This window comes from Paenibacillus sp. 7541, assembly GCF_002276395.1.
Taxonomy (GTDB): domain Bacteria; phylum Bacillota; class Bacilli; order Paenibacillales; family Paenibacillaceae; genus Paenibacillus_AQ; species Paenibacillus_AQ campinasensis.
On sequence record NZ_NQLZ01000007.1, the window covers coordinates 115,343 to 173,013 of the forward strand.

Below are 57,671 nucleotides of genomic sequence, written 5' to 3' on the forward strand. Positions count from 1 at the left end.
CCATGCTGTTGATGGTTTGCTCCTCCTGTACTTCCTCGAACTCGTTGTCTGCGCCTTCCTTCGGACGCGAGGTTGTCACATCCATCTTGATCGGGTAACGGATAAAATCGGAGTATTTCTTAATAATCGATCTTAAACGATATTCCTCCAGGAACTCATCGTACTGGTCGTCCTCGGTATTGTCCTTGATCTTCAAAATAATGTCGGTTCCTATCGAATCCTTCTCCGCCGAGGTAATCGTATACCCGTCCGAGCCTTTGGATTCCCACTTGTACGCCTCGTCGCTGCCGAGCGCCTTCGTTATTACCGTCACGACATCGGCCACCATAAACGCCGAATAGAAGCCGACCCCGAATTGGCCGATAATGTTATGGCCGTCCTTCGCTTCATTCTCCGTCTTGAAGGCAAGCGAACCGCTCTTGGCGATGACGCCCAGATTGTTCTCCAGCTCTTCCTTGGTCATCCCGATCCCGGTATCGGAGATCGTCAGGATGCGCTTCTCTTTATCCGGCGTAATTTTAATGAAATAATCGTCCTTGTTAAATACGAGGTTATCGTCAGTCAGTGCCTTGTAGTAAATTTTGTCGATGGCGTCGCTGGCATTGGAGATCAGCTCGCGCAGAAAAATTTCCCGCTGGGTATAGATGGAGTTGATCATCATGTCAAGCAAACGCTTGGACTCCGCTTTAAACTGTTTTTTGGCCATGTGAAGTGTTCCCCTTTCCGCTATGAATCAGGTTTTTAGCACTCCCTAATAAAGAGTGCTAACACTTCTTCTATTTAAACATGTCCCATTTTTTAATGTCAATAATCCGTGCGCACAAGATCATTGGTCGAACCTCTGATGTCCCAACCAACACTCGTTGTTCATAGATACTTTGCACGATTATCCCGTTTGATCAGGCAACATAGAAAACCTAGAAACAGATAGGCTGGACTGAAAGAGAAACATATTTTACGAAGAGCGGTAGATCCTGAATGCCGGAGATCAAGGACAAGACTCAAAGTCAAGGATATGCCCCAGAACAAGACGAAATGATGACGAAATGATAATGCGAAGGAGGAAGCTAAAGAGCTAGCACCTGAACATAAGGGATAATCATACAAAGGACACCGGACAGGGATAGTTGAAGAATAAGGGGTGGAGCACGGACCCCCCAGGAAGCCAGAACTAATACATGATCGTGGACCGGCAAGCGCAAATCACGAACCGTCCATCGATATGCGCGCCTTGATAACAGCCCTCTTTGTCGAAAGTCGGATGCACATAGCGGGAGATGCAGTCCTGACACTTGGCTCTTTGCCCGACCGGATCGCTCGTATACCACCACCCTGACGGATAGGGGCATAGCCCCTTGCAGTCCGTAATGACCGTGTTCGGGGTGCAGACGACGTAATCCGACGGACAGGAGGCATCGGCGCCACAGCCGCTGCAATACTGCCCGTGCGGAGGGCGGCAAGGCCCGGCAGCAAACGAACCGGGAACCAGGCTCTCTTCCGGGGAAAGGAACGCCCTGGCCAGCATTTCGGCTGTTTTTTGCGCGAATTGGTTCAGGATCGTTCTCCGGTTGATCTTCCGGGTTGCGCGGCTGATCCGCGCCTGCATATTCTCATCCCGATTGGATGATGTAGGTCTCATCACGTTCACCTCTCACTCAGGAAGCTCGCGCAGCCCTGACATAGGCCTCCAACTGCTCGCGGCTGTTAACCAGCCCCTTGTGTCGGATCATCCCTCCCGGATCAACCGCATACGCAAACGGCGTTACCTCAACATCCAGTCGCTCCGCCAGCTCCGGAGTCACGAGCAGCACTTCCTCCTCATATTCCATCGCCTGCATATAGGCCTCGCCCTGTGCTGCCGTCGCAAAGAGCAGAAGAATCGGCTTGACGCCATACTGCTTAGCAACCGCTCCAAAGTCCGGCAATATACGCGCACACTCCTTGCAAGTCGGTGAAGCAAACAGCATGATGGCGGGATTTCCGTATAAGGCCTCCGTTGTCCACGGTTTGCCATATAGGGTCGATGTCTCGGCCTTGGGCAGTTTGCGTCCGACAGGAATCCCCGACTGGTTGACGCCCCGAGCCGTCCCCATCACCATAATGCCCAGCTGGCGGAAGAGCACGAGATTTAGCAGCACCAAAGGAACGACGAGCAGCCACAGAATCGTATACGATATCCAGAAGAACGCATTCATACCGCTCTCTCCTTCCGTTTCAGCACCTTCGGCGCATGCCGGGCAGCCATCCTCCGATACAATCGAATGGCATGAACAGCATCCGGCACCCCGACAATGACTACCAGTGACAGCAGAAGCAGCATCGCTTCCAGCAGCAGCCCGACCGGTACCAAACGCGGCACGGCTACTTCCTGGCTGATAAAGCCATACGTTATGCTCGAGATGATGCATATTCCGGCGAACAGAATATTGATCACAACGAGCGGAAGCCCTAACTTCGATTGGACCTGGGGCCCCAGGCAGCCGCAATCCACCCTCCCCTTCTTGTGAATGTAATAAGCCGCACCGAACCCTTGGCCGGCATAAATCGACGCCAACAGATACAGGCTGTAAGAGGAAGGAAATGCATAAACCGCCGTCACCCCAGCGAACTGGCAGATCATCAGAAACCGATGCACCCGCGGGCTTCCCGGGAAACGATGCGGATCCCCGAACACGCTGCTCCATCCATAAGCAGCGATGGACAGCAGCATCGGAAACGTAACGACCAGCGCAACAGCGATGCTCATGCCGGCAGACATCATTCGGCAAGCCTCCTTGACTTCATCGTTTAATGAATTGGTGTTGCCGCCACGCCGCTTACCAGCCTACGAATATCTGCGAAGCTCCGGCCCGCTCTTCGGTCAGACCATCAGCATCCACAGAATCGCACCAAGGATCAGCCCCCCGGAGAGGATCTGTCGGACCGCTGTCAGCAGGGTGCGCTTCAGCCATCGATGGCCCAGCCAGGCGTATACAACGGAGCGGACGAACGGCAGGCTGAACAGGGCGCCGCGAACAACACCGAAGCACGCGCCCGCAGCGATGCTCGCCTGCCAGGAAAGTGTTAACACAGAGACAAACATATACGCGTGAAACAATACACCGGCTTGAAGCGTGATGAAGCCCATGCCGAGAATGCTTCCCCACAGCGCGGCGGAACGGTATCCCGCATGCTGAATCCATTCGGACGGTACGATGAAATTTCCTGATGGAAGATGCCGTGACATATTCAACACGTCCAGCAACAGCAGCACACCCAGCCCGGCCATGACGAGGGTCGACTGCAGCCCGCTGATCGGGGCCAAGGACAGAAGATAACCGATCCCGCCCAGAGCCACGCCTGCCGCCAGGCCGCCCAGCGTGCATGATACCGTGTAGACGAGCGCATACTTCGTTCGATTAACCTTGGTGCTGTCCAGGCTTCCAAGTACGTTCAGCCCGCATGTGGTATCCACGCTGGCAACAGCAGCGCCGATCGCGAACATGAACAATATCGCTGTCAGCATGTATGGAAGGCCCTCCCCTCGTCGTAACGACACAGTTCTTCACCATTTTATGTGCTGCGCAGTCAGAATATTTGCACAACTTTCTCGTGTCGCAGAGCTGCCTCCCGCCTCGGACCCGATCAACAACCCGCGGTGGTATGGACATCCGAGGAGACGAAATAAGAAGAATAAGAAGAAGGAATACGCATGCTAAAAATCGCCGGCGCAGTACGCGCCGGCGATTTGTGTCAGAATTCGAATTATAGTATTCTTCTCCCCATCCCTGCAATCGTCTCATACAGGGATTTCCATACATCCTTGCTTTCCACCGTCTCGTCTGCGGGCGGTGCCGGCTCCGAGTGTGAAAGCCTCATTTGTTCTGCCAGACGACAGCGTTCCATTTCCTGACGGAGATCGTTCGCATGCTGTTTGGCAATATCTTCATTGTTTCTAAACATGTTTCATTCCTCTTTTCTTTTTTACAGCGACATCAATCCGACATTACCAACACCTGCATGAACTCTCCCGTCCCCCTCACTATAATAATGCCGCAGGTAGCACTATGGTAAGGGATAAAACACCTTTAATTCTTTTTTCCGCAGCTGTCACCTCTCCGAACAGGTCAAAGGCTGCACAATTCTCCGGATCACCTCCTCCGCTTACATCGTCATCCAGTGCAGTGTTCCGTTCACAATCAGAGACTAATAAAAACACGCCAGCCCTTTGGCCAGCGCGCAAGTATTCATATTCACTAATCCCAGATGGAGAACAATACCAGCAAGACAGCGGCAATTCCGAGCCAAAGCGTATGCTTTGATACCCAGGCGGAACGTAAATCTTCATTCATAGATCCAAACCTCCTTGTCAAATGATTTGTAACAGACAGCAGTTGCAGCTTATTAATCCCACCAGCTAAGCATCGACATGAGAATGGTTGCAGCCAGCACGCCGTCCACAAACTTCAATTGAAGTTTGGCCATTTGGATCACCTCCTTTTTCAAGTTGAGTAGTAGGTGCATGATTTATCTGTATTATTATTGATTGACCAATTACTATTAGCGAAAAATAAAGGACGTTACGCATATATACGCTTGCTATTAAGCACAATTCGTACAATCGTACAATCCGTTCACAGGCCCTGCTTCTGCTTCAGCCGCCAAATGGTCTCCTTAATCGCTTTTTCATGCGGCGTCCAGGATAAGCGTCCGATGAGGCGCTCGTATTTTTCCCCGCTCAGCACGAGCGGCTCTTCCGTAAGATACAGCATCTCGACGACCTCCTTCATGACGGGATTGAACAGGCCGATCAGAGATAACCCGATGCGTCCTAGCGGTACGACAGCTTTGCGGCTCCCGCTCGCCTCCTGAGCGATGCGTACCAGGTCGCGACCTGAAATGACACCAGGGCCGGGAATGTGCCAGTTTTGCCCGTAAGACTCCTCCTGAACGGCGATATCCACAATCATCCGGGCTGCATCCGGCAAGTAGACATATTCACGGGGTACCGTCATATTCCCGATGAAGGCCGTAGGCTTACCTGCTGCGATAGCTTCCATCGTCACGGATAGATAAGATGCTTGCGCGGAGGGACCGTAATAATCCGGCAGCCGGGCGATCAAAGGGTGCGTGCGGGGGTTCCAACGTGCCGAATACAGAAGCTCCTCATAGGCGAGCCTGGTTTTGCCTTTTCGGGTATGAGGCCGCTTCGGATGCTCCTCCGTCGCTCTTTCCATCCTGCGTCGCCCATAGGGATAAATACCGTCGACGACCACCACTCTTGCGTCCATCTGCTGCGCAGCCTTCATCACGGATTCCCCGAGTGGAAGCAGTCTTGATTCCATCTCGTGATACGGAATATTCGCGCTGTGAAAAATGACATCCGCCCCTTCGGCCGCCTGAATGATGTCCTCTGGATTAAAGGCATCCCCCGTGTGAAGCTTCAGCAATGGGGATGGGCCGAGCTCCTCGGCGAGCGCATTTAACTTGGTCATCGATCTGCCGAAGGCAATCGTTTCGATCCCTCTTGTGATCAATTCGGCTGTCAGCGGATTTCCCACTCCGCCCGTTGCTCCCAGAACAATCGCTTTTTTCATATTCATACCTCTCCTTTGTTATTGATTGATCAATCACTATTGATGAAAAAAATAATGACGAACTTCATAATGATGAAACGTGCATCGCTGCTACACACCTTAGGCTGTTATGGCCTGCGGCTCCCTATGCTCACCGATCAAGCCGCTTTCGGGAATGCGGAGCCGACCGCTCCCGGGAATGGGCTGGCACTCTCGCGAAGCAGCTTATGGACTCTCACTGTCAAGACGTGTATTCCCGGTGAGTCGCTTGGGGCGCTCAAGCCATTCTGCCCCTTGCGGCTCGATGCTTACACTGCCCCTATAGTCCTCCCCGTAAGGACAGCACACGGATTACCATTCCCCGGTCCATTGGCAGCTCTAACGCTTCGGCATAATGCTCGGCATTTCCATGGCCATGGCAGCATTACAGAGCATTCCCCGTGCAAGAAAATTGGAGACTCTCACATCTGCATCCTGAAATCCGGCATGGATGAAGGCAGTCTCCACCAGCTCCTTTACCTCGCCCATCCCCTGCTGCATCGCTGCTCGAACAGGAGCATCCGAGATCGTCTGTGCCTGCATCTGCAGTAAAATTTCACTGCGATGCGCCAGCATGATCTCCTCGTAAGCACGGATCAATCCCTCTTCGAGCTCCTGAGGCGGTGCCGAATCAATGACCTGACGGAACGCCTGAACAATCCGCTGCCAAGATACGGCCAACGCTTCAACCAGCAGCGATTCCTTGGTGAAGAAACGGTACACGTAGGGCTGCGATATGGCTGCGCGTTCGGCAACCTGAGCGGTTGTCGCACGGTAATAACCGATCTCTGCAAATACCTCGATGGCTGCTGCAACAATATCCTGACGTCGGTTCGCGGAGACTTCGCGCGGCATACGGAATCCATCCTTTCTGTTGTCGATTCACATTTATTATTGATTGACCAATTACTAACTGGAATCAGTATATGCGAAATCATGTACTAGTGCAACTGTTATTTTTCATGATTTTCCATTTGTAACGATGCAGCCCCGCAAAAAAAACCGGTCATCCCCACATCTCGGGAATAACCGGCTTATTCCATCACCCTTGCTTCGCCAGCTTCGCAACGGCTATCAAGGCTGCGTGAATTTCGCGCTCCACGGCATCCGACACGACATTCGTGTTCGGATCATACTCTGCCGCGAGATCTGCGTCCGCGAAGCCGTCGATCGCCACGATCGCACCGGCGCGGACGCCGCGGAGAGCGGCTACTACATAAAGCGCCGAGATTTCCATCTCAACGCCGAGCGCACCGGCCGCCTTATATTTCGGATGGGGGAATTCCTCCACTCCGTTGAAGAATACGTCCAACGTCACCGTCATCCCTTTACGGACGACGCCCTCGCCTAAGGACAGCGCGGATTCGTACAACGCCTCCACAACCGCACTGTCCGCCACGGCCGGGAAGCCGTCCGGCACCAGCTGCTTGGTCAGCCCATCGGTGCGAATCGCTGCCGTGCTGACCACCAGGCTGCCTGCAGGCGTGTCGGCCTGATAGGAGCCGGCGGTGCCGACGCGGATCAGCGTCTTTGCCCCGGCGCGGATCAGCTCCTCGAAGCAAACCGCCGCGCCCGGAGAACCGACGCCATGGCTGGTCACGCCCACCTCCACGCCTTCATAAGTACCGACAAAGGTCCGGTATTCCCGGCTGAAGGCCAGCTCCTTCGCGCCATCGAGCTTGCGGGAGATCAGCTCGGCCCGCTTCGGGTCACCACAGACGATGACGAATTCCGGAATATCCTCCGAGTTCACTTGCAAAATTGGCATCAGCATATCAATCAAACTCCTTGCGTGTCCATTCGTCTTCCGGGATGTCCAGCGCCTCGCCGCTGAACCGCTGCTCCTTGAACGGATCAGCTTCATTATGGAACCCGTTCCGCTCCCAGAAGCCCGGACGGTCCTCGCTCATAAATTCAATGCCTCGCAGCCATTTGGCGCTCTTCCAGAAATAACGGTGCGGCACCACCGTGCGCAGCGGCCAGCCGTGCTTGTCCGTTAACGGCTCCCCGTTAAACCGGTAGGCCAGCAGCACATCATCTCTTAACAGATCCTCAATCGGCACGTTGGTGTCATAGTCCGGATCGGCATGGAACATCACATATTTGGCCTCCGGCTTCACCTTCAGCAGCTTCAGGAAGTCTCTGAACAGAATGCCTTCCCAGACCGTGTCGAACTTGGACCAGCGAGTGACGCAATGAATATCCGTATTCACCGTCACGGTCGGCAGCGCCAATAGCTCCTCGTAGGAAAACGTCCGCTCCTCCTCCACCTCGCCGAATACCCGCAGGTTCCACTTCGACATATCGTATACCGGAACTTCGCCTTCATGGAGGATCGGGAATTTCTCGGTCAAGGTCTGGCCCGGCGGCAGCTTGTCGCGCTGCTCGTCCGTCAAATTCCCGGCAACCACGGGCTTCATCTTCTTCAGACGCTCCGCTTTCTTATGCACTAGATGTCATCTCCTTTACGCTTATACGAACCGCGGCCGAAAAACGGCATGGGGCGGCTCGGCTTATTCCCGCCCGCGCGCGAGGCACCGCACGCGGGTCGTCGCACGCAGCCGCTTCACACGAGGCGCTTCGCTCATGCTGCGAAAAAGCCCCGGATCAGCATACTGATCCGCAGCGTGATTCGCGCTTCGGTATGCAGCGGCCATGATTTTATCGGGAGCTGGTACCCTGCTTCAGCGCATCCTGCTGGAAGCTTTTATCCTTGAAAAAGAACATCGCCAGAATCGTCACCACATAGGGCAGCATTTGCGTGAAATGCGTAGGCAGCGCAAGCCCCTGGAATCGGATGCTGAGCGCGTCCATGAAGCCGAACAACAGGCTCGCAGCCGTCACGCCAAGCGGTCCGGATTGGCCGAGCATGGTGGCAACAAGGGCAATGAAGCCGCGACCGGCCGTCATGCCTTCGGTAAACATGGTCACTTGTCCAAGCGACAGCTGGGCTCCGCCCAGCGCGCACAACACGCCGCTGGCCAGCACCGCGCCGTATTGATAACGGGTCACCCGGATGCCGACGCTTCGCGCAGCCAGCGGATTCTCGCCAGCGGCCAGGAAGCGAAATCCGCTTTTTGTTCGATAGAAATAATACCACATCAGCCCTGCAATCAAAAAGGCCACATACACCAGCGGGGTCAGCCCCGCCAGAATCGGACCGAGCACCGGAATATTCTCGATGATCGGAATGTTCCATTTCGGCAGGCCAACCATCGTATTATCATAGAAGGCGCCTTTGACATCAAAGATCGCCCGCAGGCTGAAGGTTGTAATCCCCGCCGCCAGCGCGTTCATGGCGACCCCGACCACGATGACGTTCGCCTTGAGATGGATGCTCAAATAGCCGAACACCAGGGAGAACAGCGAGACCACAATAATGGCGAACACAATCGCATATACGACGTTACCAAAGAAATAGTTGCCTGCTACGGCGGAAAATGCGCCTAGCAGCATAAATCCCTCCAGCCCGACATTGAACAGTCCGACGCGGGAGCAGAGCGCTCCGCCCAGCGCGGCCAGCAATATCGGAGTGAGCACCCGGAGGGCCGAGTTGATCAGTGCCAGGTCAAACAGCTGTGCCATCGGACTTGTTCTCCTTTCTGCGCTTTAGAAAGCTGTAAGTGAATCGTGCGGAGATAAACAGGATCAGCACCGCCTGGATAATGGCGCCGACCTCCAGCGGAACCTCGGTGTTGCGTTCCACGCCCATGCCGCCGGTCTGCAGCGCGGCCAGGAAGATGGCAGCTATCAGCGTTCCGATCGGGTGCGATCCGGCCAGCAATGCGGCCATAATGCCTGTCCATGCATAGTTGGCCGTGGATAGAGCCCCGTCGATGTAGCGATACTGGGAGCCGAGGATTTCCACCGCGCCGCCGAGTCCGGCCAAACCGCCGCTTGCGAACATCGCCCCGATCATCATCGGCCCCCGCTTGACGCCGCCATACAGTGCAAACAGCGGGTTCCCGCCTAGCATCCGGATCTCGTACCCGATCACCGAGCGCTTGAGCAGCACGAATATGATCAGTGCAGCCAGCACGGCCAGCACAAAGCCGATATGCAGCGGCATACCGGAGATCAGCTTCGGCAGCCATACGCTGTTATCCAGCATCGGGGACTGCGCCATCGCCGCAGAGCCCGAGCGGTCTCGAAGCGGATAAGCGACCAGATAACCGGCGAACAGCACCGCCACATAGTTGAGCAGCAAGGTCGAAATCAGCAGATTTACACGAAATCTGGCGTCAAAGTACCCGGCCATGACCGACCACAGCCCGCCGGCAATCACGCCGGCCAGCAGTGCCGCGATGCACACGAACCAGCCCGGCCCCGGCAAATACAGGCCGACCAGCGCAGCCGCCAGCGCGCCAAACACCATCTGCCCTTCGGCCCCCAGGTTGAAGAACCCGGCCCGGAAAGCGAAGGCAGCGCCTAGCCCGATCAGAATAATCGGCGTTGCCCGCGATAATGTATTGGTGAAGAAATACATGCCGCCAAAGGCGCCCTTCCACATCTCCGCATAGGTCTCCAAGATGCTGCCCCCGGCGATGAGAATGCCGATCGCACCAGCCAGCAAACCGACAATGATCGCGCCTATTGGCTGCAGCAGAGGAAGAGTCCATTTTGTCCATTTATTCATTGCAGCGTTCCTCCTGCCATCAGCAGTCCCAATTTCTCTTCTGTCGCTTCATTCACCGACAGTTCCCCGGCAATCCGTCCTTCATACATGACCAGAATGCGGTCCGACAGCTTGATAATCTCTGTTAATTCGGATGATACCAATAAGATGCCCGTGCCTTCCTCGCGCCGCTTCAGCAGCTCGCCGTGAATCGTCTCCATCGCGCCGATATCGACGCCGCGCGTAGGCTCGGCTGCAATCAGAAATGGCGTTCCCTGCTCCAGCTCCCGTGCAACGATCAGCTTCTGCAGGTTGCCGCCTGATAAATACTGTGTGCTCGTATCGAGCGATCCGGTCTTGATCGAGAATTTCTGCACCCAGCCGGATACCAGCGAGCGGATTTCCTTCAGCTTCAGCATGCCGCTTCGCTGCAGACGCCGCTGATGCCCCATCAATCCGGTATCCGCCACGGTCGCGGTCCGATTGGCGCCCCACACATAGCGATCCTCCGGAATATGAGCCAGGCCATGCTCCCGAATGCTGCGGGTCGACATCCCGGTCACATCCTTGCCCGACAGCTTGATGCTGCCGCTGTCCGAAGATGCGAGTCCCGAGATGACTTGCAGCAGCTCCGATTGCCCGTTGCCGGAAATGCCGGCAATGCCCACGATCTCGCCTGCCCGAACGTTTAGGCTGACGTTATCCAGCACCGGCTTGCCTTTGCTTCCCCGGATGGTCACCTCGGACACCTCCAGCACGCTCTCGCCGGGCTGGGCCGGACGCCGGTCCAGATCGGCCAGCTCGCGGCCTACCATCAGCCGGGACAGCAGGGCTGCGTCGGCTTCTCCCTTATTCACGACGCCGGTTACCTCGCCGTCGCGAAGCACGGTGATGCGGTCGGCAACCTCCAGCACCTCGTTCAGCTTATGGCTGATGAGAATGAAGCTTTTACCTTGTTTCGACAGCTGTTTGATCGCTTCCAGCAGCTCCTTCACCTCCAGCGGTGTCAGTACGCCGGTAGGCTCGTCCAGAATAATAATCTCGGCCCCCTGGTACAGCACCTTGAGGATTTCTACCCGCTGCTGCACTCCGGGTGCCGTACTGCTGACAACCGCTTCGGGGTCCACCTTCATGCCGTATGTCTCGCACAGCTCCTCGACGATGCTGACCGCCTGCTTCCGGTCGAACCGTACACCGCTCCCGGGCTCATGGCCAATCACGATGTTCTCCGCTACCGTGAACGTAGGGAACAGCATGAAATGCTGGTGCACCATGCCGATGCCATGCTGAATCGCATCCAGCGGGCTGGCAAAGGTAACGGCCTTTCCATTTAAGCTGATCGTGCCCGAGGTCGGCTGCTCCATCCCGTACAGAATGCGCATGAGCGTCGTTTTTCCCGCGCCGTTCTCCCCGACGATCGCATGAACCTCGCCAGCGCGAAGCGAAAAGTCAATTCCGCGATTCGCACTGAACTCGCCGTACTTCTTCGTGATACTGTCCATCTGGAGTAGCATTCGAGTCATGCCTTCCTTTCCTGCTTAATGAAAGACCGACTGCTCATGTGCAGCCGGTCCAGGTGAGAACTAATTTTGTTCCAATGCGTTCGTTACTTTAATATTTCCGTTAACAATCTCCTCGGAAATCACCTTGAGCTGATCCACAATCTCTTGTCCAATGAACGGGTTCAGCGGAGTCTCGCTCTCATGCGTTACATAGGTGAGGCCTACGCCGCTTTCTTTAAGACCATAGTCGCGAACGTCAAAGGTGAAGTTCCCCTCTACGAAATCCTTCACCGTCTCGTATACGACCGCGTCCGCGCCTTTCAGCTGTGCGAGCACTACATGTTCCGGATCGATGCCGGTGTTGTCCGTATCCTGGCCGGAAGTGTAGAAGCCGTTCTCCTTGGCAGCCTCGAACACGCCGAGATCGCCGACTGCAGACATGCCCGCTACGAAATCAGCGCCTTTGGAATGCTGCAGAATCGCCAGTTCTTTCGCTTTCGCCGGATCGTCGAATCCGCCGACGAAGTTCACCAGAATCTCCACATCCGGGTTGACCGATTTGGCCCCTTCTTCAAAACCGGTCATGTACTTGTGCATGATCGGAATATCAGCTGCCACAACGTTGCCGACGACATTAGACTGGGTAGCAAGACCGGCTGCCGCGCCGAGGAGGTATGCCGCTTCATGCTCGCGGAACACAACGCTGCGAACGTTCGGAAGGTCTACTGTCGTATCGATGATCGCAAACGATACATTCGGATTCTCTGGAGCAATCTTGTTCAGTGCGTCTTCCATCTGGAAGGTGGAAGTGATGATCAGATCATAGTTTTCCGCCACAGCTGTACGCAGATTTTGCTCAATGGAGGCAGGGTCAGTCGACTCAATGCTTTTCACTTCGATATCGAATTCACCCGCTGCTTTCTTCAAGCCTTCATCCATCAGGGCAAAGAAAGGATTCACGCCAACCTTCTCGGGATGAATAAGGGCAATACGCTTCTTATCTTGAGAGCTTTCCGAGCCTCCCTCGGATGCGCTGTTATTATCGTTGTTTGCGTTGCCGTTACCGCCGCAGCCTGCAAGCAGCGTAATGGATAATACAAGCGTTAACAGTGTTGTCCATGACTTTTTCATTTCCTGACCATATCCTCCTAAATGTACTCGTTTTGATACTATTATCCTAGGGTATAGGAGAGAAGTTGTCAAAACTAAAAAATTAGTGTTTTATGTCGTTAATTGTCAAAATTCGAAGAATTATACCGAATTCCACCCGTTAACGCGGAACATTCAAATAATTTCACGCCTCGAATGTTCGGAAATTACCCTCCCCCAGATCATTCGAACAGGGGGAGGCGGTCCGCTGTCTTTCTCCGAATGCCGAAGCGTCCCATATGCTGCTCATCAAAGCCATGAATTCTTTCAATGATTCGCGGCTTGTTGCCTGTAGGATTGCCAATTCCTGGCCTGATATGCGTCAGAAGTGATATTTCTGCAAGAGAGCGAGACTTCCGTTTCATAGCTTCAGGAATGAAATGCCCGGATCCATTTATAGCGGTTCACTTTGACGATCGCCACAAAACATTTCAGAATCTGATCGGATTTCAGACAGATGAACGTTACGAGCGGCGACAGCTCGAATACGAAAGCGCACAGCGCCGTCGACGGCAGAACGACCAGCCACATGAAAATAAAATCATTGTAAAGCACAAACCGGGTATCCCCGCCGCTGCGGACGATGCCGGTCAGCGCCGGCATCTGGTAGGCCGTTCCGACGACGGTGATCGACAGCACCGTCATGAACTGCAGCGCCAGTCCTTTGGCATCGCCGGAGATGGCGTACAGCCCGAGCACGGCATCCTTCAGGATGAACAGCACCGCCCCGGTTACCAAGCCGAGCATCAGATAGAGCACCTGCAATGTTTTCGCATACGGCTTGATCCTGTCCATATGGCCTTCCCCGATCGTTTTGCCAATCAGCACCGCTGTGGCGCTTGCCGAGGCATATACAACTACCGTTACCAACTGAAAAATGGTCGTTGCAATGCTGTTCGCAGCAATGACCGCCTCGCCCATGTGGCCGAGGATCGCGGTCTGAGCGGCCATCGCCAGCCCCCAGATCGTATTCGACATCAGCACCGGGGAACCGATGCGGATGTAAGATTTGAACAGTCCCATATCGATGTGGAAGAAGTCTTTCAACTTGAGTCCGATTTTTCGATCATAGAATTTAATATAAACACAGACGATCACCGTCTCGATTACTCTCGCCGTCAGCGTTGCAATGGCCGACCCGCTGGCACCAAGCTCAGGAAAGCCCAGGTGGCCGTATATGAGCACATAATTCAGCGCTACGTTAATGAGGAGGGTGGACAGTGACACAATGAAGCCGATCTTGACCGTTTCCACACTGCGCAGCGAGGCCAGAAGCACATTCGTAATCGCAAAGAATATATAGGAGAAGCAAATGATTCTCAAATAGCTGACGCCCTCGGCTATAACATGCGCCTCACTGGTAAATAATGATAACGTGGCATGCGGGAACAGGAATACAACGAGCCACAGCATCACGGCTAGCCCGATTGCCATTCGCATCCCGATGCTCGCGATTTTTTTGATCGAACCGATATCCTTCGCACCCCAGAAACGGGACGACATAATGACGAGCCCCTCTGCAGCGCCCATCACCAGCATATGAAGCAGGAACTGAATCTGATTGGCCAGCGCGACCCCGGACAGCGCCGTCTCGCTGTACCCGCCGAGCATGAGATTATCCGACAGATTGACCCCGAGGGAAATGATGTTCTGCAAACCAATGACCAGCGTCAACCAAAAGAAGCTCTTGTAAAACGCTTTCTCTCTCACCATGACATTCATCCCGATTAGATACCTTCTTTGCCTATGTAGTTAGAACTCCATTCCAACTATATATGAAGTTCGAAAAATAATCAGTACATTTTCACGACGATTTGCAGCCTGTACGCAGACCCCGCCATCAAATGCTTCTCTATCCCATATTGAACCTGCCGCAGGCATTGAAATCCGCTGGCCTGTCTGTTAACGTCATATACAGACTACCAGAACGAAACGTGATAAGGAGAACGCCTATGAGTCGCCGTTATACGATTGGGATCATCGATATCGGATCCAACTCCATCCGGCTGGTCATCTATGAAGTGGAGTCCGGTGGAGGCTATCGCATCATCTATGAGAATAAATACTCCGCACGTCTTAGCCGAGAGGTCGGCTCGGACGGGCGAATACCGCGCAGCAGCCTCGAGGCCGCCATCGAGGTGCTGAGGCAGTTCAGAACGATCTGCGAGCAGTTTCACGCGACCCATATCCGGGCCGCTGCCACAGCAGCCATCCGCAATGCGGCGAATGCCGGGGAAATCATCCGCTGGCTGGAGCGGGAGACGGGCTTGACGATCGAACGGGTCAGCGGCGAGCAGGAGGCCTATTACGGTTTTCTGGGCGTGCTTCAGTCCATGTCGATTCAGGACGGTATGATCGTGGATATCGGCGGCGGCAGCACGGAGCTGACGCTGTTCCGGGACCGCCAGCTTCTGCACAGCATCTCGATTCCGCTGGGAGCCGTCAACGCGTATACCCGGTTTGCGAGCGGGGAGCAGTGGAATGACGGTGAAATCGAAGCGCTACGGGAAGAGATCAGGGAGCAGCTGAGACAGCTGGACTGGGCGGACAGTAATCCCGGCCTCCCCATGATCGGCCTTGGCGGAACGATCCGGACCATCGCCAAAATGCATCAGCGGAAAACCAAATATTCGTTGCCCGTCGTTCATCACTATGAGATGGGGGGCGAGACGGTCGATGAGATGGCCCGCGTTCTCCCTTACGAAACGACCGCCTATCGCAAGAAGGTGCCCGGCCTGTCGAAGGACCGCGCCGACCTGATCGTGCCCGGCATGCTGATATTGCAGACCGTCTACGATTATGTGGAGGCCGACAGGTACATCGTCAGCAGCGCAGGGCTTCGGGACGGGCTGTTCCGGGACTGGTTCGCACCGCAGGAGCCGGTCGTATCCGATGCGCTCAGAACCAGCGTACGAAACTTGCTGCGCTTCGGCCCTCCGGTGTCGGAAGCGTCCCTGCATGCCGTCTACGAGGATATGGTGACGATGTATCACGCACTTGTGCAGGCAGCCCCTTGTGAGCAGGACCGTGCGGTAATGTACACCGCCGCAATGCTCAGTGAATCCGGCACGATGATCAACTATTACAAGAGCAGCCAGCACGCGGTGTATCGCATCATGTATGGCGGCATTTACGGTCTGACGCACCGGGAAGCGGTGCTCAGCGCCATCACCGCCGATTACCATCCGAAGAAGCGGACGCCGCAGCTGCTGGAGCAGCATGCCGACATCCTGGATGCTTCAGACACCGGGCGGGTGCACCGGCTCGGATCGCTGCTGGCGTTGGCGAAGGCGATCCGTTCAACGCCGGTCGTACAGAAGATTCATGCCACGGCAAAAAACGGCTCGCTGCACGTGCAAATGCACTGTACAGCTGAGCCGCTTGTCCAGAACCGCCGTATGGAAGAGTCCGCCAAAGAGCTGGAGGACGCCTGGAACATCAAGTTGACATGGTCGGAGCATCCTGCAGCTTCCACGAAATAAGATTCATCGCCTCCGTCTGGCTCCGCAGCGGAGGCTTATCATTGTTCACAAACGTATAGTTGCCATTGGACTGAAGCTCTCTGGCCTTCACGTTATCGTTCAGATGAAGCTGCAGAATGTTCATCATAATCTCTTTCAGCGCCGGATCAAACACCGGGCACATCAGCTCTACCCGCCGCATCAGATTCCGTGTCATCCAGTCGGCACTGGACAGGAATACCTCGGAGTTGCCGCCATTCTCGAAGTAGAACAGCCGGCTATGCTCCAGAAACCGGTCGACGATGCTGATTACCCTGATGTTGTCACTCAATCCTTCCACGCCCGGTCTCAGGCAGCAGATGCCTCTGACAATGAGATCAATCTTGACGCCTGCCTGGGAAGCCAGGTACAGCTCGTCAATCACGTCCTGGTTAGACAGCGAGTTGATTTTGGCGATGATGCGAGCCTTCTTGCCTTTGCGCGCATGCTCCGCTTCCCTCCGGATCAACTCGAACAGCTTGTCCTTCATGCCGATGGGAGCGATATGGAGCGCCTTGAGGTTCTTCGGCCCGGAGAAACCGGTGATTTCATTAAACATCTCGGAGGCGTCATCACCGATCAGCGAATTGGTGGTGAACAAGCCCACGTCGGTATATACCTTGGCGGTGCTGGCATTGTAGTTGCCTGTACCGACATGAACGTAGCGCTGCAGCCCCTGCTGCTCACGGCGCACGACGAGGATAATCTTGGCATGCGTCTTCAGCCCGACCAGCCCGTATACGACATGACAGCCCGCCTGCTCCAGCTTTCTTGCCCAGGCAATATTTCGTTCCTCATCAAAGCGGGCCTTCAGCTCCACCACGACCGTGACCTGCTTACCGCTCTCAGCTGCATGAGCCAGGGCCGGGATCAGCTGGGAATCGCCATTCACGCGGTACAGCGTCATCTTGATCGCCATCACCTTCGGATCCTCGGCCGCCTCCAGCACAAAATCCGTTACCGCATCAAACGACTCGTATGGATGGTAGACCAGCACATCCTGTCTTCGCAGCACGTCAAAATGACTTTCATGCGGCCCGAACTCCTGCGGATATACCGGCTGAATCGGCGGATATTTCAGAAATGAGAAGCCTTCCAGCCCATCGGAAAACCCGATCAGGTAGCTTAAATCCAGCGGACCGTCAATTTCGTAAATATCCTCAAGCTCGAATTCCTCCTGCAGCTTGGCCAGCGCCTCCGGGTGGATGCCCTTCTGCACTTCCAGCCGTACCGGGGCCCCGCGCCTGCGGCGGCGCAGCTCCTTCTCGATCTCTTCCAGCAAGTCTTCGGCTTCTTCTTCATTAATGATAAGATCCGCATTGCGCGTCAGCCGGAATTCGTGAACGGCAAGCGGCGTATAGCCAACGAATAAGCTATGGATATGATGCTTGATCAGCTCCTCGATCAGGATGAACGATTTGCGTTTGCTGTTCGCCCGATGCGGCACTGGCACGACCCGCGGCACGTTGGAGGGCACCTGAACCAGCGCAAAAAAGGTCTCGCCTTGATCCTCTTCGCCCTCTTTGCCAAGCAGCACCGACAAATAGACAAATTTGGCATGCACCAGCGGAAACGGCCGGCTCTGATCGACCGCCATCGGAGTCAGCAGCGGAAAAATAATATCATGATAGTAGGTTGCCAGCGCCTTCTGCTGCGTGGTGCTCAAATCTTCATAGCCTTGAAAAACAACACCTTTTTTGGCAAGCTGACGAACCAGTTCGCGATAGGTTTTATATTGTTCCCCAACCATCTGGTCCACCCGTTTGACCAACCTGCGGTACAGCCCCGATGGGGTATATCCGGTAAAATCCTTCTGGGTGAATCCCGCTTTAATCTTTTCTCGTGTCTCTGCCACTCGCACGGCCATGAACTCATCCAGATTGCTCGCCACAATGCCAAGAAATTTCAGCCGCTCAAGCAGCGGCGTTTCATGGTCCTGAGCCTCCTGCAGCACTCTCCGGTTAAATTCCACCCAGCTCAGATCACGATTTACATATCGACCCGTCTTTATTTCTCTTAACATATCGGTCCTCCGAATGTCAGCGTTCACTTCATAGCTTTAACTCTATAATTGTACTGTTGGGGTATGCGGGTTATGTAAACGCAGTGTAAAGCCAGTGTAAAAATAATGCTAATCACACCCTCGAGGCCGACCATTCGCCTAGCAGCAGTCCATGCTCGAGCACCCCATATACAAACGGTTCGCCGTCTTTCATCTACACTCCTGCTAGACATCGCTCATATTCTGTCGAATCCGCCCATAAAAAAGAGATCGCCTTCCGTGAACTGCACTTCCATTCGTTAGAGGGGATCTAACGATGGAGATGCACTTCCACACAGGCGATCTCTTAAACAAGCTGTATTCAGATTTGGTCCACCGGGCGCACCAGCCTGGATGCCAGCCCGTGCCGGGGGGAGAACAGGAAGCTGATCATGAAGATGATCCCGGTGGAAAAGGCCATCGAACCGGAGATCGAGGTGTCCAGCCATACCGCTATATAATAGCCCATGAATGCAGCTATGACCCCGAACACACCGCTAAGCCCCATCATCACCAGCAGCCGGTCCGTCCATAAATAAGCGGCTGCCGCCGGCGTAATCAGCATGGCCACCACCATAATCGCCCCCACTGCGTCAAAGGCCGCAACGGTCGTGATCGACACCAGCGACATAAACACATAATGCATCAGCACAACGGGAATGCCCAGGCTCGCAGCGAGCGCCGGGTCAAACGACGTGATTTTCCATTCCTTATAAAAGGCCAAAATCACGCCTACGACCACCACAAGCACTCCGGACAGCAGCACAACCGCCTCCGGCACAGCCCCGATCCAGGGCAGCTCCGTCAGCTCCCATGGAATATACGTGATCTCCCCCATCAGCGTATGCTGAATGTCCAGATGGGCATTGCCGACCTTGGTCGCAATCAACACCACTCCGATGGCAAACAGGGAGGTAAACACCACGCCGATTGAAGCCTCCTGCTGAACCCCTCGGGCGTGAAGCCACTGCACGAACAAGGAGGTGAGCAGACCGGCCGTTACAGCGCCGATCAGCATATGCACACCGCTTAGCTCACGGGTGACGAGATAGGCCACCACGATGCCGAGCAGCACGGTATGACTGATTGCATCCGCCATCATCGCCATTCTTCGCAATATAAGCAGTACACCGATAAAACCGCAGGACAGCCCGACAAGAGAAGCCGTTAACAAGATCCATCCGGTATACGACATCGGTTATCCTCCCCTTTCCACCGTTTCGTGCGCTGGATGCGTATGCTGCTTCGCCAAGGCTGCCCGCTGCGCCCGATGCTGCAGGAGCATGACGAGCAGCCCTTTGCTTGTGCCCAGGGTCAAGGAAATTACAAACAGCACAGATGCCGTAAGCACGATGAACGGCCCTGTCGGCCATCCGTTCCCGGAGGCGCTAACCAGCGTCCCCACCGCGCCGGAGGCACCTCCGAACAGTGCCGCCAGCCCGATCATGCCGCCATAGGAATGCGTCCAGTAGCGCGCGCTGACGCCGGGCATGATCAGCAGCGCAGCCATCAAAATGACGCCCGCCGCCTGAATGCCAATCACAATCACAAGCACGAGCAGAACCATATACAACAGGTTCATGACACGGCCGGACAAGCCGAGCCCGCCTCCAAATTGCGGATCAAACAAAAACAGCTTCCATTCCTTCCATGCTACCAGCGTCACAATCAGAACGAGCAGGGTAACGCCAAGCATCGTGTACACATCCTGTCTCACCATCGATGCCGACTGGCCGAATATAAAGCTGTCCAGCCCGCTCTGCTGGCCGCCAGGCAATCGGTTGGCAAGGGTCAGCAGCATGATGCCGAGCCCGAAGAACACGGACAGCACAATGCCCATCGCCGCATCCTCCTTGACCCGGCTGGATGTGCGAATCCACTGAATGAACAGCGCGCCAAGCAGCGCGCTCAGCGCCGCGCCGCCCAGCATGAACGGCAGGCTCTTCGTGCCCAGCACCGCGAACCCGGCAACCACGCCCGGCAGCGCAGCATGGGACAGCGCATCGCTCATCAGGCTCTGTCTCTTCCAGTAGGCGAAGCAGCCGACAACCCCGGCTGCCATCCCCAGCATCATCGTGCTTAAAAGCACCCATTGTGTATTCGCAGACAGTATCATCATCCGAGCCGATCTCCCATCCATCGGAGAGAGCCGCCATACGTTCTCATGATATTCGCCTGATTGAACGTGTCCGCTGTCTTCCCGTGCGCGATCACCGTCCGGTTCAGCATCAGCACATGATCGAAATATTCCTCTACCGTCTGCAAATCATGATGAACGACCATGACGGTCCGCCCTTTATTCTTCAATGTATTCAACGTATCCATAATGACCTTCTCCGTTGCTGCATCCACACCCGCCAGAGGCTCATCCAGGAAGTACAGATCGGCATCCTGGACCAGCGCCCGGGCGAGGAACACCCGCTGCTGCTGCCCGCCGGACAGCTGGCTGATCTGACGATCGGCGTAATTGCCGAGCCCCATCTCCTCCAGCGCCGCCAGCGCCAGCTCCCGGTGCTTGCGCTTGGGCCACTTGAGCCAGCCGATCTTGCCATACAGCCCCATCATGACCACATCAAGCGCGTTCGTCGGAAAATCCCAATCGACCGATCCCCGCTGCGGCACATAACCGATCCTTGACTTCACCTGGGCATAGGGGGAGCCAAAGCAGGACACCACCCCCGACAGACGGGGGTGGAGATCCAGGATCGCCTTCAGCAGGGTCGATTTCCCTGCGCCGTTCGGCCCTACAATCGCGGTCAGCGTTCCAGGCAACACCTCGAAGCTGACATTGTCCAGCACTTTATTTTTGCGGTAGGAAGCGTTAAGCTGTTCAACGCTCAGTACACGGTCCATGTTAATCTTCCTTTCCGGTTAATGCCGTATGAATCGTATCCACATTATGACGATACATGCCGATATATGTTCCTTCCTCCGTACCTGCCGCGCCCATCGCATCAGAGAACAGCTCGCCGCCGAGTGAAACCTCCAGCCCTTTCTGCTTGGCGCCCTCGATGACCGCATTGACCGAAGCCGGGTTAATGCTCGTCTCGATGAAGACGGCAGGCACGTTATGCTCCAGCAGAAGCCCGACCGTACGCTCAATGTCAGACAGACCCACTTCACTCTCCGTGCTTAAGCCTTGCAGACCTACCACCTCTATATCGAGCATGCGTCCAAAATATCCGAAGGCATCATGAGCCGTGATGAGCACTCTCTGCTCCTTGGGAATGTCCGCGATCTTCTCTTCCGCCTCCCGCTTCAGCTGATCCAGTTCGGCAAAATAGGCCTGCTTGTTCGTCTCAAAATAGTCCGCATCTTCCGCCGAAGCCTTCTTCAGCTCTTCTGTTGCAGCGTCCAGCGCCTGCTTCCACAAATCAATATCAAACCAGACATGCGGATCGATGGCGCCATCCTCATCCTTCAGCAGCTGATCCTCAGGGATCGTCTCCCCGATCGCAATGACCGGTTTGTTCTTCCCAAGCTGCTCGAATGCCTTGAGCATATTGGCCTCCAGATGAAGACCGCTGTACAGGATGATGTCCGCCCCGTCGAGCTTCTGAATATCCCCCGGCGTCGGCTGGTGCAAATGCGGGTCAACCCCCGGCCCCATCAAGCTTTCTACATTCACCCTGTCACCACCGATGACCGACATCGGCTCCGCGATCTGGGCAATGGTGGTCACCACTTTCAGGGTTGAGCCCGTGTCCCCGGGCTCTGCCTCCGCGCCTCCTTGTGACGCAGAGCAAGCTGTAAGCACAAGCAGCGCCGCCAGCATCAGGCCGATCCACCCCCGCCTTGCCATTTCGAATCTGTAGCTGTTCATCAATTTCATACTCTCCCTTCACTCCCTTTTCTCCTTAGGCAACAAACAACACCCTTGTACAACAAATATTACCTTCGTCCAATAAGTTTCCCCGAGGAAACATTTATGTTTAAATACAAGTTATTTGAATTCGCTCATTTTGTCAATCCCTTTTGTGTAAAATTTGGAGTGGGAATATGATTGACAAAAAAAACCGCCCTCCGGATAATATCCGGCAGCGGTTTATCATATTCGTAACTTCCGATGAATCAGAGCACCCTGGGGAGAGAGAGGCGCAAGCGCATCCTATACGAAGCGCTGGCTTATCGCCATGCGTTCCGCCTTGGGCAATCCCTTTAGCACCAGCTCATAGGAATGATCGATCATCTTGTGCAGATCCTCCTCGGTCAGTGAGCCATCGAGGATTACAGTGTTCCAGTGCTTCTTGTTCAGATGATAGCCCGGCTGCACCGCAGCATGCTGTTCTCGCAGATTCTCTGCAATCACCGGATCGCATTTCAAGGACAGGTTGTCCACCTTTCCTTCCGCCGTCAGGCTGAGCAAGGCAAACATCTTTCCTCCGACTTTGGCCACAAGCGGAAGCGGGCCGAACGGATAATCTTCGGTGGCGGCTTTCTTGGAAAGGCAGTATGCGGCAATCGGATCTTGGTCACGCAAGCGGATTCCCTCCTGTTCTCTCATATTCATTCCTACTAATAGACTGAGGTCAAATGGAGTCTCGCATCGTCAGTTTCAAACTTCCTCCCGGCCCGTCTGCAGCTCTCTCCACACCTTCTTGTTGCTGTACTGTTTCTCCTCGCTGATATCCTTCCCGAACCAGGCCGGCGGCGCAAACGACGTCGCAGCTTCCAGCGTAGGGAACTCCACCTCAAGCACCAGCAGATCAATCTGGCTGTACTCGTCGATTTCGACGAGCTGCTCGCCCCAGCGCGCAGTCACTCTTCTCTTGATCAGCGGAATGGCGCCATGCGCCTGCACCACCTGCTCATACAAGCCGGCGGAGATCGCATATTCAATCTCATCCCTGGCCAGTCCCCATCCCTTCTTGAAAGTGTGCGTGTATTCCACCTTGCCGGTCTGGGCATCCGTCATTTTGCGAACACGCAGCTCCTGATCCTCGTCCAGTGCCAGATAGGTCTGTTCGATCAGCTGCTCCTTCTCCACAACCAGGCTTCCCTCTTCAATCAGGGCTTCAGGATATTCGTTCAAAAGAAATTTGCGTTCAATTTCAACGGCCATTTGTTGTCTTCCTCCCACTCAGGTATCCAGTTCTATCGTTCCATTATACGTGCGGAAGCCCGGCACGCACAATGAAAAGACGGCGTTACACCGCCGTCCCTCGTCGTTACGTATGTTCATTCCGCTGATATAGGCTATCAGCTGCAGCCTCCTGCTGTTGCACGAGTCTGGGGAGAGAGACAAGAAGTGCCGCTTAGCCCATCACTTCTCCGCCATTGACATGCAGCACCTGTCCCGTCACGAACCGGGAGTCATCCGAGGCCAGATACACATAGGTCGGTGCCAGCTCGAAAGGCTGCGCTGTCCGTTCCATCGGATTATACGCCCCGAATACCGCATTCGAGTCCGAGGAGAAGCTGGCCGGAATCAGCGGTGTCCAGATTCTGCCTGGCGCTACAGCGTTCACCCGAATGCCCCGCTTCACGACGTTGTTGGCAAGCGCGCGGGTAAAGCCGACGTTCGCCGCCTTCGTCGCTGTGTAGTCGATCATCTCCTTCTCCCCGGCAAAGGCGACAACCGAAGCCGTGTTAATGATCGCGCTTCCCGGCTTCATATGCGGAAGGGCCGCCCGCGTTGTATAGAAGTGGGAGTAGATATTTACCTTAAACGTATCGTCAAACTGTTCGTCAGTAATATCCGTCAGGCCTTCCTGCTGGAACTGGATGCCGACGTGATTGACCAGCACATCCAGCCGTCCGAACGTCTCCACCGTTCCGGCTACAATCGCTTCGTTCTGCGCTTTCTCCCGAAGGTCTCCCGGGAGCAGCAGACAGCGCCGACCCAGTGCCTCCACTCTTGCCTTGGTCCGGTTCGCATCGTCATGCTCATCCAGATAAGAGATGGCCACATCAGCGCCTTCCTTGGCGAATGCAATCGCTACAGCAGCCCCGATCCCGCTGTCTCCTCCCGTAATGAGCGCCACGTTTCCTTCCAGCTTGCCGCTCCCTTTGTAATTCGGGTTCTCAATGATGGGCCTCGGAACCATCAATCCTTCAACGCCCGGCTGTCTGAGCTGGCGCTGCTCCGGAAAATTCATCGGCATCTCTTGATAGCGGGTTATTTTTCCATAGTTCGGATACATCGGATAAGGACTTGTCAGCTTATGCTGCTCGAACCATTCCTGATACTGCCGAATCTGCTCAAGCAGCTGCTCCATCGAAGCTGTACCCTGTTTGTGTTCATGATGATTCATCGTAAACCTCCTCTACATTGCTCTTATACCGTATGTCGTCTGGGCGAATGCCGTGCCTGTTCATACGGTTCTTCCACAGAGCCTGCACGCGAGAGAGCAGTGCAGCTTTCCGTCGTACGTGCTCCTTTCCGCTGAGTGTTGAATAGGCTGATATGAACGTAACCCAAGGGTCAGGAGGCTTGCACTGATGACAATGCGATTTGATTTTCATCCACGGGCTCGGCTGCTGCTGGTCAACCACACCAATGAGAAGGTACAGATGCTCTACAATGCCAACCCTTATACTTGGTCGATGCCTCTGATTGGCGCCCGTCCGCCTTTCTATGCCAACCCGCGCTATGAGCCGAATTATCCGCTGATTTAATCCGTGGCACAGCAAAATCCAGGCAAGTAAAAAGCTCTTTCCGCAGGTTGTTCCTGTCATGAAAGAGCTTTTTCGAATTTGAAGCGTTCACCACCTTACGGGGGAAGTGGCCCCCGTTGATTTCCGTTCAATTCCTCTCGCATTTCTCTGCTTATACCAATCGCGTATAATGGAGTTAACCGGGCTGGGCCTATTTATATTAAGGAGGATGCTCAATGAAACTGTCTGATAGCGCTAGAGCGTATTTACACAGCCTTGGGCTGGAGCAAGAGCCGCCTTCTCTGTCTTTTCTGGAGCGCATCTGCCTTGCCCATCTCAATACATATCCTTTCGAAAACATCAGCAAACTGATTTATTTCCGTGATCATGCCGGAGATAAGTGGGGGAATCCGCTTCCCTCGCTCGAGACCTTTGTCAACAATCACCGGGACTACCACTATGGAGGAACCTGCTATGTCCTCAATTCCAACTTGAAGCTCCTGCTGCAAGCTGTGGGATTTGCGTGTTATCACATCAAGCTCGGCAACGAGCATATCGGAATCATCGTTCATATCGCGGATGATCGGTATTATGTCGACTGTGGAGCAGCCGCTCCCTTCTTCAAGCCGGTTCGCTTCGAAACGGATGCCCATAACATCTCCAGCTTCGGGGGTGACCGAGTTCATCTGCTTCCCGAGGAGCCGCAGCAACACCAGTATAAATACGTTCGTTACATTCAGGACAAGCAGAGCGGAAAGACCTGGCACTTCGATTCCAGACAGCCCTATCAGATTCAGGATTTCTATTCTATCGTAAGCGAATCGAACCGCCCCGGCACCACCTTCATGACGATCCTCCGCTGTCAGCTGTATCAGACGAAGAACGAGCAGAGCTTGTCCCTCGTTAACAACAAATTCGGCATTCGGTACGCCAGTGGAGAAACTGCGGTCAGAACGCTAACGTCCGTTCAAGAGATTCAGCAGGTACTGGCTGACGAATTCAAGCTGCCGCGCCTTCCCGTTGCAGAGGCTATCGCCGTGCTGGAGACCCTGGAAGTCGATATTTTTGCCAATACTTGATTGAGAAGGAATATACGAAGGAGTGGATTGTTATGAATTATCGCCGTCTGGGAAACAGCGGGCTGCACGTGTCCGAGCTTGGTCTCGGGACGAACGCATTTGGAAAAAGAGCTGATGAAGCAGCGTCCATCCGGATCATTCATCATGCCATATACCACGGCATCAATTTTATCGATACAGCCAACATCTATGCAGGTACCGAATCCGAACGCATCATCGGATTAGCGCTGAAGGGGAAGCGGCATGAAGTCGTGCTGGCAACCAAGGCGGGGCTTGTCAGAGGAGAAGGGCCGAACGCACGCGGCTCCTCCCGCTATCACTTGCAGAAGGAGCTGGAGGACAGCCTGCGCCGCCTCAATACCGATTACGTCGATCTGTATCAAATTCATACCTTTGATCCGCATACGCCGCTGGAGGAAACGCTGCGGACGCTGGACGACATGGTGTCTGCAGGAAAAGTCCGGTATATCGGCGCCTCCAACTATGCCGCCTGGGAGATCATGAAGGCGCTGGGGATCAGCGAACAGAAGGGATACGTCCGGTATGTCTCCACGCAGACCAGCTACTCGCTGGCCGATCGAACCCCGGAGGTTGAACTGGTGCCGCTGTGTCTGGATCAAGGGGTGGGCATCATTCCGTATTTTCCGCTGGCGGGCGGCATACTGACCGGCAAATACAACCAGGGCAGCCTTGTGCCTGCCGGTTCCCGTGCCGACACCGACCCGAACTTCCAGCGCTTCCTGGAGGAGCGCAATGTGAAGCTTGGCGAGCAGGTCAGCCAGCTTGCGGCAGAGCATGGCTATTCCCCGAGCGCACTGTCGCTGGCATGGCTGATGAAGCAGCCTGCCGTGTCCACGGTCATTGTCGGCGCTACGAAGACCGAGCAGCTTGATAATAATCTGCAAAGTCTGGATATCGAAATCAACGAGACGCTCGCCGCTCAACTGAACCGGATCAGTGAGCCATTCATCCACGCCAAGCCGTTTGCCGCCTACCGCCTCCGTTAAGTTAAGAAAAAACCGCCCCTTTGCAGTACCTGCTTGGCAGGAAGCTGCAATAGGGGCGGTTTGTCTACTTGAACCCATTCTGGCTTATATGGTTGATATATCTATCTCTGTCTCGTTATTTCAATATCTCCTCAATGCGGTTCAGAACATCCTCGCTCAGCTCGACGCCGGACGCCTTGGCGTTCTCTTCCACCTGCTCCGGACGGCTTGCGCCCACCAGCGCGCTCGCTACGTTCGGCTGACGAAGAATCCAGGCCAGCGCCAGGTTGCCGACAGACAGATCCAGCTCGGCTGCTACCTTCTCCAGTTCACGAACCTTCGCAATTTTCTCTTCCGTGATGCCTTTGCGCATCCACTCCAGCTTCGCCGCACGGCTGTCAGCCGGAATATCGTTAGCCGAAGTGTATTTCCCTGTCAGCAGTCCTTGCGCCAGCGGCGAGAACACCACCTGACCGATCCCGGAGCGCTCGCTAAGCGGGATGATCTCCTTCTCGATATAACGCTCGAACATGTTGTAGATCGGCTGATTGACAACGATGCGATCCAGCAGATAGCGATCAGCTACGCCAAGCGCCTCGGCAATCTGGGAAGCCTGCCATTCACTGACGCCAACATATAGGACCTTGCCTTGACGAACCAGATCATCGATCGCGCGCAGCGTCTCGTCGAGCGGCGTTTCCGGATCATGACGGTGGCAGTAGAAAATATCGATATAATCATGCCCCAGACGCTTCAGGCTCGCATGGGCCTGCTCCATTACATGCTTGCGGGACAAGCCTTTGTCATTTGGACCGTCGCCCATTGGCCAGAATGCTTTCGTTGCCAGAACATACGATTCGCGCGGATACGCTTTCAGCGTTTCTCCGACCAGCACCTCCGCGGCGCCTCTTTCATAGACATTCGCCGTGTCAAAAAAGTTGATCCCGAGATCATAGGCGGTCTTGATGGCATTTACCGCATTCTCGCGTTCAACATAACCTCCATATGTAAGCCAGCTGCCCAAGCTGATCTCACTCACTTTCAAACCTGTGCGACCTAATCTTCTATACTTCACTTGCCATTCCTCCTTCGAAAAATGCTGTGAATCCGAGTTACATCTGTTATTCTAAAATAGTTCCTATTTCTTTTGAAGAAGTGAAATGTTATTCACTATATTATATAGAGGATAGATAATATACTTCAGTATAGTTAATATCTACAGAGCAGGAGGCGGATAACGATGGGAAATAAAGCGAACAGCTATATCCCGAAAACCCCGGATCACATCGAATGCAACATTGAGAAGACATTGCTTGTGCTCGGAGGCAAATGGGCCTTCCTCGTGCTTCGCGAGCTTTTTTGCGGGACCAGACGCTTCGGGGAGCTTCAGCGAAGCATTCCTAACGTCAGCCCGCGCGCCTTGACCAGCACCCTGCGCCATCTTGAAGAGCAGGGCGTTCTGGAGAGAACCGTATATCCGACCGTTCCGGTCACCGTGGAGTATACACTGACGCCGAAAGGAATGGATCTGCACGGCATCTGCAAGGAAATGAAGCTGTGGGCGGCTCGCTGGACATAATAGGGCCCGGTAGGGGTGGTCTGGCCGGGATGGAGCAATCGGCCATCCGTCGATCCATTACATAAGCGTCCCTTATACCTGCTTTACCCTTACTGACCTGGTGAAACCTAAGCCGGGCATTGCCTGAAGAACCGACAAGGCTCTTTCGGACAGTGCCCGGCTTTTTTGCGCGTCTATTTCATTTTTCCCGCCAATCGATAATCATTCCTCCGCCGTGACAAGCATACATTAATAGAGCATAAGCAGGACTGGCTTAAGACTTCTATTCCACGAAGGATGATTATTCGTATGCGTATACCATTCCTACCGGGCCGCGATCCCAGCTTCATCCGCAGATTGGTCAACAAGCTGTCCATGATTGCCGCAGGCTCGATCATTCAGGGCTACGCCATGGCCGTATTCCTGTTCCCACATGCGATTCCCTCCGGGGGCGGGGCCGGGATTGCCGTTCTGCTCAACCACGGTTTTGGCATACCGATGAGTCTCGGATTATGGTTCGCCAACATTGCGTTTCTGCTGTTTACCGTCCACTACCTGGGCAGCGTGAGCGCCGTCGGGACGGTGCTGGTTATTACCATAACCTCTGTGTCCGTCAACTTCTTTGAAGTTTATGTGACGCCGCCGATGAACAACGTATGGCTGGATCTGCTGCTCGGCTCGCTCCTGCTCGGGACAGGCATTGCGCTGCTGATGAAGCAGCGGGTATCCAACGGCGGGATTGGTTATGTGGCCCTCGCCATATACAAGTACAAACGCATTCATCCTGGCACTTCCTTGTTCTGGATGAACGGCTTTATTTTTGCGCTGACGGCCTATGTCATTGATTGGCAAATCATCGTTCTGGCGGTGCTGTGCCAGTGGCTCTCCACGCGAATGATCCATTTCATTCTTCGCATCCAGAGTCCGAGGCCGGCGCTGCGCCCGGCTTGGCGCAAGAAGTGACCTCCTTGCCCGTACGGCGCACGCTGCATGACAAGCTTCGGTCGACGACATCCACCTGCCAGGCTATCATCGCCGGGAGCGCCTGGTCGTCCACCGGAACCGAAGCTTCGTTCTCGCACTAACGTATGCGGATCCGTCCGCTTCGTCCGGCAGATGCTGACAGACATGGGGCTCCTGATCATAGCCCGCGCTCACACTCGCACCTATGTCTGTCTTTATCGCATCGGACTCATGTCCGTCGGTTTACCGTCCTCCAGCAGGCTTCAGCATACCGACACGGCCCTTCTCCCTCTTCCCTTCAGGCCTCCGGTCCTGTTCTCCTTCCTCATGCTCCTTGTTCACCCGAATCAGGAACAGCGCCAGCAGGCCTACGAGCAGCGTAAAGGCCGCCAGTGACAGAAACATCCCGACCCGCGACCATTCCATCAGCCATCCGAACAGCGGCGGGCCAATCGCCACACCGAAGAAACGGACGGAGCCGTACAGCGAGGTGACAAAGCCTCTTCGTTCCTTCCCTACCGCACCGGTAATAAAGCTGTTGACACAAGGCAGAATCAAGCCGGTTCCGAGACTGCTAATGGCAAGCACGGCGATGAACAGCGTCAGATGCCCGATAAACGACAGCAGCGCATAAGAAATCGTCATAAACGCAAACCCAAGCACGATGAGACGCTTCATCAGCTTTTGGTTTTTGCCGATTTTGCTGCCGGTAACATACGAGGTTGTACACATCACGAGCAGCGGAACCGCCAGAATCAGCCCCTTGACCACCCCTTCGATGTGATGGGTCTTCTCCAGCACCTCGGACAGGAAGAACAGAATGCCGAACAAAGTGAACAGGCATGTGGCTCCGGCGAGATAGGCCGTCAGCAGCCATCTGCCTTCATGCTTGAACACGCTGGCGAGACCCTGAAAGTACTTTTTCACCCCTGGGGGCTTCTCGCTCTTCTCCTTTTCCTTGATAAAAATCCACGTCAGAATGATCGAAATGAGCACCACGCCCGGAAAAGCAAAAAACACGCCATACCAAATGATCAAACCGATCAAAGAGCCGAGAATCGGCGATATGACCTTCCCGAAGCCGTTTGATGCCTCGACAAGCCCGAGCACCCGACTCTCTTCAGAGCCCTTGAATAAATCTCCTGCCAGCGCCATCGCAATCGGAGCTGTTCCCGCTGCCCCGATGCCCTGAAGCGTCCGCCCTACCAGGATCCAGGCATAAGCATTGGCGAACAACGCTGCCGCAAAGCCGGCCAGAAGCCCGCCAATCCCGTACAAGAACAATGCCGGTATAATAACCACCTTGCGTGAGAACCTGTCAGATAAATAGCCGAGCACCGGAATCGCGAATGCGGCTACCAAGGAGAACATCGTGATCGTCAGGCTGACCTGCAATGAGGTGAGATGAAGCTCTGACTTCATCTTCGGCAGCACCGGAATGATCATCGAGTTTCCAAGTGTCATAATAAGAGGAATCGATCCGATCGCTACGATCGTTTTAGTGGAAGTACGCTGTTCACCCATACTGCTGCAAGTCCCCTTCCTTCGTCAAACATGCGCTTAGAATGTCCTGCCAGGTTACCCTTTATTCCAGATGCAGCATTTGTTTCGTTGCAGAAATCATGTTAGTATCCAAAGCGAGATCGAGAACATGATGGCGAGGTTGTTATATGTCAACAATATTAATTGTGGAAGATGAAGTCATCCTGCGGGAAGTGATGAAGGATTATTTGCTGGAGGACGGTTATCAGGTGCTGGAGGCCGGCGATGGCAAAAAAGCGCTGGAGCTTGTAAAAGAGACCGGCGTGGATCTGATCATTCTGGACATTATGCTGCCGGAGATGGACGGATGGTCGGTGTGCAAACGAATCCGCAAGGAATCGGACGTTCCGATCATCATGCTGACAGCCCGCTCCGATGAAGACGATACGCTGATGGGCTTTGAGCTGGGGGCAGACGATTATGTTACCAAGCCGTACAGCCCGCCGATCCTGCTGGCCCGAGTCAAGCGGCTACTACAGACCCGGCAGCTCCGTGTACAAGCGTACACTTCCCTCACCTGCGGCAGCATCACCATTCATTTTCCGTCCCGAACGGTTACGGTGGATGGGGCTCCTTGCAGCTTGACGCATACCGAATTTGAGATGCTCGCTTATTTGATGAAGAACAGAGGCATCATCATAACCAGGGAACAGTTAATTACCAAGATCTGGGGGTATGACTATATTGGCGATGACCGGACGATCAACAGCCATATCCGCAATCTGCGGGCCAAGCTGGGAGAACACGCCGGGCATATTGTCACCGTTGTACGATCAGGCTATAAATTCGAGGAGCATCCATGAAGAGCATTGTACTTAAGCTGTTTCTGCTGACCACGATGGTCTGCCTGCTCACAGTCGCCATTATATTTGTTGGACAGACCGTGTTCTTCAAGCAATTCTATGCTCATCAGAAAATACAGGACGTCCAATCGGCCATTCAAGCCTATGTCGAAGATGAACGCAAGGCTGGTGACAACCCTCAAGCGCTCGCAGAGCTGGAACAGGATTTCTATCGACAGCATAACACTTGGATTGCCACCCTGGACGCGCAAGGGCGCTTGAAGTTTACAGACGATTTTCTGATGGAAATTAGACTGGATCAAGCCGAGGGCTTCGATCTTGCTGATGCCGTACTAACCGTTCCTTTGTACAGTGTGATGAACGCGGAGGATTTCTACAGCGATCGTCCGTTCCCTCAGCCCTGGGTACAAGAGGGAGAAGAGATCACAATCGAAGGCATCATGATCCACGGGCAGCCTATTCCCCAGCGCATGGGAAGGGACGTCTCCAATCTGCGTTCAGAGAATCGCCTGGAGAACAGCCAGATGGTAAACAAGGAGTTCGAGATTCTCCATAACCGCTATCATAGCAACGGGACCAAGTATCGTGAGGCCTACCCCGGATTTCTGGTCCAAGGTACGATTACACAGCTTCGAACTCCTGAAGGGGCAGCGGCCGCGCGCTATGCCAACCGCTTATTTATGGATCGCATCCTGGCGTTTCAAGCGGACCTGCTGTACGGTGACTTCGATCCCTCCCCGGGTCCCCATCCCGTTATGGATTTCTCGGAAAATCAGGTGAATTACAAAATCTTCGTCGAGCGCAGCCAAGACGGCGAAGGAAATGCTGAATATGTGTTTGCGATGACGTCGCTGCAGCCGGTGAATGAAGCGGTGGGGATGCTCGAACAATACTACGTGTATGTGATTATCGCCACGATCCTGCTGGTGATGCTCGTTTCCTTTTATTATTCCCGGCGGATATCCCGTCCTCTGCTGCGCATGAATCGTGTCACCCGGCAAATGGCAGGCCTGGATTTCTCGGAGGATCTTCCGATTACAAGCAAGGACGAGATCGGCAGCTTGTCGCGCAGCATCAATGAGCTGTCCGGACGGCTTCATGCTCATATCCTCCGCTTGGAGGAGGACATCGAGAAGGAGAAACAGCTGGAGCGTACGCGTAAAGAATTCATATCCAGCGTTTCGCATGAGCTCAAGACGCCGCTGAGCGTTATTCAGAGCTGCCTTGCCATTCTGAAGGACGGCATCGCCCCTCATAAACGGGACTATTATTTTCAAGCGATGGAAGATGAGGTCAGCCGCATGGATATGCTGATTGCCGATATGCTGGAGCTGGCCAAGTATGAATCCGGAACGTATAAAATGAACATGGACTCCTTTTCTATCGATGCCGTCATCGAGCGGACCTGCGTTAAATTGGCGGATGAACTCGCGGCTAAACAGCTGCATTTGCATACTTCCCTGCCGCCTGTAGAGGTCATGGGCAACGAGCTTCGGATTGAACAGGTCATCGTCAATTTCCTGACCAATGCAATTCGTTATACGCCGGAGCAGCAGGCCATTCACATTACGATCTCCAAGGAGACGGATAGCGCCCGGATCTCCATCGAGAATAAAGGGGCTCGCATTCCGGATGAGCAGCTGGAGAGAATCTGGGACCGCTTCTACCGCGGCGAGCAATCACGCGGCCGCGCGACGGGCGGAACCGGACTTGGCCTTGCGATATCCAAGAAAATTCTGGAGATGCACGGCGTGCCTTATGGCGCGGTTAACACAGACGATGGGGTTTTGTTTTATTTTCATTTACGCACAAAAACGTAGAGCGAAAGGCTCTGCGTTTTTTTATTTGAGCTTGATCTCATCTGCACTTCATCTTGATCTCGGCTGGCTACACTCGTTCTCGAAGCTTCAGGTGTACAGACACCGACTTGCAGAAGCTCTTACACCAACGAAGGAGAAGATGAGCCATGAAAAAGATTATGATGATATTCCTTACGGGAAGCCTGGCGATTGCCTTGACTGCTTGCGGACAGGATGCACCCGTCATCCCTGAATCGGAGGGACAAGTTTCTCAATCCCCCGAGACGCCCGAGTCGCGGGGAACCAGCTCAACCGGATCAATGAACACCGATGCTCAACTGTGGTTTGAAGACAGTGTATTTTTCGGAGATTCCATTACGGAAGGGTTATCCTACCACGATGTGCTTAAGGAAGAGAATGTTCTGGCAGGCGCGGGAAAAACGTCGGAATTCGCACTTAAGGATGTTGAAGAGCTGGCCAAGCGAAACCCGAAGCGAATCTATATCCAGCTCGGCTCGGACGATATTCTGTGGCCTACGGACGATCCGATAGCGTACTCCATGAACAACTACGCCAAGCTGATTGAGGATATGAAGCAGCTGCTGCCGCAAGCAAGGATTACGCTTCTGTCCGTCACGCCGGTAACAGAGGCAGCAGAGGACAAGGAGCCGCGTTACAGCCGGATCGCAGATTACAATCACAGCCTCAAACAGCTCGCGGAGCGGGAGAACGTTCATTTTATCGATATCTCTCCGATATTTGCAGACAGCCCGGATCTGTATGATACCGACGGGATTCACTTCAAGCCCGAATATTATCCGATACTGCTGGAGTTTCTGAAGGATCAGGTGGAGTAGGCCGCTGCAGGCTGCCATCCGGAGGTGACAATACTTGGTCTTTAGCAGTCTCAACTTTCTGTTTCTTTTTCTCCCGCTGGCGCTGCTGGTCTATTATCTGTCGCCGAGGAAGCTGCGAAATGCTGTGCTGCTGGCGGCAAGCCTGATCTTCTATGCGTGGGGAGAGCCGCTGTACATTCTCCTGATGATCGGATCAACGGTATTCGATTATATGAACGGACGGCTGATCGAAAAGTACAGGCACCGGAAGGCGGTCCAAAGCACGGTGTTTATCGCATCGATGACAGGCAGTCTGGCGGTTCTCGGACTGTTCAAATATGCCGGTTTTGTCGTGGACAATATCAATCAGCTGTTTCACCTGAATATCGAGGCGGCTGATCTGCCGCTGCCCGTGGGGATTTCCTTCTACACATTTCAGACGATGTCCTACGTGATTGACGTCTACCGCGGCAAAGTGCCGGCGCAGCGGAATATCATCTCTTTCGGCGCCTACGTGGCCATGTTCCCGCAGCTTGTTGCCGGCCCGATCGTGAAGTACAGCCACATTGCCGCCCAGCTTGAATCCCGCAAAGTGACGCTGGAGCGCTTCGGGGAAGGCGCAGAGCTGTTCATGAGAGGCCTTGCCAAAAAAGTGCTGCTGGCCAACAATATCGGGCTGCTATGGGCCCATATCAAAGCGGAGCCGATCGAGCAGCTGAGCGTACTGTCCGCATGGCTGGGCATAGCGGCATTTACGCTGCAAATTTATTTTGATTTCAGCGGATATTCCGACATGGCGCGCGGGCTTGGCAAGATGTTCGGGTTCGATTTCATGGAGAACTTCCGTTACCCCTATATCTCCAGAAGCGTGACGGAGTTCTGGCGGAGGTGGCATATTTCGCTGGGCTCCTGGTTCCGCGAGTATGTGTATATCCCGCTTGGGGGCAATCGATCAGGGCTGGTGAAGCAGCTTCGCAATTTGGGGATCGTCTGGTTTCTGACCGGCTTCTGGCATGGGGCCAGCTGGAACTTTATCATCTGGGGATTGTATTTCGGCGTCCTTGTGATGACCGAGAAGCTGGTCTTGCTGCGCTGGCTTGAACGCAGCCCTGCCGTTGTCAGCCATGTCTACACACTGCTGGCGGTAATGGTAGGCTGGGTCTTGTTCGACCTGGAGCCTATAGCTTCCGCCTGGCATTTCATCGGCGTGATGTTCGGCAGCGGCGCACACGCTGCAGTAGACCAGAAGGCGCTCTATGATCTGTCGACGTATGCGGTCCTGCTTGTTCTGTCAGCTATCTGTGCAACCCCGCTGCCTGGGGCGATACTCACCTTAATCAAGCAAACATGGAGAACGGCCGGGATCGTGCTCATCCCATTGATTTATGCGCTGCTCCTGGTGCTGTCTACCGCCTATTTGGTCAATGAAAGCTATAATCCATTTTTATATTTTCGATTCTAAAAAAGGGGGGACGGACATGGAACGGAATGTTACCCTCATTCGAAAAGCGCTGGCTGTTCTGCTGCCGCTGTTCATTGCTGTATTCGCCGTCCTCCATGTCGCGATGCCAGATCGGTCATTCTCGGAAGCGGAGAACCGGGTGCTTCTGCAGCTGCCTCGCTTTTCCCTGAAAGCATTGATGTCCGGACAATTCACTGCCGACTTCGACCAATACGTGTCCGATCAATTTGTGTTCAGGGATGCCTGGATCGGGGTGAAAACCGATGTGGACCGTGCGCTGGGAAAGAAGGAAAACGGCGGTGTCTTTCTGGCGGAGGACGGATATCTTATCCAAACATTCAATCCCCCTTCTGAGGCGGATGTGGAGAAGAGAGCCGAGGCCATCCTAGCCTTTGACCGCGCGACGCCGGAGCTGCGGAAATATGTCATGCTGGTGCCGACCGCAGCAACCGTGCTGCAGGATAAACTGCCTCCATTCGCTTCGGCCGGGGATGAGCTCCAGTATCTGGACCGGATGCGAAGCAGATTTCCGGCCACGGTTCATGATATTGATGTATATCCGGCACTGGATGCTATGCGGGAGAAGCCGATTTTTTATCAAACCGACCATCACTGGACCACCTTGGGAGCTTACACCGCTTACGTTGAGCTATGCAAACACCTGGGACTGAACCCGCTGCGCCAGGATGAATTTGATATTCGGCAGGCCACTGACCACTTCTACGGATCGCTGTATTCCAGAAGCGGATTTCGCCATCTCCGGCCCGACCGGATTGAGCTGTATTGGCCGAAGGACCCGGTGAAATATACGGTAACCTACGTCGATGAAGGGCTCACTACAGATTCGCTGTATGCCGTGGACCAGCTTGAAGCCAAGGACAAATACGCGGTGTTCCTGAACGGAAATCATGGACTCGTCCAGATCAAGACCGCCCATCCCAGCAGGAAGAAGCTGCTCTTGGTCAAGGACTCGTATGCCAACAGCTTGATTCCGTTTCTGTTACCGCATTTCAGCGAGATTGATGTCGTTGACTTGAGGTACTACGAGGAGGATTTAGCCTCGTTTGCGAAGGCGCGAGATTTTGATGATATGCTGCTGCTGTACAATGCCAACACGTTTTTTGAGGATTCGTCTATATTAACCTTGCATGAATCGGAGTGATCTAATGAGACAAACACAATTACGTATATGGAGCTTCCCCCTCGTCCTGCTTGCCCTTGCCGTTGCCTTCGGCATATTATCCGGCTGCTCCGGCAGCGGTACGAACGCTGAAGAACCAGCCTCGGCAGCTGAAATCGGGCAGGCTATCGAGCAGGCGGTACGATTGGATCATATGAATAAGGGCGATCTGGATAAAATTCAGAAAATATATCGGATCGACAAGGATGACATTGCAGACTTTGTGCTCTATACGTCGGCATCCAATGTGAAAGCTGATGAACTTGCTGTGATTCAACTCAAGGACCCGGGCCGGATTGCGAGTGTTAAGGAGAACATCGAGCTGCACATCGAGCGCCAGAAAGCCAAATTTAAAGACTATCGGCCTGACGAATATTATCTGGTTGAACGGCATGTTATGAAATCAAAGGGTTCCTATGTCTTATTCGCCGTATCCGACCAGGCTGATCAAATGGAACGCGTATTTGATGACGCATTCTAAACACAACAGCAAGCGACCGTCCTCCGACTTATCACGGGAACGGTCGCTCTTCTATTCCTTGGAATCCTATTGATGCCTGCTTATTTCAGTCCGCGTCCTTCGTTCGCCACATAAGGCCCGGTTCCTGGCACGGAATGCTGATGCATCGCTGCCGGCTTAAGCTCAGGGGCACCGCCGCGTGCTTGCGGATTCTCTACGTATTCGAAATTGCCGGTTCCGTCCGGAAGCGGCCCGGATGCCCAAGGCCCTTGTCTGCTCTCTTCTCCGACGGAGAAATTAATGAATTGACGGGTTGCCTCTCTGACGGTACGCTCTCTCGGGAAGGAAGCCGGTGCCACTGGCCCGTCGATCGCTTCCAGTTCTTCAATGGCAGCCAGCCACTGATTCTGGTGCAAAATATCACGGGAGATCATAAAGGACAGCATGTCGCGCACCCCTGCGTCTGTCGTCTGCTCGTACAGCCGTACGACCTGCAGCAGACCTTGCGTCTCTGCATTCAGATTGGCGCGGAAGTCGGCCAGCAGGTGGCCGCTGGATACGATGTAGCGGCTGTTCCATGGGAAGCCGTTGCTGTCCGTCGGGGTCGCGCCAAGACCGGACACAATCGCATGCTGCGGATTCATGCCGCCAAGCGCAGCTGCAATGAGCGGATCCTGAGCCGCTTTATCCACTTCATCAGCCGGTGCGCCGTCCAGAAGCTGGGCAATCATCGTGCACAGCATCTCCACGTGACCGATTTCCTCGGTGCCGATGTCCAGCAGCATATCCCGGTATTTTTGCTCAGCCCGGCAGTTGAAGCCCTGGAACAAATACTGCATCATGACCGACATCTCACCAAATTGTCCTCCAAGCACCTCCTGCAGCTTGCGCGCAAACACCGGGTCCGGTCTTTCCGGTTTCGCCCGGTACTGCAGCTCTTTCATGTGGATAAACATACGATCATCCTCCTTCATCATGCTGTTTGTTTGTATATGAAATTAACGGGGTCGATTATCATATACCCGCCCTGAGAGCGGCTAATCAGCTCGAGATGACGCTAGCCTGCTGGCAACCGCCTATAAACAGCGCGGATCACGCTGCCTCGGACTGGCTATTCTAAACGCCAAGTGCCCAGAACGAAGAAATCCCGCAAACCTCTCGTTTGAGGCTTGCGGGATATTCTGCATGCTATTGCCGGGTAAATTCCGCCCGATCGAAGTTGCCGATGTATCGATGCGTGGAATTGACAGAGCCCGTCAGTACAAGGTATACATCGTGAACACCTGTCAGCGATTCGGTCAACTGTCCTTCGGCGACGGCGTAATTCCCCCACCCGTTCCCCGTAGGAGGCACCGGAATCGTCCCAACCAGCGTTCCGTTTACGCCGCCAAGCCGAACTTCCACGGCAGAATCTGCTGCGCAATTCGCACTGTTGCTGGCATACTCAATGGACAGATGGTTGACGCCCGAGGTGCCGAAGTCCATCCCTTTATATGCCAGCCATGCGCGGTCAAACGTATTGGCCACCTGCCGCCCGCTTTTGCCTGGCTCGGTCTTCAGCGGCCCCTGGTTAAAGGTATTGACAGCGGTAGACCACTCGTCAGAGGTTTCCAGCTCCAGATTCGCATAGTCACTGCGAGTCTTCTGATAACCCCACGTGAAAAAGTCGAAATTTCCGATATAAGGCTTCGAGCTGGTGGTGCTGCCTTTCATGACGATATACAACGTTTGCTTGCCTGTGAGCGTCCGGTTCAGCAGCGCCTCGGCTGTAGCGTAATTGTTCCAACCGCTTCCTGTATTGTTCAGCGCAGCGGTGCCGAGAAGCTCGCCGCTTTCACTTCCAAGACGGAATTCAAGCGCCGCGTCGGCCGGTGTTCTGTCGGATGGAGCCGTGTACTCAACCGCGATCCGGTTCGCGCCTTCAGCTCCGAAGTCGAGATCGGCATACGCCAGCCATGCGCCGTCAAATGTGTTGGCAACCACCGTTCCTCCATTGCCGGACTCGGTCTTGAGCGGATTGCCGTTAAAGGTATTCACCCCGGTCGACCAGCTCGTTCTGCCCTCAAACTGGATCGTTCGGACGTCCGTCACTGGCGGAGCAGGTTCCACCGGGTCATCCGGCAGCTCCGGCTCCGGTTTAGGAACCGGTAACGGCTCCGGCTTCGGCTCTGGCTGCTCCGGCTGCCCCGGTTGTTCCGGCTCTGGCACAGGCACTGGCTCCGGCTGCGATACAATTGGATCCGCCAGCCACAGCGAGTTATAGATGTTGCCGTCATACTGATCTACCAGATAGATATTGACCTGATATCTGCCTGCATTGACGTTAAACGTCTGGGAGATGTCGAAGCTTCCCGTCTCCACCGGGATCGCGCTCGACACCAGCGCCTGATCATGCCCGCTCATCAGCTGAATGACGGCGACAGCCGAATCGACATAAGCCCCCTTCAAGGTTCCAGCCACTTCAACCTGCATATTGCCTGTGCGCTTTACCTCTGCCTCCAAATCGAATACATCCCATTTGATGTCCGAAGTATAGGCTTGGTCTGATACGAGCGCTTCCCCGGCAGCCCGGTTCAAGTTCTCATCCGCCTTGACCCGGACCTGCACCTGCCCTGCTTCATACGCAGCTGGCCCTACGATCTGCGGATTGGCAGTTACAGGCTGCCAGCTTCTGCCGCCGTCCGTGCTGAATTGATAATCTGCCGGATTGTCGTAGCCTGGGACATAGGTCCAGCCGAATGTATTGGCCTTGTCGTCTACAACCGGATTCGTCGGCGCTTCCGGCTTCTCCAGACGCTTCACCGCATTCAGACTGAATTCGAAGGCGACATCCGAGCTTGTTGCATTCACCTGATGAACCTCCGCTGCGAGCACGTTCGTGCCCGCCACGAGATAAGACGGGTCAATGCGGTATAGATTGCGATCCCGCTCGTTATTGACGGTCGCATTCGCATAGGTGTCATAGGATATTGGGCCTTGCGGCATATTCGTGCGAATGATTTCCTTGCCATTCAGATAGACAACCGCGCCGTCATCGCGGATGAGACTAGCCTCAAGCTCCAGGATGTCATTCACATCACTCACGTCAAACGTCTTGCGGAAGTAAGTGGTCGGGTGCTTCCGATTCGCGTCCGGGCCATAGCTGACCACGGTTTTCACATACCCGATGTTATCATAGCCAAGCGGAGCCTCACCTGCGCTCCAGCCAGTGTCGTCATACGCCGCATCTGTCCAGCCATTGCCCGCATAACGTCCCTGGTCGAAATACTTCCATTCCTCTCCCTCGGCAATGATTGTTTGGCGGGACAGATGGTTATCCACATCGGTACCGTAATCATGCATTGGCGGAGCTGCCTCCGGCGATGCGCCCCAATCCGTATTCGGCTCAGGTCCCATCTCAAACGCCAGCACGCCGCCGTTCATCACATCCACATAGCTAATCCATGCCTGATCGAATTGGCGACCATTCAGGGAAGCCGATTGAATGAACCGGTTCTGGCTGGATACGCCATCAGCCTTGATTGTAAACGTCTTGCCGCCGTCCAGGTGAAGCTTCACTTCCGAGAAGATCGGCGAGCCGATCAGGAAGTTCGCGTCTCCCGGATTGCCAGGGAACAAGCCCATTGCACTGTACACATACCAGGAGGACATGCCGCCGGCATCGTCATCCATAGACGGCAGGTAGCCTTCCGGATCGTCGCGATAAACGCGGGATTTGATCGGATGGGCATACAGGCCATGGTTGTGGTATTTTTGCGTAACAACTTCGGTTGTGTACTGTCTGACATAATATTGCGTCAAGTAAGGCATGCCCAGGTAATTGAACAGATAAGGAGCTTCCAGGTCCGGTTCGTTAATAGCCACGTATTCGTCTCTGGCAAAGAAATCCTGAAGCTGTTTAGCCATCTCTCTTTTGCCGCCCATCAGCTCAGCCAGCCCGTTAATATCCTGGGAAGCCGACCAGCGGTACGTCCACAGATTCCCTTGGTATGCATAACGGCCTACCGCTGTAATATCTCCAGGGCCGACGTTCCTTCCGTTCGGCGTGAAGAAGCCGTACTTGTCGCCGTTCTCGTCAACCTGGTCCGGATTCCACAATGACTTGTAGGAGAGCGCAACCTGCTTGTATTTGTCATACATGTCGCGGTCTCCGATCATCTCGGCCAGCTTCATCGGGAAGTAGGCGCTTCTTGCCTTCTCCAGCTTCCCTGAGATTTCCCCATCGTTCACGGAGAAGTTATCCGCATCAACGGCCATCCCTTGAAGCGCAGCATAGACATCGTAATCTCGGAAGCCCTTGGAATAGGCATCCAGGATGACCGCACCGTTGAACTCATTTCTAACCGTCGGGCTAGGCCAGTAGCCTTCTCCCCACTGTGTGTAAGCGCCTCTCGTCTTGTACAGGTCCACTAGGGATTTCACCATGTTGTTGTATTTGTGCGGCTCCAGTACAGAGAAGAGCGCATACTTCCGGAAATCATCCCATGTCGTCCAGCCGTTATAGTATTCGAAGTCCGGTCCGATCTCGTCGGTGTTTCGGATCGTGTTCTCGTCTCTGCCCGCCTTGAAGGTGCCTAATGAACTGCTCACCTTATTCGGATGCAGGAACATATGATAGAGCTGCGTGTAAAAAACTCGTTTGTTCTGCTCATCATGATCAGTAATCTCGATTTTTCCCAGGAGCTCGCTCCACGTGTTTCTCACTTTGGCATGCTGCGCGTCAAAATCCCAGTTCGCGACGTCATGGTCGCGCTCATATTTCGCTTGTTCCGTGCTCACCGGAGACAGGCCCACCTTCGCTTGTACCACTTGGTTTGCAGTTGTATCGAAGGTAACCCATACGCCGCTGCTGGCTCCTGTGCGCACAGGCACGCTGCCTGTGTCATCGCCCTGCCAGGACGTGTACGATTGAAAATCCTGATCGAACGCAATGGAGAAGTACATTGTATAGTAGCCATGACCGCATACGTTCTTGGACTGAATCATCCCTGAAATTTCCCGGTTGTTCTCGACCTGCAGGCTGGCGTTCACCATTCCCGCATAAGAGTTGGAGAGATCGACCAGCACCGAGCCTTCGCTGGCCGAAGCCGGGAAGGTATAGCGGTGAAAGCCGACATTGTCCGATGCCGTCAGCTCCACGCCGACACCGGAGTCCAGATGGACCGCATAATAGCCCGGCGAGGCTTGCTCGCTGCTTTTAACATATTTCTGTTTGTAGTCATTGCTGTTCTTGGTAAAAGCGCCGGTCTGCGGCATCAGCAGAATATTTCCGCCCCCGCCGCTGCAGCCTACGCCGCTGAATCTTAGATGCGAGAAGCCCTTCAGATGCTTGTCCTCGTAATAGTAGCCGCTGAATGCCCCGCCATCACTGTCAGGACCGAGTGAGACAAGGCCAAAAGGCGTCGTCGGCCCCGGATTTGTCTGTCCGTTGTCCCCGAGCGTATTGATGAACGGATCGACATAATCGATCGGAGCGAGATTCACAGGCGGGTATGCCGGGACTTCACCGGCATCCACGCCGTACAATTCAAGCTCATACAGCCGAACGGTGTTCGAGTCGTAAGCGCCTTGGCTTATATAAAATCTGAAATACTGAGCCGTCACCGGCTCCGATAAATACCGGTTCACAATGGTCTGCGCGTTGTTCTGAACGACATCCACATCGGTCCAGACGGTGCCGTCGTTACTTTTTTGCAGACGGAAATTTTTGGTGTTCCAGAATGGGCTGTTGTTTTTTTCAGAAATGGCAGCATTCTGAACAACCCATTGGTTAATCGTATATTCCTTGCCCAAATCGAGCTTTAACCATTTGATCGAAGCACTGGTATTGTCGCACCACTTCGTATCCGCTTTGCCATCCACGGCGAACTCAGGACGCTCATTGCTGTTGCATTGTCCCGAAGCGGTCACCTGGGCCCCGAGCGCTACGTTTCTCGTCTCTATGCCTGGCGCTGATCCAGACGCTGCCCAGGCGAAGCCTGCGGGTAACGCTGGCTCTATCAAGCTGTACAGCAGCAGCACCGTCATGATCATGGATAAGATTCTTTTCCCCATTGTGCTTGGTTCCCCTCGCTTTCAGTTATAAAGAGCGGTCTGTAATGAGCCGATGAATCATGATCGCGACTTCCGCCCGATTGACGGAATGCTTCGGATTGAAGCGGGTGCCGTCGCCTTGAATCAGTCCGAGCGACCAGGCTTCGTTCACCGCTTCAGCAGCCCAAGCGGAAATGGACTTCGCATCAGCAAAGGCCGGTTCACCCTGCTTGGATGCTGTCAGGCCCGATTGCTCGGCTGCCCGCACAAGAGCTACTACCGCTTCCTCCCGTGTAATCGGGTCATTCGGTCTGAATGCTCCCCCATACCCGGACATCAAACCGATCGTTGCCGCCTGCTTGACATGCTCTGAATAATAGCGTCCGGCAGGCACATCCCGAAACGCCTGAGCCGGGCTCGCCGCTGCATCCGCACGGATTCCTTCATGATTCAAAGCGCGCATCAACAGCGTGGCGAATTCCGCACGGGTAATGCTCCGATTCGGTTCATAACGGCGCTCGTCCACTCCAGTCACCAGATGTTTCGCTGCCAGCGCTTTAACAGCCTCCTCGGCCCAATGACCGGCCAGATCGGTAAATGTTTTGTTATATTCAAGAATCGCATAGTAGGAGAAATGACCCGCTGTAAAAGTAAATCGGCCATCCTTGAGCGTGCCAGGGACATATTCAAGGCTTCTGCCGTTCACATAATAGACGCCGGCCAAATTGGAAGCGATGCTGCGCTCCTGCGCCTCGGTCAATTCCAGGCTCACCACCGCAGGCCGGTTCAATTGATGGATTTCCGTCATGCTGTTCCCGGAAATGATCTCGATCACCACGGAGAGTACAATGTCTGTCGATGCATAGTCCGAGTTAGACCCTATCGAGCGTTGAACCAGAGCACGGGCTTCCTCGGTATAAGCAGACTTAAGCACAATGCGTACCCGTGCCTGCAAATCCTCCTGCACCGGAATAGAGCCAGCCGGGAAACGTACTGTACGGTCGCCTGTAGTCACAATGAGTTCCAGGCTCCGCTGCTGGAGAGTTCGCAGCGATTCAGACGGGAACTCAACCGGAGCTCCGGACTGACCGGCTTCGGCTGGCAGCTGAATCGTTACCGAATCCTGCGCTTGATCAGCGGCTTCGGTGATCGTGCCTGCCCCGACAATGTATCGCCCGTCTGATGTCAGCTCCGGACGGATGACCGAACCGGAAGCCGATCCTACGCCGGCTGGAATACTTCCGGTAAGAGACCCGGACCCGTCCGGCTGAGGTGTTGGGCTGCTTCCACCGCCACTGGACCCAGGAGAGCCTGGAGCGGGAGCGGGATTCTCCCCGCCTCCGCCGCCCGGAGGATTCACCACAGGTGCTCCAGGCACGATGAATGTCTTCGTTTGCGACGCAGTGCCCATACCAGCGGCTACCGTATAGATGCCGGACGGGGCTAAATCTTCATCCGCCGGAATCTGGACGCTCGCTTCATAACGGCTGTTTGCCGCTTCAACCACATCGATGTAGAGCACCGTCTGACGCGGCGTAACCACCTTGATCACGACAGTTCCCGACTCGACCGGCACGGTTCCGGAAATCGTCAGCTTCTCGCCGCGTTTGACTTCTCCTGCGCTTAGCGCAAGGGAGAAAGCATCCGCTGCGAAGACGGAAGCTGGCGAGAGCACGAACAACAATATCAGTATGAGTGCTACATTTTTTTTCACCATATTCAGTCCTCTCTTATTCGTCCGTTACCGTAGCTCAATCGGTTTCGCCAAATGAATCGGCACCTCAGGGTCGCTGTTGAATTCATCAAACACGAATACCTTGACGCTATACTGGCTTCCGTTCACATTAAAATATTGCGAAACTTCAAGTACGTCCTGCCGAATAGGAATTGCATTAATCAAGAGCGGCGTATTCCCGTCCATAAGCTCGAATACTACGTATGGATCGCCACTGTACTCTGCTGCCCGCGCTACCTTCACATCGACCTTGAGCTGCCCATCTCTCGTCACTTCCCCGGACAACTGGAAGGTTTCATGGAGGCTGTTCTCCGTAAACGGCTTGTCGGATGCAAGAGGCAGGCCAGCCTGTCTTCCACTGGCTGCGTCTGCCTGTACGCGTACCATAACTTCGCCTGCAGGATAATTCCCGTCTCCAACCGGCTGTGGATTCGCGGTCACAGGCTGCCAGCTTGTTCCGCCGTCAACGCTGAATTCGTAATCGGAAGGCTGCTCATAACCCGGCACATGGGTCCAGCCGAACGTATTATGGCCATCATCCACCACCGGAGCCGTTGGCGCCGCCGGAACGTTCCCCGAGACAGCTACCTTGACCGCTGCCGAATTGTCCCGCTTATCAACGGTTGTGACAGCAAATTCATAGGCTTCATTCGGCGTAGTCCCCGGCACCTCATATTGATAGCTGGTTTTGCCTGCCTCTACAGGGATATAGGCGCTCCAGTTCGGGCCGAGCTGTCCGTTCACTTCATGAATCCTAAACCCGCGGATCGGATCCTCGGCATCCACCGTTTGTGGCATACTCCAGGAGAGCACTGCCCTTCCATTACCGGATTTGCCCGCCGACAGGCCTTCAACGGCATCGGGGCGTCCATCATTACGCACGATGGTATACTCATCCATCGGAGCGGACTCACCGGTGATATAGGTCTGCAGCGTCAAGGAATCCTCTGTTACCTTAATGCCGGTGTACATAGGCTTGTAAGGCTGGCTGTACTTGGCTGCGTAATATTTGTCCACATCGCCTCTGACGCCATAATATTTGCGCCCGGCCGCGTTATTGATCAGATACAGCGTCCCGTCCGGATCAATGACATTGCCGTTGCTGTCAGTCACTACGTTCTGAACCGGCTTGTCACCATACATCTGGAAAGATCGCATAAAGGTATGGTCATGCCCTTGTAGAACCAGATCGATGCCAAGCTCATCCATAATCGGATACAAGGTTTCACGGAGCTCCAGAATATCGCGGTCCAAGGCATGCCCGCCTACCGAATATATCGCTTTATGGAAGGCGACAACCTTCCACTTCTTGTCAGTTTGAGCAACTTCTTTTCTTAGCCACTCGATCTGCTTCTCGAACGATGACTTCTGGGCGTTGTCCCACGGAATATCACCGGTGTTAAGCACCATGAAATGCGCCGGGCCATAATCGAACGAGTAGACCGCGCCCGCCGGATTGGAATCCGTGAACGAGTTGTCAGGCAGATTGAAATGATAATAGAAGTTGTTATTGTACGGCCCTTCATGGTTGCCGATCGTGGTCATCAGCGGCAGATTCATAAGTTCATCTTGAGGCTGGGTGAAATAATCATGCCACTGCTCCTCGAGATCACCGACATCCACCATGTCGCCAGGCATCAACAGAAATTTGGAATCCGGGAAATTCTGCACACCCGCGCGAACAGTATCCGCCCATGCTTTATAATCGTCGGTGTTCCCTCCCTGGGAGTCCGTCATATACAGGAAGGAGAACTCATTCTCTTCTTCCCTCTCGGTCGTAAATTGTCCATGCTTACTCCAATACCCGCCGCTTCCCAGCCGATATTGATACGTCGTTCCAGGTTCCAGACCCTCAACCACGACTTTATGTGACAAGTAGTTCGCATTGGTGGACCGGGTTACCCGTACATGAATCTCTTCACTCGTGCCGCGGAAAGACTTCATCGTCGGTGAATCGAAGCTCTCCCCTGCACGCACCACCTGCACCTCGCTGTCCCGGATACCTGCCGGGGCGGTTGCCGGATTTGGATATTGGGAATACCAGGCGAAACTGCGTCTTGTTTTTGCATCCCCATGCAGGGACATTGCGATATCAAATGGCGTGTAATCCACGACCTCAGATTGGTTGATCGCAGTGAAGGCAAAGCTGCCCACATTCGTGCCATCAGCCAGCTGCAGACCGGCTAACCCATCATAAGCAATGTTTACCCGCCTAATTGGCGTGATCGCTTCAGCCACTTGGACCGTCATCAAGGAAGGATCACGATCCTGCAGCACATCCAGCAGCGTCAGCTGTGTATCGTCTGCTGTAACCGTAATATGATCCTGCAGCGCTCCCGGAAGAGCTCCCAGATCGGACAACATCTCAAGCGAGATGTTCAGGCCATCAGCCATAACCGTTGCTGCAACCGGGCCATTGTAATCCTCTGGCAAATAGAAGACATGATCAGGCACAATTTCTTTTGCCATGGAAGGTGTAGACCAGCGCAGATAGAGATTGGAGCCGCCATAATCCTCAAAGTACTCGATCTTAATCTTGTACTTCTGTCCGCCATTCAGGTGAATAGGCGTACTGGTCTGCTCGATATCCCAGTCATTCACCCAATGATCGATGATCAACTGATCGTCGATCCACAACCGGAAGCCGTTATCGCCAATCATATAGAAGGTGTAATCATCCGTTTGCGGCGGCATGATCTGTCCGGTCCAGCGCACATTGGCGTTATCTGCCTGACCGGTTAATGATTGCAGGATGGGATCCAGGTTTCTAAATTCGATCCGGGAGTCGATCGCCGTTCCCTTATGATCACCGAAATCAAAATTGCTTCTGCCCGTATAATACTCCCCGAGCAATCCGTTATCCTTGCCGACTACCGGCGGTGCACTATCCGAACCCTTCAGTTCAAGGGAAAAGAACAGGTCCGAACTGGCTCCCCGGTCCTGATGCACGGAGGCAGCCATGACATTCGTGCCGTCGACCAGCAAGGCAGGGTCGATCTCAAACACATATGCGTTTCTTTCGTCTCCAACCGCAGTAGATGCCGTTGTTCTATACGTAATCTCGCCGCTCGGCATGTTGGTGCGGTATACTTCCTGCCCATTCAGGTAGATGACCGCTCCGTCGTCCCGAATCAAGGAAGCTTCCAGCTGTTTAATTGCAGCTGCATCGGTTACTTGGAACTCCTGACGGAAATACGTTGTTAAATGTTTGTTCCCTGCATCCGAGCCATACCCGATCCAGGTGTTCAAGTCTTGGCCTTTGCCGCTGCCTGCATACCCAAGCGGGGCAGGGGCCTTCTTCCAGCTGCTGTCATCGAAATTCGGCTCCTTCCAGGCCGTGCCTTGATCCGAGCCGTCATCCAAATAAGTCCACTGACTATCCTTCTCGATAAAATGGAGTCCAGCCGCAAGGATGGCGGCGCCTGCTGCTCCAACGTTGATGACCGCAGCGGCTTGATGAGCCCCGTCCTCTGTTGTCACTGTAACAACCGTGCTGCCTTCGGATACGCCGGTAACGAGACCATTCGCATCGACCCCAGCCACGGCAGGGTTATCTGATGACCAGATCAGATTTGGCGTAGCGGCTCCTGGCGGTGAGAGGATGGCCGACAGCTGCTCTGTTTCACCTTCCAACAGATCCAGATTCGGCTTGTCGATGCGAATGCCATCCGGCTGCACCGCCGATGCACCAACCATCGAACCCCAAGCCTGGAACTCGTAAATATTCGCTGCATACCCTCCCGTCGCAGCATCCGCCGCGCCAGGATCCGTAATGTTCAGTTTAAAATATCTTGCCTGAACAGGGACGCTCAGCGTATGTGCAGTCTCTTGATATGTATTGCCTGTCACCGTTACTGCCGGCGTCCAGTTCACATCATCGGTGCTCACTTCAATCGAATAGTCCCGGGTATTGTAGCTGTCCGGTTCACCGGCTGCTCCTGCATGAAACAGCACGAATTGGCGCACGAGAGCCTCAGCGCCAACGTCTACCTTAATCCAATACGGGTTCGCTGGATCCGGCAGGCTTGAACCTCCTGCATAGCTCCATTTCCCGCTGTTCTTGCTGCCGTCGATTGCTTTAGACGGAGCGAAGTCATCCGATATGTATCCGTTCGCCGTTGCCGTGACTCCTGCTCCGGCGAATACATTCGTATCTGTGGCTGCCACGCCAGCCATCTGCGCCGGACTGTACCCTGCTGGCAGCAGAGAGGTCAATAACATAACTATGGCAAGCACACGGCTTGTCAGCGTGATCCTCTTCTTCACTTTCTCTGTTCCCTCCTAAAACATTATAATGTTCGTACATAAGGGTACGTGCTTCTCTCCAGACATTCAATCCATGCATTGTAAAGTGACGAACAATTCTGTGTAAATATTTGAATATGCATATGCGCATTTCGAGATGGAAGGAATTTCCTTATTATGTTCGATCACAATAAACACGCTTACATTTCCAGTTGGTTGTTAGATACTATGAGAGACTTACTTATTATAGAAGGAAAAAAATAAACAGGATTAGGGGGGAGTTCGTGGGAAGGGGAACAGACGACAAACAACTATCTGACCAAATAAAAAAGCAGCGACCTTCGCTGCACGTTAATATGATTTCAATTCGTCAAAACGATTCTATGTCATATTCAATTCCGACCGATCATACTTAATGCCTGCGATAATGGTAGAGGACCGTTCGATAGATTTGACCGGAAAAGATTCGGAACCCGAATGCGCGGCCCGACCACTTCCGCAAAATTCCGCAAAATTGCTTCCACTCGGCGGGGTAAGCATTCAGACCCGTGATCCGTTTCCGTTGATCGCCCCATTCAATCTCCAGGCTCCAATGGGTTCCTTCACTGGCCCCAAGGTCCACATAATGATCATGCCAGTTAAAGATCCGGCAGTTTCGAAGGTCCTCTACGAGAGCAAGCTTGCTCTCCATTCCTGTCAGGGGCCGCGGGCTGATCTCGGCAACAATGCCTTGTTCCGATAGCTCCCAATAGATTTCTCCTGCTGCGAAATCAATCACGATGGTGCATCCGGGACCCAAGGAGCCTCGGATTGTAGCCATCATTCTCGTTAATTGCCTGTACTGATCCATCCATAGTCCCCTTCCTGATGTCATGATTCCGAGGCAGAACCCTCTCATTCTTCAAGTGAGCGATCTCCGTCGAATACCCTTGTCTATCCGAATCCGCTCAGGAATTAAACGTCTTATTTACGCAATGGGTTTCACATTTTTACGGTACGTTGATCGATAATATCGGTTGAGAAGCTCGTCCAGTTCCATAGATTGCTTAAGGACCCTCGGATGCCGCAAACCATACTGCTGCTCCATCTGATACAGCAGTTGTCTAGCATCTTCTATTCGCTGCAGCATCACGTCAGTATACATCATCGCTCGCACCTCCTCGTGTAATATTTTAGAATATAATGTAAAAATAATGTTTTTAGTTTGTAATGCATTGTTTCTGTTTATACACTAGAGTGTGCCAGTGATGGTTGTCACATCCATTCTTACCGAGTCGAACGGAATCGAATGGTTAATGTCATGTAAAGTCAATAGGGCGGGATGTAAAAAAACAAGCCATAGGAGAATGACTCCTATGACTTATATTTAGGGCTGCTAGATTCAATCTTTACTATTTTCACAGCCATTCAGAAATCTCTTGGCCGGATAATCCTTCTTGTTGGCCAAGCATGCTTATTATTCCTAAAATCAACAACCGCCAATGATGGGAGTGATTCTCTCCGTTACTGCTAGAATGATTTCCATCCCACTCCGTAGAGCTCCGAGTCGCCCAAATCCTATTAATTCTTGTTGCTGCCCTCAATCCTTCCAGCAAGTAATCAACGACGACTTCATACCGCTGCTTGTTTAAATGATAAATCGCCAGCTCAATCACAAAACGAATATAGCGATCGGATGCTACTTGTTCGTTGTAGGTGCCAGTTAGCCCTTTACCGGTAGCAAATTCAGAAATTTGCTGTTCGAATTTCTTCAAGACCGAATCGATATCTAAACCGAAACGGTTGGCCGCTTGAAGTATCTTGTAAAGTGCGGGCAATATCTCATCAGGCCTGACCTCAATGTAGGCCACATATTCAGGAAGAACTTCAACATCCCCCATCATGAGTTTGTACATATACCTATTGGCAGTTGCCCACATCTTGTATTGTGCTATGATCTGACGAGCTTCCTCTGAATCTTCTACTACCCAGTCAAGATCACTGTACAGAGATACATAACTAAGAGCCTGCTCGTACTCGCCTCGCGCATCACTAACCCCGGACCGCAACAGGTAGGAATAAATGATATATAGAAATAAAGGTTTCTTCGGTTCCTTATGCAATACACGTCTTCTCGACGTCTGATACTTGTTCCGGTATAAGATACTGGCCTTTCTCCCCATCTTCTCTGCAATTTCATCTACTTTACCCCATCGCCCGAGAGCCGCATATATATTAGCAAGGTCTTTCAATGCGTCGAGCTGGTCGATCTCATCCAAACGTTCTACAAAACCTTCAAACTTCGTAGCTGCTTGTAAATTGAGCTGTTGATTGGAGCCGACTGAAATCGAAAATAACCTGTACTGGCATAAAGCAAGCCGTTCAGAATGCTGATATTTCTCACTTTCAGCCACACATTCATAGATGATCGCTGCCGCTGATTCGTTTCCCTGTTGATACCAATCTTCAGCAGTATCGAACAATAGTGGGAGATAGATAAGACTGTCCATCATCAATTGAACAATCTTATGGATGCAATCGAGTTTGTCCAGTTCCGCACAGCGGTATAGGAAAGGGCGTAACCGACGCCAATTAGGTGAATAACGAAAGCACTCCTCAACATACAGCTCGTATAGCGCTCCCTCGGGGAGCTCCATGCCGGACGTAATACGATCGAGTTGTTGCATTGATATTGGCCGAGTACCATTAATAATAGAACTAATCGTCCCAGAGTTGGTATTGGATATCTCAGCAAAGCGATTGATGGTCAACCCCTTAGTTCGAAGATAATCCTCTAATTGTGATCGTATCGTGGTTGTTGTATTCAAATGGAACAACCTCCAACAAGACCCCACACGGAATCCATATTATGGAATAATAATCAGTTCCAGTATTACTGTTCAATTCTTGCATGTCAACTCTCAAGCTTAATTTCTATAATTTTTCCATAATAAAAAACAAGCCCCGATATCTATCGATATCGAAGCTTGTCTATCTATCTCATGTACATATTCAGCTATAATGCCTGGTTGCTTGATCCTGATTATACAAGCATCCCATTGCGGCGGCGGTAGGCCCAATGGTTGGTTGGACCATGACCGTGGCCGATTCCCAGCTCATCCTCAATCGCAGCCTGGATGAAGGCTTTGGCATCCAGAATCGCCTGCGATGGAGAGATGCCCTTCGCCAGACCAGCCGTAATTGCAGCTGAGAAAGTACAGCCTGTTCCGTGTGTATGCGTGGTCGTTACCCTTTTGCCTATCAGCTCTGTGAAGGATGAGCCGTCATAGAACAGGTCCAGCACCTGGCTGCTCCCGCCCTCTTCATCATGGCCGCCCTTGATGACAATCATCTTCGGCCCGGACTGATGAATACGTCTCGCAGCCTCTCGGCGGTCCTCCATCGTCCGAATCTTCATATCCGCCAGCGCCTCCGCTTCCGGAATATTCGGCGTAACGACCATCGCTAGCGGCAGCAGCTCCTCCTTCAGCGCCTGGATCGCTTCCATCTGAAGCAGCTCCGCGCCTCCCTTGGCAATCATCACCGGATCAACGACCACCTTCTCCCAGCCAAAAGCTCTTATTTGCTCCGCTACCAGCCGTATAATCTCGGCACTGAACAGCATCCCGGTCTTCAGCGCATCGACCCCGATATCGGTGCCGACCGCATGAATTTGCTCTGCAGATGCTTCCGCCGGCAGCGGATAGACCCCTTGGACGCCGAGCGTATTCTGTACCGTAATGGCCGTGATGGCCGACATGCCATAGGCTCCCAGCTCCTGAAAAGTCTTAAGATCCGCCTGGATGCCGGCACCGCCTCCGCTGTCGGAGCCCGCAATCGTCAGCGCTTTATATACCCTGTGCTCATTCATCATGATGTTATTCCCCCCGTTGCCGCATAATCCTGCACCGTCGCATGCCCGGTCAGCGAGTCCGGTGCAAGCCGGTCCAGTTCATCCAGGAAGGCTGTCTGGAAGCTGCCCGGCCCCAGATCTGTCGTGCGTGCCCCCGCTCGGAAAGCCGCTGCCCCGTAGAAGGCCAGCCCAGCTGTACCGGCAAGCAGCACGTCCGGCTCCACCGCGGCAAAGGCGCCAAGCACCGAGGTCAATAGACAGCCTGCTCCCGTTATCTTAGTCAGTCTGGCATCTCCGCCACGAACCACCCGTAACGTGTCCCCATCTGTAATGACATCCTCCGCTCCGGTAATGGCCACGACGGTGTCCAGCTTGCGTGAAGCCCGAACTGCAAGCTCGGAATGGCCGCTGCTCGATTCGTCATCCCCTGCATCCACGCCGCGAATGCTCCGGCTCTCTCCGATCAGATGGGCGATTTCAGCCGCATTGCCTCTGACCAGCGCAACGTTGACCTCTTGCATAATTCGAAGCGACGACTCCGTACGGAAAGGGGTTGCCCCGGCGCCAACCGGGTCCAGCAAGACCGGTACGCCGTGAGCATTGGCGGATTGCCCAGCAATAATCATTGCATCGACCTGTTCACGGCTGAGCGTCCCAATGTTCAGCACGAGGGCACCGGCGATCTTGGCCATATCGGCCACTTCCTCCGGAGCATAAGCCATTACAGGCGAAGCGCCCAGCGCATAAAGGCCATTTGCCGTAAAATTCGTAACAACGACGTTGGTCATGTTATGAACGAGCGGCTTCTCATTTCGCACCTTAGTGAGAAGTCCAGAAAGCTTTTGTTCCAACAGACTCATATCATCCTGCCTCCTACATACTCAGATCGGCTGTACAGGCCGGGAGATCGCTTCCGGCATCGGCACCGGCCACGCCTCCAGCTTATAAGCCATATCCCAGAACATATACTCCAGCTGGCAGCTGAGCATAAAATGCTCCTTCATCCGTCTGCGCTCATCCGCCGTTGCCGTTTCCGCCCAGGCATCCACCCTTTGACGAAATTTATCCGTGGCACCTCCCGCCCGGCTGCCGTAGAACTGAATCCATTCCTGGAACGGATGATTCTCATCCGGGTTCACTTGCTCCATCAGCCTGCGGCCGATTTCCAGGTACGTCCATGGGCATGGCAGCAGCACCGCCATAATCTCGCCCAAACTGCCCTCGTGCGCCACCGTCAGCATGTGACGGATATAGTGATGTGCGGAAGGCGCCAGCGGGTAACCCTGCAATTCCTCGTAACTGACGCCAGCGACCGTACAAAAATTATGATGCGGGTGAATCTCACTGTTCAGAATAAACGAGATCTGCTCGTTAAATGCCGCGATGTCCTCCCGGTTCGCACATTTGGAAATCGCGATGCCATAAATCCGCATATAGGCATTTAAATACTCGAAATCCTGCTTGACGTAATGGGTCAGCTGCTCCTTGCCCAGCTGTCCTTCGGCAATACCTCTGACAAAGGGATGTTGAAAAATAGCCTCAAAAATACCGTCCGCCTCGCGGCGAAGCTCCTCTGAAAAACGCATGTATACCCCACCTCCTGAAAAATAAAGAGCAGGGAGTCCCGTGATCACCGATTTTCGTGGACAACCAAAAAAGCCGCCCCGAAAACTGGAGCGGCTTCATCGCATAGGACCGACAACGTCAAGTGACGCTGCCATCCTGTATTATGAAGGCTCCACTTTCCTACGCTAGTACGAACTAGATCAGGTTCAAAGGGTCCAGGATATGCTCCTGTCTCAGCCGCTGACGGCTCCCCTAGTGGACTTCCTATTCTTTTGACTAATACTGTACAATAGGTTTTCTTCTGCTGTCAAACTTTCATTTGATGGCTACTGGTTTACCATTTGCCGACGCGGACTGACCGATTTCTTTTGCGACGACGAAGAATACCGAGCGGGTTCTTCTCCTTCTGTCTTTCTTCATACAGCTGCCGGACCCCGCGCATCAGCAGTTTGTATCTCATATCATCATTGTGGCTGAACTTTCTCATTTCTTCGAAATACTCTTTTGTCATGGACATCACCCTAATTACATAAGTCTATAGACCTAGGTTATAGGATGCTGCTATACAATTTCTTTACATGGGTGCCGATTCGTGTCCAAATGCAGGTCAAAGTGACGTCCGTCACAATTTTGTCATAAAGATACTCTTTACAAATAAAGGTTTTGACAATTAAAAAATGGAATATATATCATGTGCTTTATCCCAGAAGTTCGCATATCACAGCGGCGAATCGTGAGCAAGGTGCCGCACAGAAAGGAGATCGTCATGTTGAATAGCAATGAGGTCCACCCGCCGGAGTTGTTCACCGCAGCCTTTACACACAATCCTTATCCCGATTATAAAAAGCTGCGCCATGCGTTTCCGATCTACAAGGTTGTGTTCCCGAGCGGAGAGCCCGGATGGATCATCAGCAAGTACAACCATGCGGTTGAAGTGCTGAAGGATTCGCGCTTTAGCAAGGATATGGTCAAACGGTACGGGCCCGAGAGCCGCAGCGTGTTCACGAACAACATGCTGTTCTCCGATCCGCCGGACCACCGCCGTCTGCGGGGGCTTGTGCAGAAAGCTTTTACTCCGAAAATGATTGCCGGCATGCGCAGCCACATCGAGGATATTGCCAACGATCTTCTGGACCAGGTGTCCGGACGCGAGCAGATGAACTTGATCGACGACTACGCCTTCCCGCTGCCGATTATTGTGATTAGCGAAATACTCGGGGTGCCGCTCGAGGACCGGGACAAATTCCGTACATGGTCCAACACCATCATCGGCTCCGGCAATGAAGACGCCGCGACTTTTCAGCAGCATGCCAAGGAATTTATCGACTATTTGCGCGATTGGTTCGCCCAGGTGCGGCAAAATCCCGGGAAGGATCTGATCAGCGAACTGCTGATGGCGGAAGAGGCCGGGGATCAGTTAACCGAGGAGGAGCTATATGGCGTGGTCACCCTGCTGATCATTGCGGGGCATGAAACGACCGTCAACCTGATCGGCAACGGCATGCTTGCTCTCATGGAGCATCCGGAGCAGAAGGAACTGCTTCTTCAACATCCGGAATACATTCATAACGCGATTGAGGAAATGCTCAGATACAATGGTCCTGTGGAATTCAGCACCTCCCGCTGGGCCAGCGAGGATATCGACTTTCATGGCCATTCGATAGCCAAAGGCGATCTCGTTATCGTCGCCCTCGACTCAGCCAATCGGGATGAGGAGCAGTTCGGCGATGCGGATGTGTTTGATATCACCAAGGAGAAGAGCCCGCATCTTGCCTTTGGCACCGGCATCCATCTGTGCTTGGGGGCGCCGCTGGCCCGCCTGGAAGGAGAGATTGCGATCCAGACTCTGCTCAGGCGGTACCCGCATATCGCGCTCGCCGCAAAGCCGGAAGAACTGGAATGGAGGCCTGGCATGATCGTGCGTGGCGTCAAGGAAATTCCGGTCACGCTCCGCTGACCGCTCGTCGCGGCGGCAATGCGGCGGCTCCAGGGCGTGGTGACGCAAAGCGGTCGCTGATCCGCACTTATGGCACAGCGCAAGGGCCCGACCGCCAATGAGGCAGTCTGACGCGCCCCGAGTCGAACCATATAGCCATCCGCCCACTCTTCCACCTGTGAAGGGATGGGCGGATTTTTTTGCATGCAACGACAAAAAAGCACACCCGCCCCGCCTGCTCCGGCAGAAAGGATGGGACGTGCTTCCATGCTTCGCCACATGAAGATTTGTACGATTGATCGTACAAATCCTATGCTAAATCCAGGGATGACAAGCCATTTGTACGATTGATCGTACAAATCACCTTAGCATCCCTATCCAACCTCCGATTTTGTGTGAGAAATCGTACAAAACGGTCCATTTTATCGCATAAATGCATCCCTTTGTATGACAAATGATACAAAAAACGCGAGGTTGTATGAGCAACCTCGAGACGAATACGAACTCCCACAAAATTTAATTCCTATACTGCCCTGCGACATTGTGAAATTGAATGCGAGAGCGTGAAAAAGCCGCCCCTGTCGGAGCGGCCGCCAGAATAACAGGACCCCCAAAATTACAACATCATATGTACGGATAACCGCTTTCGTTCGCGGGA

At 53.8% G+C, this 57,671-nt stretch carries 50 protein-coding genes and 1 riboswitch (1 of these 51 cut by a window edge); of the genes, 13 read left to right on the plus strand and 37 right to left on the minus strand.

Annotation, left to right across the window (positions count from 1 at the left end; genetic code table 11):
* From htpG to CHH75_RS05505, 16 genes are all read right to left on the minus strand, one after another.
* Positions 1–706 carry the 5' end (the start) of a molecular chaperone HtpG gene (gene htpG / locus CHH75_RS05435; RefSeq protein ID WP_095397638.1) on the minus strand. It extends 1,172 nt beyond the left edge of the window, so only the first 706 of its 1,878 coding nucleotides appear in the window; it begins with the start codon at positions 704–706; its stop codon lies beyond the left edge, outside the window.
* 465 nt (positions 707–1,171) lie between these two features.
* Positions 1,172–1,639: a hypothetical protein gene (locus CHH75_RS05440; protein ID WP_095265505.1), complete on the minus strand. Its 468-nt coding sequence runs from the start codon at positions 1,637–1,639 to the stop codon at positions 1,172–1,174.
* 16 nt (positions 1,640–1,655) lie between these two features.
* Positions 1,656–2,195, minus strand: coding sequence for a TlpA family protein disulfide reductase (locus CHH75_RS05445; protein ID WP_095397639.1), 540 nt, complete (start codon positions 2,193–2,195; stop codon positions 1,656–1,658).
* The gene (locus tag CHH75_RS05450; RefSeq protein WP_255222967.1) at positions 2,192–2,761 is read right to left on the minus strand and encodes a hypothetical protein; all 570 of its coding nucleotides are present in this window, start codon (positions 2,759–2,761) and stop codon (positions 2,192–2,194) included. Before CHH75_RS05450 ends, CHH75_RS05445 begins: the two co-directional genes overlap by 4 nt.
* Positions 2,762–2,860: 99 nt before the next feature.
* Positions 2,861–3,505 (minus strand): hypothetical protein, encoded by a 645-nt coding sequence (locus tag CHH75_RS05455; protein ID WP_095265507.1) that lies wholly within the window; start codon positions 3,503–3,505, stop codon positions 2,861–2,863.
* Positions 3,506–3,744: 239 nt separating this feature from the next.
* Entirely contained in the window at positions 3,745–3,942 is a 198-nt protein-coding gene (locus tag CHH75_RS05460) for a hypothetical protein (protein ID WP_095397640.1), read from the minus strand.
* A 79-nt stretch (positions 3,943–4,021) separates the two neighbouring features.
* The gene (locus CHH75_RS24775) at positions 4,022–4,327 is read right to left on the minus strand and encodes a hypothetical protein (protein ID WP_155618295.1); all 306 of its coding nucleotides are present in this window, start codon (positions 4,325–4,327) and stop codon (positions 4,022–4,024) included.
* Between the two features lie 286 nt (positions 4,328–4,613).
* Positions 4,614–5,576: an NAD-dependent epimerase/dehydratase family protein gene (locus tag CHH75_RS05465; RefSeq protein ID WP_095397641.1), complete on the minus strand. Its 963-nt coding sequence runs from the start codon at positions 5,574–5,576 to the stop codon at positions 4,614–4,616.
* 357 nt (positions 5,577–5,933) lie between these two features.
* Positions 5,934–6,449 carry a TetR/AcrR family transcriptional regulator gene (locus CHH75_RS05470; protein WP_095397642.1) on the minus strand — a complete coding sequence of 172 codons (516 nt, stop codon included), beginning with the start codon at positions 6,447–6,449 and terminating at the stop codon, positions 5,934–5,936.
* Between the two features lie 187 nt (positions 6,450–6,636).
* Positions 6,637–7,368 carry a nucleoside phosphorylase gene (locus CHH75_RS05475; protein ID WP_095265511.1) on the minus strand — a complete coding sequence of 244 codons (732 nt, stop codon included), beginning with the start codon at positions 7,366–7,368 and terminating at the stop codon, positions 6,637–6,639.
* Position 7,369: 1 nt separating this feature from the next.
* On the minus strand, positions 7,370–8,044 hold the full coding sequence (locus tag CHH75_RS05480; protein ID WP_095265512.1) for a sulfite oxidase-like oxidoreductase: 675 nt from the start codon (positions 8,042–8,044) through the stop codon (positions 7,370–7,372).
* 211 nt (positions 8,045–8,255) lie between these two features.
* Positions 8,256–9,179, minus strand: coding sequence for an ABC transporter permease (locus CHH75_RS05485; protein WP_095265514.1), 924 nt, complete (start codon positions 9,177–9,179; stop codon positions 8,256–8,258).
* Complete coding sequence (locus CHH75_RS05490; protein ID WP_095265515.1) at positions 9,163–10,230, minus strand: ABC transporter permease; 1,068 nt, start codon at positions 10,228–10,230, stop codon at positions 9,163–9,165. Before CHH75_RS05490 ends, CHH75_RS05485 begins: the two co-directional genes overlap by 17 nt.
* A complete protein-coding gene (locus tag CHH75_RS05495; RefSeq protein ID WP_095397643.1) occupies positions 10,227–11,723 on the minus strand; it encodes an ABC transporter ATP-binding protein in 1,497 nt (498 codons plus the stop codon). Before CHH75_RS05495 ends, CHH75_RS05490 begins: the two co-directional genes overlap by 4 nt.
* A 69-nt stretch (positions 11,724–11,792) precedes the next feature.
* Positions 11,793–12,842, minus strand: coding sequence for a BMP family protein (locus CHH75_RS05500; protein ID WP_095265517.1), 1,050 nt, complete (start codon positions 12,840–12,842; stop codon positions 11,793–11,795).
* A 387-nt stretch (positions 12,843–13,229) separates the two neighbouring features.
* A complete protein-coding gene (locus CHH75_RS05505; RefSeq protein WP_230875739.1) occupies positions 13,230–14,573 on the minus strand; it encodes an MATE family efflux transporter in 1,344 nt (447 codons plus the stop codon).
* A 239-nt stretch (positions 14,574–14,812) separates the two neighbouring features.
* On the opposite strand from CHH75_RS05505, the gene CHH75_RS05510 reads away from it, so the two are divergent.
* Positions 14,813–16,342, plus strand: coding sequence for a Ppx/GppA family phosphatase (locus CHH75_RS05510; protein ID WP_095397644.1), 1,530 nt, complete (start codon positions 14,813–14,815; stop codon positions 16,340–16,342).
* Here CHH75_RS05510 and ppk1 read toward each other — a convergent pair.
* From ppk1 to CHH75_RS05550, 8 genes are all read right to left on the minus strand, one after another.
* Positions 16,299–18,383 (minus strand): polyphosphate kinase 1, encoded by a 2,085-nt coding sequence (ppk1, locus tag CHH75_RS05515; RefSeq protein WP_095397645.1) that lies wholly within the window; start codon positions 18,381–18,383, stop codon positions 16,299–16,301. The genes CHH75_RS05510 and ppk1 overlap by 44 nt on opposite strands.
* A 340-nt stretch (positions 18,384–18,723) precedes the next feature.
* The gene (locus CHH75_RS05520; RefSeq protein WP_095397646.1) at positions 18,724–19,596 is read right to left on the minus strand and encodes a metal ABC transporter permease; all 873 of its coding nucleotides are present in this window, start codon (positions 19,594–19,596) and stop codon (positions 18,724–18,726) included.
* 3 nt (positions 19,597–19,599) lie between these two features.
* The gene (locus CHH75_RS05525) at positions 19,600–20,520 is read right to left on the minus strand and encodes a metal ABC transporter permease (RefSeq protein ID WP_095397647.1); all 921 of its coding nucleotides are present in this window, start codon (positions 20,518–20,520) and stop codon (positions 19,600–19,602) included.
* Positions 20,517–21,254, minus strand: a complete 738-nt coding sequence (locus tag CHH75_RS05530) for a metal ABC transporter ATP-binding protein (protein ID WP_095265523.1) — start codon at positions 21,252–21,254, stop codon at positions 20,517–20,519. Before CHH75_RS05530 ends, CHH75_RS05525 begins: the two co-directional genes overlap by 4 nt.
* A gap of 1 nt (position 21,255) precedes the next feature.
* Entirely contained in the window at positions 21,256–22,224 is a 969-nt protein-coding gene (locus CHH75_RS05535; protein ID WP_095397694.1) for a metal ABC transporter solute-binding protein, Zn/Mn family, read from the minus strand.
* Between the two features lie 285 nt (positions 22,225–22,509).
* On the minus strand, positions 22,510–22,881 hold the full coding sequence (locus tag CHH75_RS05540) for an MmcQ/YjbR family DNA-binding protein (protein ID WP_230875738.1): 372 nt from the start codon (positions 22,879–22,881) through the stop codon (positions 22,510–22,512).
* Positions 22,882–22,956: 75 nt separating this feature from the next.
* Positions 22,957–23,463, minus strand: coding sequence for a CYTH domain-containing protein (locus CHH75_RS05545; protein ID WP_095397648.1), 507 nt, complete (start codon positions 23,461–23,463; stop codon positions 22,957–22,959).
* A 193-nt stretch (positions 23,464–23,656) separates the two neighbouring features.
* Positions 23,657–24,619: an SDR family oxidoreductase gene (locus tag CHH75_RS05550; protein WP_430092517.1), complete on the minus strand. Its 963-nt coding sequence runs from the start codon at positions 24,617–24,619 to the stop codon at positions 23,657–23,659.
* Positions 24,620–24,842: 223 nt separating this feature from the next.
* Between CHH75_RS05550 and CHH75_RS24780 the strand changes: the two genes are divergently transcribed.
* The 3 genes from CHH75_RS24780 (at position 24,843) to CHH75_RS05560 (ending at position 27,084) form a co-directional block, all read left to right on the plus strand.
* A complete protein-coding gene (locus tag CHH75_RS24780; protein WP_155618292.1) occupies positions 24,843–25,019 on the plus strand; it encodes a hypothetical protein in 177 nt (58 codons plus the stop codon).
* A gap of 215 nt (positions 25,020–25,234) precedes the next feature.
* Positions 25,235–26,077, plus strand: a complete 843-nt coding sequence (locus CHH75_RS05555) for an arylamine N-acetyltransferase (protein WP_095265527.1) — start codon at positions 25,235–25,237, stop codon at positions 26,075–26,077.
* A 32-nt stretch (positions 26,078–26,109) separates the two neighbouring features.
* On the plus strand, positions 26,110–27,084 hold the full coding sequence (locus CHH75_RS05560; RefSeq protein WP_095397695.1) for an aldo/keto reductase: 975 nt from the start codon (positions 26,110–26,112) through the stop codon (positions 27,082–27,084).
* 115 nt (positions 27,085–27,199) lie between these two features.
* Here the strand turns inward: CHH75_RS05560 and CHH75_RS05565 are convergent, their stop codons facing one another.
* Entirely contained in the window at positions 27,200–28,138 is a 939-nt protein-coding gene (locus CHH75_RS05565) for an aldo/keto reductase family protein (protein ID WP_095265528.1), read from the minus strand.
* Positions 28,139–28,303: 165 nt separating this feature from the next.
* Here CHH75_RS05565 and CHH75_RS05570 point away from each other — a divergent pair, with 165 nt between their 5' ends.
* Together CHH75_RS05570 and CHH75_RS05575 are read left to right on the plus strand one after the other, a co-directional pair.
* Positions 28,304–28,642, plus strand: coding sequence for a winged helix-turn-helix transcriptional regulator (locus CHH75_RS05570; protein ID WP_095265529.1), 339 nt, complete (start codon positions 28,304–28,306; stop codon positions 28,640–28,642).
* Between the two features lie 288 nt (positions 28,643–28,930).
* The gene (locus CHH75_RS05575) at positions 28,931–29,584 is read left to right on the plus strand and encodes a YitT family protein (protein ID WP_095397650.1); all 654 of its coding nucleotides are present in this window, start codon (positions 28,931–28,933) and stop codon (positions 29,582–29,584) included.
* A 243-nt stretch (positions 29,585–29,827) separates the two neighbouring features.
* Here the strand turns inward: CHH75_RS05575 and CHH75_RS05580 are convergent, their stop codons facing one another.
* On the minus strand, positions 29,828–31,108 hold the full coding sequence (locus CHH75_RS05580; RefSeq protein WP_095265531.1) for an MFS transporter: 1,281 nt from the start codon (positions 31,106–31,108) through the stop codon (positions 29,828–29,830).
* 146 nt (positions 31,109–31,254) lie between these two features.
* On the opposite strand from CHH75_RS05580, the gene CHH75_RS05585 reads away from it, so the two are divergent.
* From CHH75_RS05585 to CHH75_RS05610, 6 genes are all read left to right on the plus strand, one after another.
* Complete coding sequence (locus CHH75_RS05585) at positions 31,255–31,929, plus strand: response regulator transcription factor (protein ID WP_095397651.1); 675 nt, start codon at positions 31,255–31,257, stop codon at positions 31,927–31,929.
* Positions 31,926–33,749 carry a sensor histidine kinase gene (locus CHH75_RS05590; RefSeq protein WP_095397652.1) on the plus strand — a complete coding sequence of 608 codons (1,824 nt, stop codon included), beginning with the start codon at positions 31,926–31,928 and terminating at the stop codon, positions 33,747–33,749. The genes CHH75_RS05585 and CHH75_RS05590 overlap by 4 nt, the downstream gene beginning before the upstream one ends.
* A 146-nt stretch (positions 33,750–33,895) precedes the next feature.
* On the plus strand, positions 33,896–34,585 hold the full coding sequence (locus tag CHH75_RS05595; protein ID WP_095397653.1) for an SGNH/GDSL hydrolase family protein: 690 nt from the start codon (positions 33,896–33,898) through the stop codon (positions 34,583–34,585).
* A gap of 34 nt (positions 34,586–34,619) precedes the next feature.
* On the plus strand, positions 34,620–36,026 hold the full coding sequence (locus tag CHH75_RS05600) for an MBOAT family O-acyltransferase (protein WP_095397654.1): 1,407 nt from the start codon (positions 34,620–34,622) through the stop codon (positions 36,024–36,026).
* 16 nt (positions 36,027–36,042) lie between these two features.
* Entirely contained in the window at positions 36,043–37,188 is a 1,146-nt protein-coding gene (locus tag CHH75_RS05605) for a DHHW family protein (protein ID WP_095397655.1), read from the plus strand.
* A gap of 4 nt (positions 37,189–37,192) precedes the next feature.
* Entirely contained in the window at positions 37,193–37,687 is a 495-nt protein-coding gene (locus CHH75_RS05610) for a DUF4358 domain-containing protein (protein ID WP_095397656.1), read from the plus strand.
* Positions 37,688–37,767: 80 nt separating this feature from the next.
* Here the strand turns inward: CHH75_RS05610 and CHH75_RS05615 are convergent, their stop codons facing one another.
* From CHH75_RS05615 to CHH75_RS25200, 11 genes are all read right to left on the minus strand, one after another.
* Positions 37,768–38,622, minus strand: coding sequence for a manganese catalase (locus CHH75_RS05615; protein WP_095265538.1), 855 nt, complete (start codon positions 38,620–38,622; stop codon positions 37,768–37,770).
* 232 nt (positions 38,623–38,854) lie between these two features.
* Positions 38,855–43,720, minus strand: a complete 4,866-nt coding sequence (locus CHH75_RS05620) for a glycoside hydrolase domain-containing protein (protein ID WP_095265539.1) — start codon at positions 43,718–43,720, stop codon at positions 38,855–38,857.
* A gap of 25 nt (positions 43,721–43,745) precedes the next feature.
* A complete protein-coding gene (locus CHH75_RS05625; protein WP_095265540.1) occupies positions 43,746–45,416 on the minus strand; it encodes an S-layer homology domain-containing protein in 1,671 nt (556 codons plus the stop codon).
* 24 nt (positions 45,417–45,440) lie between these two features.
* Complete coding sequence (locus tag CHH75_RS05630; protein ID WP_095265541.1) at positions 45,441–49,700, minus strand: PA14 domain-containing protein; 4,260 nt, start codon at positions 49,698–49,700, stop codon at positions 45,441–45,443.
* 391 nt (positions 49,701–50,091) lie between these two features.
* On the minus strand, positions 50,092–50,529 hold the full coding sequence (locus CHH75_RS05635; RefSeq protein ID WP_095265542.1) for a hypothetical protein: 438 nt from the start codon (positions 50,527–50,529) through the stop codon (positions 50,092–50,094).
* A 117-nt stretch (positions 50,530–50,646) separates the two neighbouring features.
* On the minus strand, positions 50,647–50,826 hold the full coding sequence (locus CHH75_RS05640; protein ID WP_176475470.1) for an aspartyl-phosphate phosphatase Spo0E family protein: 180 nt from the start codon (positions 50,824–50,826) through the stop codon (positions 50,647–50,649).
* Positions 50,827–51,076: 250 nt separating this feature from the next.
* Positions 51,077–52,486 (minus strand): helix-turn-helix domain-containing protein, encoded by a 1,410-nt coding sequence (locus CHH75_RS05645; RefSeq protein ID WP_176475471.1) that lies wholly within the window; start codon positions 52,484–52,486, stop codon positions 51,077–51,079.
* A 215-nt stretch (positions 52,487–52,701) separates the two neighbouring features.
* Entirely contained in the window at positions 52,702–53,529 is an 828-nt protein-coding gene (thiD, locus tag CHH75_RS05650; RefSeq protein WP_095397696.1) for a bifunctional hydroxymethylpyrimidine kinase/phosphomethylpyrimidine kinase, read from the minus strand.
* Entirely contained in the window at positions 53,529–54,371 is an 843-nt protein-coding gene (gene thiM, locus CHH75_RS05655) for a hydroxyethylthiazole kinase (RefSeq protein WP_095397657.1), read from the minus strand. Before thiM ends, thiD begins: the two co-directional genes overlap by 1 nt.
* Positions 54,372–54,392: 21 nt before the next feature.
* Positions 54,393–55,097 (minus strand): thiaminase II, encoded by a 705-nt coding sequence (tenA, locus tag CHH75_RS05660; RefSeq protein ID WP_095397658.1) that lies wholly within the window; start codon positions 55,095–55,097, stop codon positions 54,393–54,395.
* Positions 55,098–55,237: 140 nt separating this feature from the next.
* A riboswitch (TPP riboswitch) is annotated at positions 55,238–55,341 on the minus strand.
* Positions 55,342–55,411: 70 nt separating this feature from the next.
* On the minus strand, positions 55,412–55,537 hold the full coding sequence (locus CHH75_RS25200) for a hypothetical protein (protein WP_255222968.1): 126 nt from the start codon (positions 55,535–55,537) through the stop codon (positions 55,412–55,414).
* A gap of 309 nt (positions 55,538–55,846) precedes the next feature.
* Here CHH75_RS25200 and CHH75_RS05665 point away from each other — a divergent pair, with 309 nt between their 5' ends.
* Positions 55,847–57,034 carry a cytochrome P450 family protein gene (locus tag CHH75_RS05665; protein ID WP_413773621.1) on the plus strand — a complete coding sequence of 396 codons (1,188 nt, stop codon included), beginning with the start codon at positions 55,847–55,849 and terminating at the stop codon, positions 57,032–57,034.
* Positions 57,035–57,671: the final 637 nt, after the last annotated feature.

Coding starts and splice junctions, on each gene's coding strand:
- CHH75_RS05440 (WP_095265505.1), bottom strand. CDS start 1,639: ATGAGACCTACATCATCCAATCGGGATGAGAATATGCAGGCGCGGATC.
- CHH75_RS05445 (WP_095397639.1), bottom strand. CDS start 2,195: ATGAATGCGTTCTTCTGGATATCGTATACGATTCTGTGGCTGCTCGTC.
- CHH75_RS05450 (WP_255222967.1), bottom strand. CDS start 2,761: ATGATGTCTGCCGGCATGAGCATCGCTGTTGCGCTGGTCGTTACGTTT.
- CHH75_RS05455 (WP_095265507.1), bottom strand. CDS start 3,505: ATGCTGACAGCGATATTGTTCATGTTCGCGATCGGCGCTGCTGTTGCC.
- CHH75_RS05460 (WP_095397640.1), bottom strand. CDS start 3,942: ATGTTTAGAAACAATGAAGATATTGCCAAACAGCATGCGAACGATCTC.
- CHH75_RS24775 (WP_155618295.1), bottom strand. CDS start 4,327: ATGAAGATTTACGTTCCGCCTGGGTATCAAAGCATACGCTTTGGCTCG.
- CHH75_RS05465 (WP_095397641.1), bottom strand. CDS start 5,576: ATGAAAAAAGCGATTGTTCTGGGAGCAACGGGCGGAGTGGGAAATCCG.
- CHH75_RS05470 (WP_095397642.1), bottom strand. CDS start 6,449: ATGCCGCGCGAAGTCTCCGCGAACCGACGTCAGGATATTGTTGCAGCA.
- CHH75_RS05475 (WP_095265511.1), bottom strand. CDS start 7,368: ATGCTGATGCCAATTTTGCAAGTGAACTCGGAGGATATTCCGGAATTC.
- CHH75_RS05485 (WP_095265514.1), bottom strand. CDS start 9,179: ATGGCACAGCTGTTTGACCTGGCACTGATCAACTCGGCCCTCCGGGTG.
- CHH75_RS05490 (WP_095265515.1), bottom strand. CDS start 10,230: ATGAATAAATGGACAAAATGGACTCTTCCTCTGCTGCAGCCAATAGGC.
- CHH75_RS05495 (WP_095397643.1), bottom strand. CDS start 11,723: ATGCTACTCCAGATGGACAGTATCACGAAGAAGTACGGCGAGTTCAGT.
- CHH75_RS05500 (WP_095265517.1), bottom strand. CDS start 12,842: ATGAAAAAGTCATGGACAACACTGTTAACGCTTGTATTATCCATTACG.
- CHH75_RS05505 (WP_230875739.1), bottom strand. CDS start 14,573: ATGGTGAGAGAGAAAGCGTTTTACAAGAGCTTCTTTTGGTTGACGCTG.
- CHH75_RS05510 (WP_095397644.1), top strand. CDS start 14,813: ATGAGTCGCCGTTATACGATTGGGATCATCGATATCGGATCCAACTCC.
- ppk1 (WP_095397645.1), bottom strand. CDS start 18,383: ATGTTAAGAGAAATAAAGACGGGTCGATATGTAAATCGTGATCTGAGC.
- CHH75_RS05520 (WP_095397646.1), bottom strand. CDS start 19,596: ATGTCGTATACCGGATGGATCTTGTTAACGGCTTCTCTTGTCGGGCTG.
- CHH75_RS05525 (WP_095397647.1), bottom strand. CDS start 20,520: ATGATGATACTGTCTGCGAATACACAATGGGTGCTTTTAAGCACGATG.
- CHH75_RS05530 (WP_095265523.1), bottom strand. CDS start 21,254: ATGGACCGTGTACTGAGCGTTGAACAGCTTAACGCTTCCTACCGCAAA.
- CHH75_RS05535 (WP_095397694.1), bottom strand. CDS start 22,224: ATGAACAGCTACAGATTCGAAATGGCAAGGCGGGGGTGGATCGGCCTG.
- CHH75_RS05545 (WP_095397648.1), bottom strand. CDS start 23,463: ATGGCCGTTGAAATTGAACGCAAATTTCTTTTGAACGAATATCCTGAA.
- CHH75_RS05550 (WP_430092517.1), bottom strand. CDS start 24,619: ATGGAGCAGCTGCTTGAGCAGATTCGGCAGTATCAGGAATGGTTCGAG.
- CHH75_RS24780 (WP_155618292.1), top strand. CDS start 24,843: ATGACAATGCGATTTGATTTTCATCCACGGGCTCGGCTGCTGCTGGTC.
- CHH75_RS05555 (WP_095265527.1), top strand. CDS start 25,235: ATGAAACTGTCTGATAGCGCTAGAGCGTATTTACACAGCCTTGGGCTG.
- CHH75_RS05560 (WP_095397695.1), top strand. CDS start 26,110: ATGAATTATCGCCGTCTGGGAAACAGCGGGCTGCACGTGTCCGAGCTT.
- CHH75_RS05570 (WP_095265529.1), top strand. CDS start 28,304: ATGGGAAATAAAGCGAACAGCTATATCCCGAAAACCCCGGATCACATC.
- CHH75_RS05575 (WP_095397650.1), top strand. CDS start 28,931: ATGCGTATACCATTCCTACCGGGCCGCGATCCCAGCTTCATCCGCAGA.
- CHH75_RS05580 (WP_095265531.1), bottom strand. CDS start 31,108: ATGGGTGAACAGCGTACTTCCACTAAAACGATCGTAGCGATCGGATCG.
- CHH75_RS05585 (WP_095397651.1), top strand. CDS start 31,255: ATGTCAACAATATTAATTGTGGAAGATGAAGTCATCCTGCGGGAAGTG.
- CHH75_RS05590 (WP_095397652.1), top strand. CDS start 31,926: ATGAAGAGCATTGTACTTAAGCTGTTTCTGCTGACCACGATGGTCTGC.
- CHH75_RS05595 (WP_095397653.1), top strand. CDS start 33,896: ATGAAAAAGATTATGATGATATTCCTTACGGGAAGCCTGGCGATTGCC.
- CHH75_RS05605 (WP_095397655.1), top strand. CDS start 36,043: ATGGAACGGAATGTTACCCTCATTCGAAAAGCGCTGGCTGTTCTGCTG.
- CHH75_RS05610 (WP_095397656.1), top strand. CDS start 37,193: ATGAGACAAACACAATTACGTATATGGAGCTTCCCCCTCGTCCTGCTT.
- CHH75_RS05615 (WP_095265538.1), bottom strand. CDS start 38,622: ATGTTTATCCACATGAAAGAGCTGCAGTACCGGGCGAAACCGGAAAGA.
- CHH75_RS05620 (WP_095265539.1), bottom strand. CDS start 43,720: ATGGGGAAAAGAATCTTATCCATGATCATGACGGTGCTGCTGCTGTAC.
- CHH75_RS05625 (WP_095265540.1), bottom strand. CDS start 45,416: ATGGTGAAAAAAAATGTAGCACTCATACTGATATTGTTGTTCGTGCTC.
- CHH75_RS05635 (WP_095265542.1), bottom strand. CDS start 50,529: ATGGATCAGTACAGGCAATTAACGAGAATGATGGCTACAATCCGAGGC.
- CHH75_RS05640 (WP_176475470.1), bottom strand. CDS start 50,826: ATGATGTATACTGACGTGATGCTGCAGCGAATAGAAGATGCTAGACAA.
- thiD (WP_095397696.1), bottom strand. CDS start 53,529: ATGAATGAGCACAGGGTATATAAAGCGCTGACGATTGCGGGCTCCGAC.
- thiM (WP_095397657.1), bottom strand. CDS start 54,371: ATGAGTCTGTTGGAACAAAAGCTTTCTGGACTTCTCACTAAGGTGCGA.
- tenA (WP_095397658.1), bottom strand. CDS start 55,097: ATGCGTTTTTCAGAGGAGCTTCGCCGCGAGGCGGACGGTATTTTTGAG.
- CHH75_RS25200 (WP_255222968.1), bottom strand. CDS start 55,537: ATGAGATACAAACTGCTGATGCGCGGGGTCCGGCAGCTGTATGAAGAA.